Source organism: Actinospineispora spinosispora DSM 44797 (genome assembly GCF_000429025.1).
Taxonomy (GTDB): Bacteria; Actinomycetota; Actinomycetes; order Mycobacteriales; family Pseudonocardiaceae; genus Pseudonocardia; species Pseudonocardia spinosispora.
The window spans coordinates 1-55,518 of the sequence record NZ_AUBB01000041.1; the positions used below are offsets into that span (position 1 = coordinate 1).

The 55,518-nt window shown below is 70.0% G+C and carries 56 protein-coding genes and 1 pseudogene (1 of these 57 only partly in view); 30 read left to right on the forward strand and 27 right to left on the reverse strand.

Translation table 11 applies throughout. The annotated features are described in order from the left end of the window. Positions 1-100 precede the first annotated feature (100 nt). Complete coding sequence (locus G406_RS0118995; RefSeq protein WP_156934984.1) at positions 101-955, reverse strand: metallophosphoesterase; 855 nt, start codon at positions 953-955, stop codon at positions 101-103. A gap of 67 nt (positions 956-1,022) precedes the next feature. Continuing rightward, complete coding sequence (locus G406_RS0119000; RefSeq protein WP_028935045.1) at positions 1,023-1,937, reverse strand: LysR family transcriptional regulator; 915 nt, start codon at positions 1,935-1,937, stop codon at positions 1,023-1,025. 74 nt (positions 1,938-2,011) lie between these two features. Between G406_RS0119000 and G406_RS0119005 the strand changes: the two genes are divergently transcribed. After that, positions 2,012-2,800 (forward strand): alpha/beta fold hydrolase, encoded by a 789-nt coding sequence (locus G406_RS0119005; RefSeq protein WP_037077371.1) that lies wholly within the window; start codon positions 2,012-2,014, stop codon positions 2,798-2,800. A 43-nt stretch (positions 2,801-2,843) separates the two neighbouring features. Here G406_RS0119005 and G406_RS59755 read toward each other — a convergent pair. Continuing rightward, a pseudogene (locus G406_RS59755) lies at positions 2,844-3,436 on the reverse strand (carotenoid oxygenase family protein). A 321-nt stretch (positions 3,437-3,757) separates the two neighbouring features. Between G406_RS59755 and G406_RS48035 the strand changes: the two are divergent. Beyond that, entirely contained in the window at positions 3,758-5,404 is a 1,647-nt protein-coding gene (locus tag G406_RS48035; protein WP_051342351.1) for an acyl-CoA dehydrogenase family protein, read from the forward strand. A 132-nt stretch (positions 5,405-5,536) separates the two neighbouring features. Here G406_RS48035 and G406_RS0119020 read toward each other — a convergent pair whose 3' ends face one another. After that, positions 5,537-6,670 (reverse strand): FAD-dependent monooxygenase, encoded by a 1,134-nt coding sequence (locus G406_RS0119020; protein ID WP_037077372.1) that lies wholly within the window; start codon positions 6,668-6,670, stop codon positions 5,537-5,539. A 163-nt stretch (positions 6,671-6,833) separates the two neighbouring features. Between G406_RS0119020 and G406_RS0119025 the strand changes: the two genes are divergently transcribed. Continuing rightward, on the forward strand, positions 6,834-7,523 hold the full coding sequence (locus G406_RS0119025) for a response regulator transcription factor (protein WP_342666228.1): 690 nt from the start codon (positions 6,834-6,836) through the stop codon (positions 7,521-7,523). A 49-nt stretch (positions 7,524-7,572) separates the two neighbouring features. Here the strand turns inward: G406_RS0119025 and G406_RS0119030 are convergent, their stop codons facing one another. The 4 genes from G406_RS0119030 to G406_RS48040 all read right to left on the reverse strand — a co-directional run bounded on the left by G406_RS0119030 (position 7,573) and on the right by G406_RS48040 (position 11,982). Further along, a complete protein-coding gene (locus tag G406_RS0119030) occupies positions 7,573-8,931 on the reverse strand; it encodes an MFS transporter (protein WP_028935050.1) in 1,359 nt (452 codons plus the stop codon). Positions 8,932-9,212: 281 nt separating this feature from the next. Next, a complete protein-coding gene (locus G406_RS0119035) occupies positions 9,213-10,388 on the reverse strand; it encodes an aromatic ring-hydroxylating oxygenase subunit alpha (RefSeq protein WP_028935051.1) in 1,176 nt (391 codons plus the stop codon). Positions 10,389-10,444: 56 nt separating this feature from the next. Continuing rightward, entirely contained in the window at positions 10,445-11,626 is a 1,182-nt protein-coding gene (locus G406_RS0119040) for an NAD(P)/FAD-dependent oxidoreductase (protein ID WP_028935052.1), read from the reverse strand. Beyond that, a complete protein-coding gene (locus G406_RS48040) occupies positions 11,626-11,982 on the reverse strand; it encodes a bifunctional 3-phenylpropionate/cinnamic acid dioxygenase ferredoxin subunit (RefSeq protein WP_051342352.1) in 357 nt (118 codons plus the stop codon). The genes G406_RS0119040 and G406_RS48040 overlap by 1 nt, the downstream gene beginning before the upstream one ends. 122 nt (positions 11,983-12,104) lie before the next feature. On the opposite strand from G406_RS48040, the gene G406_RS0119050 reads away from it, so the two are divergent. Beyond that, positions 12,105-12,875: an IclR family transcriptional regulator gene (locus G406_RS0119050; RefSeq protein WP_028935053.1), complete on the forward strand. Its 771-nt coding sequence runs from the start codon at positions 12,105-12,107 to the stop codon at positions 12,873-12,875. A 102-nt stretch (positions 12,876-12,977) separates the two neighbouring features. Here G406_RS0119050 and G406_RS0119055 read toward each other — a convergent pair whose 3' ends face one another. Beyond that, a complete protein-coding gene (locus tag G406_RS0119055; RefSeq protein ID WP_028935054.1) occupies positions 12,978-13,571 on the reverse strand; it encodes a TetR/AcrR family transcriptional regulator in 594 nt (197 codons plus the stop codon). An 88-nt stretch (positions 13,572-13,659) separates the two neighbouring features. Here G406_RS0119055 and G406_RS0119060 point away from each other — a divergent pair, with 88 nt between their 5' ends. After that, on the forward strand, positions 13,660-14,373 hold the full coding sequence (locus G406_RS0119060; protein ID WP_028935055.1) for an SDR family NAD(P)-dependent oxidoreductase: 714 nt from the start codon (positions 13,660-13,662) through the stop codon (positions 14,371-14,373). A gap of 108 nt (positions 14,374-14,481) precedes the next feature. On the opposite strand, the gene G406_RS0119065 is transcribed toward G406_RS0119060, so the two are convergent. Genes G406_RS0119065 through G406_RS0119080 form a run of 4 tightly spaced genes read right to left on the reverse strand, consistent with a single transcriptional unit; the run spans position 14,482 to position 18,264 of the window. Further along, positions 14,482-14,886, reverse strand: coding sequence for a tautomerase family protein (locus G406_RS0119065; RefSeq protein WP_028935056.1), 405 nt, complete (start codon positions 14,884-14,886; stop codon positions 14,482-14,484). 26 nt (positions 14,887-14,912) lie between these two features. Continuing rightward, positions 14,913-16,226 carry an amidase gene (locus tag G406_RS0119070; protein WP_028935057.1) on the reverse strand — a complete coding sequence of 438 codons (1,314 nt, stop codon included), beginning with the start codon at positions 16,224-16,226 and terminating at the stop codon, positions 14,913-14,915. Next, positions 16,223-17,368 (reverse strand): hypothetical protein, encoded by a 1,146-nt coding sequence (locus G406_RS0119075; RefSeq protein WP_028935058.1) that lies wholly within the window; start codon positions 17,366-17,368, stop codon positions 16,223-16,225. The genes G406_RS0119070 and G406_RS0119075 overlap by 4 nt, the downstream gene beginning before the upstream one ends. A 5-nt stretch (positions 17,369-17,373) precedes the next feature. Continuing rightward, positions 17,374-18,264, reverse strand: coding sequence for a nitrilase family protein (locus G406_RS0119080; RefSeq protein WP_028935059.1), 891 nt, complete (start codon positions 18,262-18,264; stop codon positions 17,374-17,376). Positions 18,265-18,354: 90 nt separating this feature from the next. Here G406_RS0119080 and G406_RS0119085 point away from each other — a divergent pair, with 90 nt between their 5' ends. The 3 genes from G406_RS0119085 to G406_RS48045 all read left to right on the forward strand — a co-directional run bounded on the left by G406_RS0119085 (position 18,355) and on the right by G406_RS48045 (position 19,497). Continuing rightward, positions 18,355-18,807 (forward strand): winged helix-turn-helix transcriptional regulator, encoded by a 453-nt coding sequence (locus G406_RS0119085; protein ID WP_028935060.1) that lies wholly within the window; start codon positions 18,355-18,357, stop codon positions 18,805-18,807. A 78-nt stretch (positions 18,808-18,885) separates the two neighbouring features. After that, positions 18,886-19,200, forward strand: coding sequence for an AbrB/MazE/SpoVT family DNA-binding domain-containing protein (locus G406_RS0119090; RefSeq protein ID WP_051342353.1), 315 nt, complete (start codon positions 18,886-18,888; stop codon positions 19,198-19,200). 3 nt (positions 19,201-19,203) lie between these two features. Continuing rightward, on the forward strand, positions 19,204-19,497 hold the full coding sequence (locus tag G406_RS48045; protein ID WP_028935062.1) for a hypothetical protein: 294 nt from the start codon (positions 19,204-19,206) through the stop codon (positions 19,495-19,497). An 8-nt stretch (positions 19,498-19,505) separates the two neighbouring features. On the opposite strand, the gene map is transcribed toward G406_RS48045, so the two are convergent. Further along, on the reverse strand, positions 19,506-20,285 hold the full coding sequence (gene map, locus G406_RS0119100) for a type I methionyl aminopeptidase (protein ID WP_028935063.1): 780 nt from the start codon (positions 20,283-20,285) through the stop codon (positions 19,506-19,508). Between the two features lie 84 nt (positions 20,286-20,369). Here map and G406_RS0119105 point away from each other — a divergent pair, with 84 nt between their 5' ends. From G406_RS0119105 to G406_RS0119120, 4 genes are all read left to right on the forward strand, one after another. Beyond that, the gene (locus G406_RS0119105) at positions 20,370-20,636 is read left to right on the forward strand and encodes a helix-turn-helix transcriptional regulator (RefSeq protein ID WP_028935064.1); all 267 of its coding nucleotides are present in this window, start codon (positions 20,370-20,372) and stop codon (positions 20,634-20,636) included. Between the two features lie 221 nt (positions 20,637-20,857). Next, complete coding sequence (locus tag G406_RS48050) at positions 20,858-21,445, forward strand: VOC family protein (protein ID WP_064742973.1); 588 nt, start codon at positions 20,858-20,860, stop codon at positions 21,443-21,445. A gap of 9 nt (positions 21,446-21,454) precedes the next feature. Further along, positions 21,455-22,372: a fumarylacetoacetate hydrolase family protein gene (locus G406_RS0119115; protein WP_028935065.1), complete on the forward strand. Its 918-nt coding sequence runs from the start codon at positions 21,455-21,457 to the stop codon at positions 22,370-22,372. A 10-nt stretch (positions 22,373-22,382) separates the two neighbouring features. Further along, on the forward strand, positions 22,383-23,057 hold the full coding sequence (locus G406_RS0119120) for a TetR/AcrR family transcriptional regulator (RefSeq protein WP_028935066.1): 675 nt from the start codon (positions 22,383-22,385) through the stop codon (positions 23,055-23,057). 10 nt (positions 23,058-23,067) lie between these two features. Here G406_RS0119120 and G406_RS0119125 read toward each other — a convergent pair whose 3' ends face one another. From G406_RS0119125 to G406_RS0119135, 3 genes are all read right to left on the reverse strand, one after another. Beyond that, positions 23,068-23,484, reverse strand: a complete 417-nt coding sequence (locus tag G406_RS0119125; RefSeq protein ID WP_028935067.1) for a nuclear transport factor 2 family protein — start codon at positions 23,482-23,484, stop codon at positions 23,068-23,070. Positions 23,485-23,731: 247 nt separating this feature from the next. Further along, a complete protein-coding gene (locus G406_RS0119130; protein ID WP_028935068.1) occupies positions 23,732-23,989 on the reverse strand; it encodes a type II toxin-antitoxin system RelE family toxin in 258 nt (85 codons plus the stop codon). After that, positions 23,986-24,231, reverse strand: a complete 246-nt coding sequence (locus G406_RS0119135; RefSeq protein WP_028935069.1) for a type II toxin-antitoxin system Phd/YefM family antitoxin — start codon at positions 24,229-24,231, stop codon at positions 23,986-23,988. The genes G406_RS0119130 and G406_RS0119135 overlap by 4 nt, the downstream gene beginning before the upstream one ends. Before the next feature lie 317 nt (positions 24,232-24,548). Between G406_RS0119135 and G406_RS0119140 the strand changes: the two genes are divergently transcribed. After that, a complete protein-coding gene (locus G406_RS0119140; RefSeq protein ID WP_028935070.1) occupies positions 24,549-25,262 on the forward strand; it encodes a hypothetical protein in 714 nt (237 codons plus the stop codon). A 42-nt stretch (positions 25,263-25,304) separates the two neighbouring features. Here the strand turns inward: G406_RS0119140 and G406_RS0119145 are convergent, their stop codons facing one another. Continuing rightward, a complete protein-coding gene (locus G406_RS0119145; RefSeq protein WP_281172474.1) occupies positions 25,305-26,507 on the reverse strand; it encodes a tetratricopeptide repeat protein in 1,203 nt (400 codons plus the stop codon). Next, positions 26,417-30,532: a calcium-binding protein gene (locus G406_RS57830; protein ID WP_169736725.1), complete on the reverse strand. Its 4,116-nt coding sequence runs from the start codon at positions 30,530-30,532 to the stop codon at positions 26,417-26,419. Before G406_RS57830 ends, G406_RS0119145 begins: the two co-directional genes overlap by 91 nt. A gap of 542 nt (positions 30,533-31,074) precedes the next feature. Between G406_RS57830 and G406_RS0119155 the strand changes: the two genes are divergently transcribed. From G406_RS0119155 to G406_RS0119195, 9 genes are all read left to right on the forward strand, one after another. After that, entirely contained in the window at positions 31,075-31,881 is an 807-nt protein-coding gene (locus G406_RS0119155) for a class I SAM-dependent methyltransferase (RefSeq protein WP_037077376.1), read from the forward strand. A 267-nt stretch (positions 31,882-32,148) separates the two neighbouring features. Further along, a complete protein-coding gene (locus G406_RS0119160) occupies positions 32,149-32,430 on the forward strand; it encodes a hypothetical protein (RefSeq protein ID WP_028935073.1) in 282 nt (93 codons plus the stop codon). A 317-nt stretch (positions 32,431-32,747) separates the two neighbouring features. Continuing rightward, positions 32,748-33,389, forward strand: coding sequence for an HD domain-containing protein (locus G406_RS0119165; protein WP_028935074.1), 642 nt, complete (start codon positions 32,748-32,750; stop codon positions 33,387-33,389). A gap of 48 nt (positions 33,390-33,437) precedes the next feature. Then, entirely contained in the window at positions 33,438-33,839 is a 402-nt protein-coding gene (locus tag G406_RS0119170) for a RidA family protein (RefSeq protein WP_028935075.1), read from the forward strand. 411 nt (positions 33,840-34,250) lie between these two features. Next, positions 34,251-34,796 carry a helix-turn-helix domain-containing protein gene (locus tag G406_RS48060; RefSeq protein ID WP_037077378.1) on the forward strand — a complete coding sequence of 182 codons (546 nt, stop codon included), beginning with the start codon at positions 34,251-34,253 and terminating at the stop codon, positions 34,794-34,796. A 157-nt stretch (positions 34,797-34,953) separates the two neighbouring features. Next, positions 34,954-36,456, forward strand: coding sequence for a CoA-acylating methylmalonate-semialdehyde dehydrogenase (gene mmsA / locus G406_RS0119180; RefSeq protein WP_028935076.1), 1,503 nt, complete (start codon positions 34,954-34,956; stop codon positions 36,454-36,456). A gap of 13 nt (positions 36,457-36,469) precedes the next feature. After that, on the forward strand, positions 36,470-38,071 hold the full coding sequence (locus G406_RS0119185) for an amidohydrolase (RefSeq protein ID WP_028935077.1): 1,602 nt from the start codon (positions 36,470-36,472) through the stop codon (positions 38,069-38,071). Positions 38,072-38,143: 72 nt separating this feature from the next. Next, positions 38,144-39,340 (forward strand): hypothetical protein, encoded by a 1,197-nt coding sequence (locus G406_RS0119190; RefSeq protein ID WP_245607159.1) that lies wholly within the window; start codon positions 38,144-38,146, stop codon positions 39,338-39,340. 12 nt (positions 39,341-39,352) lie between these two features. Beyond that, entirely contained in the window at positions 39,353-40,660 is a 1,308-nt protein-coding gene (locus tag G406_RS0119195; RefSeq protein ID WP_028935079.1) for an amidase, read from the forward strand. Positions 40,661-40,670: 10 nt separating this feature from the next. On the opposite strand, the gene G406_RS58410 is transcribed toward G406_RS0119195, so the two are convergent. Further along, the gene (locus G406_RS58410; RefSeq protein WP_281172475.1) at positions 40,671-40,814 is read right to left on the reverse strand and encodes a PIN domain-containing protein; all 144 of its coding nucleotides are present in this window, start codon (positions 40,812-40,814) and stop codon (positions 40,671-40,673) included. A gap of 184 nt (positions 40,815-40,998) precedes the next feature. Between G406_RS58410 and G406_RS58415 the strand changes: the two genes are divergently transcribed. The 4 genes from G406_RS58415 (at position 40,999) to G406_RS48075 (ending at position 45,679) form a co-directional block, all read left to right on the forward strand. Beyond that, positions 40,999-41,151 carry a hypothetical protein gene (locus G406_RS58415; protein WP_211241205.1) on the forward strand — a complete coding sequence of 51 codons (153 nt, stop codon included), beginning with the start codon at positions 40,999-41,001 and terminating at the stop codon, positions 41,149-41,151. Positions 41,152-41,405: 254 nt separating this feature from the next. Then, positions 41,406-43,751, forward strand: coding sequence for a helix-turn-helix transcriptional regulator (locus tag G406_RS0119210; protein WP_169736726.1), 2,346 nt, complete (start codon positions 41,406-41,408; stop codon positions 43,749-43,751). A 117-nt stretch (positions 43,752-43,868) separates the two neighbouring features. Then, on the forward strand, positions 43,869-44,819 hold the full coding sequence (locus G406_RS48070; protein ID WP_037077379.1) for a LysR family transcriptional regulator: 951 nt from the start codon (positions 43,869-43,871) through the stop codon (positions 44,817-44,819). Further along, the gene (locus tag G406_RS48075) at positions 44,816-45,679 is read left to right on the forward strand and encodes a nitric oxide synthase oxygenase (RefSeq protein ID WP_169736727.1); all 864 of its coding nucleotides are present in this window, start codon (positions 44,816-44,818) and stop codon (positions 45,677-45,679) included. The genes G406_RS48070 and G406_RS48075 overlap by 4 nt, the downstream gene beginning before the upstream one ends. 98 nt (positions 45,680-45,777) lie before the next feature. Here G406_RS48075 and G406_RS0119225 read toward each other — a convergent pair whose 3' ends face one another. Continuing rightward, positions 45,778-46,767 carry a zinc-dependent alcohol dehydrogenase family protein gene (locus tag G406_RS0119225; protein ID WP_028935082.1) on the reverse strand — a complete coding sequence of 330 codons (990 nt, stop codon included), beginning with the start codon at positions 46,765-46,767 and terminating at the stop codon, positions 45,778-45,780. A 64-nt stretch (positions 46,768-46,831) separates the two neighbouring features. On the opposite strand from G406_RS0119225, the gene G406_RS0119230 reads away from it, so the two are divergent. Next, positions 46,832-47,194, forward strand: a complete 363-nt coding sequence (locus tag G406_RS0119230) for an ArsR/SmtB family transcription factor (RefSeq protein ID WP_245607160.1) — start codon at positions 46,832-46,834, stop codon at positions 47,192-47,194. A 62-nt stretch (positions 47,195-47,256) separates the two neighbouring features. Here the strand turns inward: G406_RS0119230 and G406_RS0119235 are convergent, their stop codons facing one another. From G406_RS0119235 to G406_RS0119245, 3 genes are all read right to left on the reverse strand, one after another. Further along, complete coding sequence (locus G406_RS0119235) at positions 47,257-47,718, reverse strand: GNAT family N-acetyltransferase (protein ID WP_028935084.1); 462 nt, start codon at positions 47,716-47,718, stop codon at positions 47,257-47,259. Between the two features lie 32 nt (positions 47,719-47,750). After that, positions 47,751-48,146 (reverse strand): DUF3224 domain-containing protein, encoded by a 396-nt coding sequence (locus G406_RS0119240; RefSeq protein WP_028935085.1) that lies wholly within the window; start codon positions 48,144-48,146, stop codon positions 47,751-47,753. Between the two features lie 70 nt (positions 48,147-48,216). Next, positions 48,217-49,062, reverse strand: a complete 846-nt coding sequence (locus G406_RS0119245; protein ID WP_028935086.1) for an NAD(P)H-binding protein — start codon at positions 49,060-49,062, stop codon at positions 48,217-48,219. Between the two features lie 91 nt (positions 49,063-49,153). On the opposite strand from G406_RS0119245, the gene G406_RS0119250 reads away from it, so the two are divergent. After that, entirely contained in the window at positions 49,154-49,876 is a 723-nt protein-coding gene (locus tag G406_RS0119250; protein ID WP_037077399.1) for a TetR/AcrR family transcriptional regulator, read from the forward strand. Positions 49,877-49,941: 65 nt separating this feature from the next. Continuing rightward, positions 49,942-50,721: a DUF899 domain-containing protein gene (locus G406_RS0119255; RefSeq protein ID WP_028935088.1), complete on the forward strand. Its 780-nt coding sequence runs from the start codon at positions 49,942-49,944 to the stop codon at positions 50,719-50,721. A gap of 28 nt (positions 50,722-50,749) precedes the next feature. Here the strand turns inward: G406_RS0119255 and G406_RS48080 are convergent, their stop codons facing one another. Together G406_RS48080 and G406_RS0119265 are read right to left on the reverse strand one after the other, a co-directional pair. Further along, complete coding sequence (locus tag G406_RS48080) at positions 50,750-53,101, reverse strand: ATP-binding protein (RefSeq protein ID WP_051342359.1); 2,352 nt, start codon at positions 53,099-53,101, stop codon at positions 50,750-50,752. Between the two features lie 124 nt (positions 53,102-53,225). Then, positions 53,226-53,966 carry a dienelactone hydrolase family protein gene (locus G406_RS0119265; protein ID WP_028935089.1) on the reverse strand — a complete coding sequence of 247 codons (741 nt, stop codon included), beginning with the start codon at positions 53,964-53,966 and terminating at the stop codon, positions 53,226-53,228. A gap of 142 nt (positions 53,967-54,108) precedes the next feature. Here G406_RS0119265 and G406_RS0119270 point away from each other — a divergent pair, with 142 nt between their 5' ends. Beyond that, positions 54,109-54,549, forward strand: coding sequence for a VOC family protein (locus tag G406_RS0119270; protein WP_028935090.1), 441 nt, complete (start codon positions 54,109-54,111; stop codon positions 54,547-54,549). Positions 54,550-54,557: 8 nt separating this feature from the next. On the opposite strand, the gene G406_RS56995 is transcribed toward G406_RS0119270, so the two are convergent. Further along, positions 54,558-55,518 carry the 3' end of an ABC transporter permease gene (locus G406_RS56995; protein ID WP_156934987.1) on the reverse strand. Its footprint extends 1,427 nt past the window's final position, so only the last 961 of its 2,388 coding nucleotides appear in the window; the start codon falls outside the window, past its right edge — the gene reads right to left on this strand; the stop codon is at positions 54,558-54,560.

Sequence of the window (55,518 nt, forward strand, 5' to 3'; positions counted from 1 at the left end):
CCGGCCTTCGCCGGAACTCCTTCGGAGACTCGCGGAGCCGGCTTAGCTGTCGCTCGCCTTGCTGCGACCGGCTTTGCTGTGGCCGGGTGCTGTGGCTGGGTTAGGACGGCAGCTGGGAGCGGAACTTTTCCACTGTGGGGGCCAGTTTCTCGGGTGGGACTTGCCACACCACGTCGACGTCGATAGGTACGTGGGTGGCTACCGCGGTGTTGGTGTAGAGGTCCAGGCGGGTCAGGCCCGGGGCCGCCAGACCACGCAGTGCGCCTCCGGGCAGCACCGGGTCCTGGATCGTCGCCAACGGGCCACCCGTCCACACCGGAACACCCGCTACGACTCCGCCGCCGACCATGTGGGTGTGCCCGGCCAGCACCGCGCGGACGTCCGTGCCGGCGATGGCCGCTGCCAGATCGGCCCGGTTCTGCAGCTCGATCGACGAGGTGAACGGCGCGAACGACGGCAGCGGCGGATGATGCAGCGCCACGACCGTCCCGGCGGGTGCCGGTGTCGCCAGCTCCGAACGCAACCACTCCAGCTGCGCGGGCTCCAGCAGGCCATAGGCGAACCCGGGCACGGTGCTGTCCAACGCCACCACCCGCACGTCACCGAACCAGCTCACCGAGTCCAGCGGCGCATCGTCCGGGGCCTGGTCGAGCAGATGCTCGCGCATCACCCCACGCACATCGTGATTGCCCGGCAGATAGACCGCCGGAACGCCGATCCGCGCCAGGACCGGCCCGACCAGGTCGCGCAACCGACTGTAGGCGAGCGGGTCACCGTCGTCGGCCAGGTCGCCGGTGAACAGGACCGCCGTCGGGCGCGGCGCCAGCGCCTCGACCACCCGCAGCGCGCTGCCCAGCAGCGCGAACGTGTCCACCTGACCCGCACCCGTCGTGTCCTCGGCGCGGATGTGCGAGTCGGTGATCTGGATCAGGGTGTGTCGTGGTCCCTCGGTCACCACCCGATCCTGCCTCCTGCGCCGCGACGGTGGAACTTTCTGAGAGGGCAGATGTGATAACGGTCTCTCACCGCGCGGATCGAACAGGGTCCAGCACCGGTGAGTTCCGGGCCAGGAAGTCCCACAGCCTGCTGGCGACCGGCCCGTGCGGCCGGTCCCGACGCCGGGCAGCCACCAGCTCCTCGACCACCCCGGGGAAATGCCGCCCGGTGATCGACAGCAGACGACCGTCGGTCAGCTCGGACTCGATCATGAACCGAGGCAGGTGTCCCCACGCCATGCCACGCAGGATCAGCTCCTTCTTCATCAGGTGATCCGGCACCGAGCACTGCGGTGCACCCTCCACGACGTAGTGGCTCGGCTCGGCCGGCTGGTGCGCCGAATCGCGGATCAGGCACTGGGTGAACGGCTGCATGTGCCTCGGCGTGACCTCGGCCGTCGGTTCGAACGGCAGAAAGCCCGGCGCCACGACCGGAACCAGCGCGACGGGCCCCAGGTCGATCCACTCCATCCGCACATCGCTCTTGGCCACCCGGTGCACGATGAGGTCCGTCTCGTCGGACAGCAACCGCTCCCACGGGCCGGTCACCGCCTCGAACTGCAGATGCAACCGGGTCTGCGGGCACCGCCCGAAGAACTCGCTCAACAGATCCAGCACCGGCGGCAGCGGGCACAGGTCACCGAGAACCACCCGCAGCTCGGCCTCCTCGCCCATCGCCAGCTGCGTCGCGTAGGTCCCCAGCTCCTCCACCTCGTGCAGCAGCACCGAGACCCGGCGGTGAAAGACCTGACCGGCCTCGGTCAGCCGCACCCGATACCCGGACCGGTCCAGCAGCTGAAGCCCCAGCTGGTGCTCCAGCTTGGCGACCGCAGCGAACACCGACGGATGCGAACGGTGCAGCCGCTCGGCAGCGGCCTGGAAACCGCCCGCGCTCACCACCGCGTCGAAGCACTGCAACTCGTGCAGCGTGAACTGAGACATTGTCGGTTCAATCTACAAGGCCTGTCCGAACTCTGTAATTTAAAATCTGCCTTGCGGTGCACAGGATGAAGGACATGACCACCTCATTCACCACCGGCGACGGTGTCCGCATCGCCTACCGGCTCGACGGCGACGCGAGCAAGCCGGTGCTGCTGCTGTCCAACTCGATCGCCACCGACCTGCACATGTGGGACACCAACGTCGTGGCCCTCACCGAGCACTTCCGCCTCCTGCGCTACGACTTCCGAGGGCACGGTGGCTCCGAGACGCCCGAGGGTGCCTACTCGCTCGACCGGTTCGGGCGTGACGTCCTCGAGCTGCTGGACACGCTGGACCTGCCGAGGGTGCACGTGCTGGGTCTGTCGCTCGGCGGGTACGTCGCGCAGTGGCTGGCCATCCACGCCCCGGAGCGCGTCGACCGGCTCGTGCTCGCCAACACCGCCGCCCATCTCGGTCCGGCCCCGCAGTGGGACGCCGCGATCGCCGAGCTGCTGCGTGCCCCCGACATGCGCGAGACCGCCGACAGGTTCCTGCACAACTGGTTCCCGGCCGAGCTGCTGGAGTCCGACACGGTCGAACCGTTCCGCCGGACGCTGCTGACCACCTCACGCGAAGGCGTCGCGGCCGCCTGGGCCATCGTGCGCGACTCCGACCAGCGGCGCACCGTCTCGCTGATCTCCCGCCCGACCCTGGTCATCGCGGGCCGCGACGACACCGTCACCTCCGAGGCGCACGGCAAGGAGCTGGCCGAGACGATCCCCGGCGCCCGCTTCGAGGTCCTGCCCGCGGTGCACCTGTCCAACGTCGAACAGTCGTCGGCTTTCGAGGATGCCGTCGTCACTTTCCTGCGGCAGCAGCCCTGACCTCGGGACGTACAGGATCCACGGCGCCGTCCGGGAGGGCCGTTCAGCTGAGCGTCGTCCCGGTGTCGGCCGGCAGCCAGTTGCCGTGGAAGTCGAACGGGATCACGTGCGGCAGCGGTACGCGCGCGACGGGCGGGGCGCCGAGTTCATTGCCGTCGAAGATACGCAGCTCGGTGCGGCCGTCGAGGCTCAGGACGAGAATGAGCAGCCAGACGTCGGTGTCTGCGGTCGCGCCGGGTTTCGGGACCGGGATGGGCTCGCCGGCGTGCTCGCCGGACCTGTGCCACAACGTGGTGACCGACCCGGTCTCGGTGTCGAGTGTGACGGGTTGCCCCATGTAGCCGGTGACGCCGTAGATGTGGCGATGTTCCGACAGCCACGAACCGGGCGCGACGCGGGGAACTCGAACGCGATGTCGGCCAGCCGTCGACGGCGTACCTGGCCGCTGTCGGTGAGGCGGAGCCGTTCAGGCCATCCGTGGCGGACCTCCGGCCAGGTTCCGGCCAGCGGCTCCTGGAAGAGCTTGAAGATCGAGTCGTCCGGATAGGCGCACAGGTCGAGCACCACGTCGTTGCCGTCGTCGAACGCATTGGCGGTGTGGTGCAGCAGGAACGCCTCGGTGCTGTACCGGCACACCTCGCCGTTGATGCGGTCGATGACCAGGATGCGGGGTGTCGAGCTCAGGATTCCACCGGAACACGTCGTGCACGGTCCTGGATTTCGTGAGCAGTCCGAGTGGGAACCGAGGCATGGTCAGTGGATGCACCACGATGATCGCCTTGGTGCGCGTCAGCGCGAAGTCGTCGCTCCGGGATCAGATACCGAGAATGGATGTTGTCCTGGCTCTCCGGGCTCCCGTGGTCAGCCGAACGCCGGATCGGTGACGACTGACAGCCCGGCGGGCTCGGCTTGCGGGATCGGGGCGCTGGGGTTGACTGGGCTACCGGGAGGTACTCCATGACCGTCACCGACGCCGCTGACTTCACCCGGCAGCGCCCGATCCCGGACAACCTGATCCCGGATCTCAACCACGTCAACGCCTTCACCCGCGACAAGGTCGCCGCCGCCGTCGTCCGGCGCCACGCCCCGTGGGCCTGGGACCGGGCGGAGGCGCTGGGCTCGCGGGTGTGGGACCCCCTGGTGCTCAAGGCCGCGCGCGACGCCCAGCGCCACACCCCTGAGCTGCGCACCCTCGACCGTCTCGGCAACGAGGTCTACGACGTCGAGTTCCACCCGGCCTACCACGAGCTGATGTCGCTGGGCTTCGGTTCCGGCGTGCACTCGCTGGCCTGGACCTCCGACGAACCCGGCGCGCACTCGGCCCGCGCGGTGCTGTCCTACCTGTGGAACCAGATCGACGGCTCGACCGCGTGCCCGATCGGCATGGCGTACGCCTCGATCCCGGTGCTGCGCAGCCAGCCCGAGCTCGCGCCGTGGGCCGAGGCGATCGCGGCGGAGGGCTACGACCCGGCGGACGTCGCGATCGGACGCAAGTCGGCGGGCACGATCGGCTACTTCATGACCGAGAAGCACGGCGGCTCCGACCTGCGGGCCAACGTCACCGTCGCCCGCCCGGTCGGCAAACGGGGCCCCGGGGAGACCTACCTGGTCAACGGGCACAAATGGTTCGCCTCGGTGCCCATGTCCGACGCCTACCTGACCGTCGCGCACACCGAGGGCGGCGTGTCCTGCCTGCTGGTGCCGCGCCGCGTCCCGGACGGTGAGCTCAACGGCATCCGGATCAACCGGCTGAAGGACAAGCTGGGCAACCGCGCCAACGCCTCGTCGGAGATCGAGTACCACGACGCGCGGGCTTTCCTCGTCGGCGAGGAGGGCAAGGGGGTGCGGACGATCCTGTCCTCGGCCGAGTACACCCGCCTCGACTTCGCCATCGGCTCCGCCGGTCTGATGCGCGCGGCGCTGTCCCAGGGGCTGCACTACAACGACCAGCGCACGGCGTTCGGCGCGCCGCTGTCCCAGCTGCCGATCCAGGCGCCCGTGCTGGCCGACCTGGCGCTGGAATGGGCCGGCGCCGCGCACCTCGGGTTCCGGGTCGCGCACGCCGAGGACCACCAGGACGACGTGTCGGAGAAGCTGCTCAGCCGGCTGCTCACCCCGGTGGCGAAGTTCTGGAACTGCCGGCGCGTGTCGAGCGTGACCGAGGAGGTCATCCAGTCGATCGGCGGCAACGCCTACATCGAGGAACACCCGTGCCCGCGCTACTACCGGGAGGCGCCGCTCAACGCGATCTGGGAGGGCACCTCGAACATGATGGTGATGGACGTCGGCCGCGTCCTGGAGCGCGAGCCGAAGGCGATCGAACCGGTACTCGACGAGATCCGCCCCGCCGCCGGGGAACACCCGCTCCTGGCCGGGGCGCTCACCGAGATCGAGGAGCTCGTCATGGCTCCGGAGGACACCACCCGCTACCTGGTCACCCGGCTGGCGCTGGCGGTGCAGGCGTCCCTGCTGGTCCAGCACGCCCCCACGGTCGTGTCCGACGCCTTCGTGGCTTCCCGCCTGGGCACCACCTGGGGCCCCACCTACGGCACGCTGCGCAACCTCGACTTCACCGCGATCACCGACTACGCCCGCCTCGACTAACGCCGCACCCCGCCCCACCTGCCCCACCCCACCGGCACGAATGTGGCTTTAGGGACGTTGAACGTCCCTAAAGCCACATTCGTGTCATCGGGGGAGGAGGTGATCACCGGGAGGCGGGCTGGTGGCGGGGGGTTAGCGGCGGGTGGACAGTTCGGAGAGGGTCATCGCCAGGGTGTGGCGGAACGGGGGGACGTGGGAGAGGGTGCGCAGGGTGGTGTTGCGGAGCGTGCGCACCAAGGGGCTGTGGGTCGTGGCCGCTCGGGTCATGCGGTCGGTCATCGACAGGACGCCTGCCGCGACCGGGCGGCGGATCGACTCGTAGCGGGCCTCGGCGCCGGTGTGCAGCAGGGTCGCCAGCTCGACCGCGTCCTGGATGCCGGTGTTCATGCCCTGACCGCCCGCCGGTGAGTGCACGTGCGCGGCGTCGCCCGCCAGGAAGACCCGGCCGGTGCGGTAGCGGCTGGCCAGCCTGTGGTGGACGCGGAACCGGGAGCTCCAGACCACCTCGTCGACCCGCGCGGGATCGGTGACCGGACCCCTGGTGTCCAGCAGGCGCTGGATGTCGGGCAGCTCGGGATGTTCGGGGGCGTGGTCGAGGGTGGCGACGATGCGGTGCCGGTCACCGGGCAGCGGCGCGACGACGACGAGACCGGCGGGGGAGAAGAACAGCTGCACCTCGTCGGCCGGCAGTGCCCAGCCCATCCGAACGTCGGCGAGGACGAAGGACTGCTCGTAGGCGCTGCCGGTGAAACCGATGCCGGCGAGGCCCCGGACCGCGCTGTGCATGCCGTCCGCACCGATGAGATAGCGCGCCCGGATGCTGGTGGTGCCACCCTCGTCGGTGGTGTGCACGGTGACCCCGTCGGCGTCCTGGTCCAGGCCGACCACCTCGGTGGGCCGCTGGACCTTGCCGCCCAGCTCCCGCAACCGGTTGAGCAGGACCTCCTCGGTGGTGCTCTGCGGGACCATCAGCGTGAACGGGTACGGCGTCGGCAGGTCGGAGAAGTCGAGGCTCAGCAGGGTGCGGTCGCGGTCCCGGAGGGTGAACGAGGGGACCACGACACCTCGGGTGACCAGCTCGCGGGCCACGCCGAGGTCGCGCAGGACCTCCAGGGTGCGAGCATGGACGACCGCCGCGCGCGAGGTGTTCGCGCCCTCCGGGTTCTTGTCCAGAACCACCACGTCCATGCCCTTGTCGATCAACGAGGCGCCGAGCGTGAGCCCGGTCGGGCCGGCACCGACGACCACCACATCCGTGTTCCGCATGGCAGTAATCCTTTTCTTCAACGCCTATGTCAACGCTTGTTGGCAACACGACTGTAGCGCGGCGGGGCAGGATTGACAACAAATGTTGGTCAACATACGATGACCAACGTTGTTGGGGAGCTAGTACGCACCCCTCTCAGGGAAGGTCGATGAGCTGCGTATCTTGCTGATCGAATCCGACGACCGGGTGGCCGCCGCCCTGCGGAGCGCGTTGCACGGTCACGACATCGCCACGGACCGGTTGCGGGCCGAGGGTCCGGAGGTGCTGGACCACCTCGACGATGTCGACGTGGTGGTGCACAGCCTCGGTCTCGGTGACATCGCCGGCACGTCGATCTGTCAGCTCGTCCGTGAGGTGAGCGACGTGCCGCTCATCCTGCTCGCCGCGCGGTTCCGGCTGAGTGACTGCGTACTGGGACTTTATCTGGGCGCGGACGACTACGTCGTCGAGCCGGTCGATTCAGGTGAACTGGCCGCCCGGATCTCCGCGGTGGACCGGCGGCGGCGCCGGGGTGCGCGAGTCCGGCATTCGCAGAATTCTCCGCTCGACCTGGCCGAGGGGTGCGGCGCCGGATCACGTCGCGTGGTGCGGGTCGACGGGCGGCCGGTGAAACTGACACCCAAGGAATTCCGCCTGCTCAGCGTGCTGAATCGGGCGAACGGTTCGGTGTGCACCCGCAACCATCTGATGGTGGAGGTCTGGGGCCGGCCATTGCCCGCGTCGAGTCGTTCGCTGGATGTGCACGTGGCCACCCTGCGTACGAAACTCGGACGTTCGGACCTGGTCCAGACGGTGCACGGCGTCGGTTATCGACTGGTGGCCCAACGAGCCGCGCTCCGTTACGCGGGATAAAGCCGTGAGTGGCGAGTGGTCCTATAGGACCACTCGCCACTCACGGCTTTTAGCGTAGTTCGCGTGCCTCCTCCTCCGTGGTTACCGCCGGGTGGCAGCCGGGCAGTGGTTTACCGGCGGTCTCCTTCATCAGGTACGCGCAGATCGCGCCGAGGACACCCGCGCCGATCAGGTAGTAGCCGGGGAAGTCCAGGTTCCCGGTCGCCAGTACCAGGCCGCTGACCACGATCGCCGTGGTGCCGCCGAATGCCGAGACGAAGATGTTGAACGTGACCGACAGCCCGCCGTAGCGGATGTGGGTCGGGAACATCGCCGGCAGCGTCGAGGGTGCGACCGCGGAGAAGCAGACCAGCGACAGACCCATGACCATCAGGCCGATGAACGTCGTGGCGATACCGCCGGACCGCAGCAGCAGCACCGAGGGCAGACCGAGCACGATGAGCCCCGCGCACCCGACCAGCAGCACCCGGCGGCGGCCGAACCGGTCGCTGAGCGTGCCCAGGAAGGTGATCACCACCATCAGCAGGAGCAGCACCACGATCTGCAGCAGGTTCGAGGCCTCCTCGCTGATCCCGGCATGGCCGCTGGCCGGCAGGGTGGTCGTCAGATAGGTGGGCACATAGCTGGTGAGCAGGTAGTTCGTGACGTTCCAGGCGATGATGATGCCGCCGGCCAGCAGCATCGTGCGCCAGTGATCGGCGAACAGCTGCCGCAGGCCCTCACCGGCCGAGGTGCCCTCGCGGGCCTCGGACTCGGCGAGCATGGTCTTGAACGCCGGGGTCTCCTCCAGCTTGAGTCGCAGGTAGAGCCCGGCGATGCCGAGCGGCAGCGACAGCAGGAACGGCAGGCGCCAGCCCCAGGACAGCATCGCCTCGTGGGGCAGTGCGATGGTCAGGATGGTGACCAGGCTGGCGCCCATCGCGTAGCCGGTGAGTGTGCCGAACTCCAGCCAGCTGCCGAAGAACCCGCGCCTGCGGTCGGAGCTGTACTCGGCGATGAACGTCATCGCGCCGCCGTACTCGCCACCGGTGGACAGTCCCTGGATGATCCGCACGAAGATCACCAGCAGCGGCGCGGAGATGCCGATCGCCGCGTAGCTGGGCAGCAGCCCGAGGACGAACGTCCCGGCCGCCATCAGGATGACCGTCATCGACAGCACCTTGGTGCGCCCGATCCGGTCGCCCAACGTGCCGAAGATGAGCCCGCCGATCGGGCGGACCAGGAATGACACGGCGAACGTCGCGAATGCGTAGAGAACCGCGACCGACTGGGGTAGGTCGGAGAAGAAGACGTGCGTGATGACCGGCACCAGGTAGGCGTAGACGCCGAAGTCGTACCATTCAGTGACATTGCCGATAGCGGCTGCCGCGACCGCGCGCCGAACCGTCTTCTCGTCGGTGACCGTCACCCCGGCCACCTCAGTGGATCCTGATGAACTGCCTGGTAGCGGCGCCGGTACCTCGCCGATATGTTCGCTCACGGGTTGCGTTTCCCTCCGTGCATACGCCTCGGTGCGTATTATGCAACAGGATTTATGTGACGCAACTATCGTTGTCCGTCAGGAATGGTCATGTCAAGCGGAGGCAGATACTTAACATTATCCTAATAATTGAATCAATAGCCGATTCATGGCATGCCAGAAAGCCTGTGCGGGTTAGTCACAGGCTTTGTGGAGAAGTAGGAACGAATTTACATGACGGTGTCGAACTGTGCTCCTTCGGTGAGCTCGTCCGGCCAGAGCTGAGTGCGGACCCACTCGTGGAACGCCCCGATGTGGTGCTCGCTGGGCACCAGCACCCCACCGTCGCGGTAGGACCGCGACAGGGTCGCGCGCTGGCAGCGTTCGCACGCGTCGAAGTCCTGCTGGTTGACCCGGTGGAACAGCTCGACGGACTTGGTCAGGTCCTGCCCGCTGGCGACGACCTCCGGGGCGTAGAGCCAGTCGCACTCGACGATCGTGCGGTCCGCCGCCACCGGGTACATCCGGTGCAGGATGACGTGATCGGGAACCAGGTTGATGAAGACCTGCGGGTTGACCGTGATCGCGTAGTAGCGGCGGTCGTGCTCGTCGGTGACGGTCTCCAGCTTCGGCGCGCCGGCACCGCCGTCGACGGTGAACCCCTGGACGTCCTCACCGAACGCCGCACCGTGCCCGACGAAGTACTGCGCGGCGAAACCGTCGGCGAACTCCGGCAGCACCTCGGTCAGCTCGGGGTGGATCGTCGCGCAGTGGTAGCACTCCATGAAGTTCTCGATGATGAGCTTCCAGTTCGCCTTCACCTCGTAGGTGATGCGCTTGCCGAGCTCCAGCTTGTCGATCTGCCAGGCGTCGATGATCTCCGCGTCGCCCAGGCGGGCGGTCACCGCGCCGATCACCGTCTCGGAGAAAGAGGGCGGCTCGTCGGCCAGGCACACCCACGCCACACCGAGCCATTCCCGCAGCGCGACCTTGTTGAGCCCGTAGGCGCTCCGGTCGACGTCCGGCATGGTTTCCAGGTTCGGCGCGGCGATCAGCTTGCCGTCCAGCCCGTAGGTCCACGCGTGGTACGGGCAGCGCACCGCGTTGCGCAGCGAACCGGTCGGCTCCGCGCACAGCTGCGCGCCCCGGTGGCGGCACACGTTCAGGAACGCGCCCAGGTTGCCCTTGCGGTCCCGCACGACCAGCACGCTCTCCCGGCCGACCTGCACCGTGCGGAAGTTGCCGGCGGCGGGCAGATCCGCGGTGCGCACGGCGGCGAACCAGTACTTCTCGAAGATCCTGGCCTGTTCACTGGCGAAGATCTCCGGGTCGGCGTAGTGGTGCCCCGGCAACGTGGGCATCAGGCTCTCGGACAGCTGGGTACGGGGCTGGGTGCCGGTCTCCATGAGGCTCCTTCGCAGAGCAACGATCGGATCGGGGTGGGGGAGGTGCGTCAGGAATGTCAGGCGTGCGCGGTCGCGCGGGTGGCGAGCTCGCGGCGCAGACGGTTGAACGGCTTGGGGCGGTTCAGCGCGAACACCGCGACCGGTTCGCCCGCGCTGCGGTAGACGGCGAGGAAGCTGCGCTCCTCGGCGCTGCCCTCGGTGATCTCCACCTCGGCGCCGGCGGTGCGGTGACCGGCGAACTGCAGCCGGGAACCGTGCTGGTCGGACCAGAAGTACGGGACGTCCGGCTTGGGCGCGGGCAGGCCGAGCAGGGTCGCGGCGGCGGCGGCCGGTTGCTTGACCGCGTTCGTCCAGTGCTCCAGCCGCAGTGTCGCGCCGGTGAAGTGGCGATAGGACGACGCACAGTCGCCGACCGCGACGATGCCCGGGATGTCGGTCGCGCAGCCTGCGTCGGTGATGATGCCCCCGTCGACGGCCAGTCCCGAACCGGCGAGCCACTCGGTGTTGGGGATCGCGCCGATCCCCACGACCACGACGTCGGCGGGCAGCTCCCGGCCGTCGGTGAGGCGCACCGCGCGCACCGCGTCGAGCGCGCCGTCCTCGTGTGAGACGAGCTCGGCGACCCCGACCCCGGTGAGCAGGGTGACACCGTTGTCGGCGTGCAGCGCGGTGCACGCCGAAGCGACCTCGTCACCCAGCTGGACGGCGAGCGGCGTGGCCACGGCCTCGACGATCGTGACGCCCGCGCCCAGCTGCGCGGCGGTGGAGGCGATCTCGGCGCCGATGAAGCCGCCGCCGATCAGCACCACGCGTGCGCCGGGGCGCAGCTCGGCGCGCAGCGCGGTGGCGTCCTCCAGGGTGCGCACGGTGTGCACACCCGCGGGTCGGGGCCCCGGCAGCTGCCGGGCCCTGGCGCCGGTGGCCAGTACGACCGCGTCGGAGACGATCCGCTGCCCGTCGTCGAGGACCACCGCCATGGTCGACGGGTCCAGCGCGGTGGCGGTCCGCCCGAGCAGCCAGTCGACCCGCAGGGACTGCTCGTCCTCGCCGCTCAGCAGGCTCAGCTCGTCGGCGGACATGCTGCCGGCGAGGAACTCCTTGGACAGCGGCGGCCGGTCGTATGGCAGGTGGGTCTCGGCCCCGATCGCGGTGATCCGGCCGTCGAAGCCCTGCTCACGCAGTGCGCGAATGGTCGAGGAGCCGGCCAGTGATGCCCCGACGACGGTGACCGAACGCATCAGGCAGCGCTGATGTCCGCGACGAGCGTGGCCGGCACGGTGGGCACCGAGGGCTCGACGATCGGGTTCACGAAGGCGACGCCGTCGGTGACGACCACCGGGTAGGTGCGCACGGCCATCTTGGCCGGCGGGCCGCTGGGCATCCCGGTGCGCAGGTCGAAGCAGGCGGCGTGCAGCGGGCACTCGACCTTGCAGTCCTCGACCCACCCTTCGGACAGGGAGGCCTTCTGGTGGCTGCAGGTGTCGTCGATGGCGAACAGCTCGCCGTCGACGTGGAACACCGCGATCGGCACCTCGCCCTGGACAACAACCGCTTCGCCGTCCGGGATGTCGGCGACCGCGCCCACTCGGATCATTGCAGCTCCTGGGTTTCGTGATAAGCAACAGCATGTGCTATACGGAACAGAGTGCCAATCGGATCCGGGTCGAGTCAACGGATCCGAGCAAATTGGTTGCGTAAGCTGAGAAGGGTTCCTCAATGAGCAACAAACTGGTTGACGGTCCGGTGTCTCCCGTGCAGTCGGTGGACCGGGCGCTGGCGATCCTGGAGTACCTGGCCGAGCACGGACAGGCGGGCATCACCGAGATCGCGCGGCACCTCGGGGTGCACAAGTCGACGGCGTTCCGGCTGACCGCGTCACTGGAGCACCGACGCATGGTCGAGCAGCTGGAGGACCGGGGCCAGTACCGGCTGGGCTTCGGCGTCATCCGCCTGGCCGCCGCGACCAGCTCCCAGCTCGACCTGACCCGCGACGGGCGCCCCATGTGCGTGCGGCTGGCCGGCGACATCGGCGAGACGGTCAACATCGCGATCCGCGACTCGGCCGCCGCGGTCAACATCACCCAGGAGCACGGCTCGACCATGGTCGCCACCCGCAACTGGGTCGGCAAACGCACCCCGCTGCACGCCACCGCGAGCGGCAAGGTCCTGCTGGCCTGGGCGGAGGAGGACGCGCTCGGCGAGCTGTTGCGTTCCGGGCTGGAGCAGTTCACCGAACGCACCATCGTCGACGAGGCGCGACTGCGGGAGGAGCTGGCCGAGGTCCGGTCCAGGGGCTGGGCCCGCAGCGGCGAGGAGCTGGAGCTGGGCCTCAACTCGGTCGCCGCCCCGATCTTCGGCTCGGACGGAGCGGTGACGGCCGCGGTCAGCGTCTCCGGCCCGTCCTACCGCCTGACCCCGGCGGACTTCGCCGACGCCGCGGTGAAACTCCGCTCGGAAGCCGCCGACCTGAGCCTCCCGGCAGCCTGAGCCGACTTTGCACACCCACGTGCCGCGTCGCACACGTCCGGACATGTGCGACACAGCACGTGGATGTGCAAAGTCGGCCGCGACGGGATCGCCGACGCGCTGTCAGCGGCGGGTTGATGCCAGGCGGCGGGCGGACTCGACCACGAAGGCTCGCCTGCGTGCGCGCTCGGCCGGGTCGTCGCCGCTGGCGCCGGTGATCATCTCCGCGAGCTGGGGGACCGTCTGCCACCACGCGGCGAGCGCGATGAGCGCGAACACCAGGTGCGCGGGATCGAGAGCGGCGTCGAGCACGCCGTCGCGCTGGGCCTCGGCGAAGCGGTCGACCTTCTCCCGGTAGTGCGCCGAGCGCCGCGCGACGTCGGCAGCGGGTCCTCGGGACAGGCCCTCCCACTGCAGCAGGCGCCCCAGCTCCGGGTGCGCGGCGTGGTAGTCGTACGTCGCGCCGGCGAAGTCGCCGATGTCGTCCAGCCCGGTGCCGGTGAGCGCGATCGCCGCCGCGAGCCGGTCCAGCTCGTCGGTGAGCACCACTTCCCACAGCGCGTTCTTGTCGCCGTAGTAGCTGTACAGCCGCTCCTTGTTGATCCCGGCACGGCCGGCGATGCGAGTCATCGACGTGCCGTCGAGCCCACGTTCGGCGAACTCGGCGGTCGCGGCCTCCTTGAGCCGGCGCCGCGTCCCTTCGGTGTCCCAGGCCATCGGCCCAGCGTATCTCCAACGCAGGCGTTGGAGATGAGTGCTACCGTCAAACTCCAACGGTAGCGTTGGAGTTTGGGAGGAGTCGGTCATGCACGGTCGAACAGCACTGGTCACCGGGGCGAACAGCGGAATCGGCAAGGAGATCGCCCGCCAGCTGCTGGGCGCCGGGCTGACCGTCCACGTCGGGGCGCGCGACCGTGCGCGCGGTCAGGCAGCCGTGGACGAGCTGGGGGAGGGCGCCCACCTGCTGCCGCTCGACGTGACCGACGAGCAGTCCATCGCCGCCGCGGCGGCCCAGGTCCCCGAACTGGACGTCCTGGTCAACAACGCCGGGGTCTCCGACGCCGGCCAGGCCCCGACCGAGACCGACCTGCACATGCTGCGCCGGGTCTACGAGACGAACGTGTTCGCCGTCGTCGCCGTGACCAACGCCTTCCTGCCCGCCCTGCGGCGCTCGGCGAGCCCGCGCATCGTCACCATCTCCAGCGGCACCGGGTCGCTGGGCTGGAGCACCGGCCCCAACCCGCAGTTCGACCACCGGACCGGCGGTCGCGCCGCCGCCTACCGGTCCTCGAAGACCGCGCTCAACGCGCTCACCGTGTTCTACGCGCAGACCCTCGACGGCTTCAAGGTCAACGCCGTCGCGCCCGGGTTGCGCGCCACCAACCTCAACCCCCGGGCCGCCGAGTCCGGCGGGGACCCGGCGGAGGCAGCGGCGCAGGCCGTGCGGCTGGCGCTGCTGCCCGACGACGGCCCCACCGCCGGATTCTTCTCCTGGGACGGCACCCTCGCCCCGTGGTGACAGCTCCCGCACCGCGCACCATGTGGTCACACCGCGCTATGTGCACATGGCGCGGTGTGGACTCACGGTGCGCGGTGCCGCGTGCGAAGATGACCCGCACGGCGCTGCCTAGGCGACGGGGTGGCGCTCGCTGCCCGTCCAGTCCTTGTTGAAACCGCCGAGGTGCGGGTGGTACATCTCGTCGCCGGCGTGCTGGGTGAACTCGACCTTCATCCACAGCGCGTCCAGGTCGAGCAGTTCCGTGCAGGCGTCGATCAAGGCCTGGGCCAGCCTGGCCCGGGTCTCGACGGGGCGACCGGCCCGGATGTCACACATGATCAGCGCCGACGGGGTCGGCGGGCCGGACTCGTGGCAGCGCCACACACCGCCCTCGCCGACGTCGTGGATCGACACGGTGAGCAGGTCAGCGCCGACCTGCATGATCTCCGCGTAGATCTCGCCGAACCGCTGGGCGAGCGCCTGTTTCGTGGCGGCGGGGACGGTCAGTGGCAGGTCGATCTGAATGGACGGCATCGAGAGGTTCCCTTCGGGTGAGGTGGTCAGCGCGCGGCCTGCAGCGCCAGCGCCGCCGCGAACAGGAGGTGTTCGTTGCCGGGAGCGGCGACCAGCTGGACCGCCGTGGGTAGTCCGTCGAGGAGCCCGGCCGGGACGCTGATCGCCGGGTCGCCGGTCAGGTTCCACGGGCTGGTGAGCGACAGCAGAGCCGAACGGACCTCCAGCTCGGTGCCGTCCACCCGCACACTCCGGGTGCCGATCGGCGGCGCCACGATCGGCACCGTCGGCAGAGCCAGCAGGTCATGGGTCCCCAGCAGCTCACGCACCGTCGCGCGCAGCTCCTCGCGCGCCTCGGCGGCGGCCGCGTGGTCCGCCGCGGAGACCCGGCCACCGTGCTCCAGCCGGGCCAGGACCTCCGGGTCGATCAGGTCGAGGTCGGCGTCGAGGTGGTGGCGGTGCACCTCGAACGCCTCCCTGCTCTGCAGGGTCGTGACCACGTCGAACATGTCCCGGTCCCAGCCGGGGAACCCGTCCACCCGGGACGGGGTGAACCCGGCGCGGGCCAGCAGCGCGGAGGTCAGCTCCTCGATCCGGGGGTCGACCGTCGCGAAGTCGCTCGCCCGAACCCAGCCGACGGTGAGCGACCGGGGATCGCGCGACAGCGGGTCGGGTGCGGTGTCGGCGAGCGCGGCGTAGCCGAGCAGGACGTCCTCGACCGACCAGGCGAACAGGCCGACGTGGTCGAGCGAGGGTGCCAGCGCGTACACCCCCGAGCTCGGGACGGCGTCGAACGCGGGTTTGAAGCCGACCGCCCCGCACAATGCCGCCGGCCCGCGCACCGAGCCGACAGTGTCGGTGCCCAGCGACAGCGGGACCACGCCGGAGGCCACCGCCACCGCGCTGCCCCCGCTGCTGCCACCGGAGATCCGGCTCGGATCGTGCGGGTTGCGGGACGGGCCGTGCACCGAGCGGTCCCCGGTCGAACCGTAGGCGAACTCGTGCAGCGTGGTCTTCCCGATGATCACCGCGCCGTGGTCGCGCAGCCGGGTCACGACCTCGGCGTCACGTGACGCGGTGGTGCCGAACGAGGTCGCCGATCCGCAGGTCGTGGGCAGGCCGGCCATGTCGATGATGTCCTTGACCGCGACCGGGATGCCGTGCAGCGGACCCCGGTCACCGCCCTCGGCCAGTTCCCGATCGGCGCGTGCGGCGGCCTCGCGGGCGCCCGCCTCGTCCACCAGGGCGAACGCGTTGAACGTCGGGTCCTTGGCGTCGCGCAGGGCGTCCTCGGTCAGTTGCCGGGCCGAGGTCTCCCGGCGACGCAGAGCCTTGCCCAGGTCGGCGATCGTGCGTGTCATACCGAGACTCCAGGGATGTGGGTGAGGATCGGCACGATCGTCGCGGCCGAGAGGCTCATCGAGGCGACGTTGCCGACGAACGGATGGATGTAGCCGGGCAGACGCCGGGAGATCGCGGCCGCGAGAGGTGGGGCGACGAGCGCACCGGCGAGCGCGCCGAGGACCACCGACGCCGCGGTGCCGCCGCAGGCCAGCACGGCCGCCGGCGCGACCGACACCACCGGCACGAACGTCGGGTAGAAGCCCCGCGCGCGCCACTGACGTCGCCAGATCAGCACCCCGGCGAGTGCCGTGACGGCCTGGGCGGCGAGCACGGCGAGGAACAGCCCGCTGCCGTACGCGAGCTGCGCCGGGCTGGTGAGATACGCCAGCGTCGCGCCGAGCAGCATGGCCGCGCTCGCCCACTCGTTGCCGAAGAACTGCGCCTCGCTGAAGTCGGCCAGCGCCCGGCGCGCGACCCAGAGCGGCCCGGTCACCGGTGGCGCACCCGCCGGGGCGTCCCGCCAGGCGCCGGGCGCCGGCATCCACGGCAGGAACCGGCACAGCCAGAACGCCACGAGCGCACTGGTCCACATGCCTGTCGTGGCGCCGACGACCGGCGGCAGGTGCCAGGGCGTGCAGAGGTAGGTGACCGCCAGGATCGACGCCGGGGGAGTCAGTAGCGCCCCGGAGACCGCCGCGGTCACACACGTCCTCAGGTTCGGGCCGTAGAGGACGACCATGGCCGGTGCCACCGCGACCAGCGGTGCGAACAGCGGCTGCCACGGGCCGTACCGCAGGGTCCAGCCCCACAGCAGGACCCCTGCGACGAAGCTGGTCAGCGCGCTGGCCACGACCCACGGCCAGATGCCGGAGCCGCAGGCCTGCACGAACCCCGCCCAGCGCCGAGGCGCCAGGTGGGCGAACAGACCACCGAGGAGCAGACCGGCGCCCGCCGCGGTGACCACGTAGTACTGCGGCTCACTGACCGCCGCCAGCAGCCAGGAGATCAGACCTCGTACATCGGCATAGTCGCCGTTCCATGCCTGCCCGCCGGTGGAGGCCGTGCCCACCGCCCAGACCGTGAGTGCCACGAGTGCGGCGCAGCTCGCCGCCACCGCGACGCGCGCGGCGATGCGCGCAGTCGCGTGAGTGGTCGTCATGGCGTCTACCGGGGCAGCGGGGTGCCGTGGTAGCCGAGCATCTGGTCGTAGAGATCGGTGCGCCGATCCCGGTGCAGGTCGTTGTTCTGGTTCCAGATCGGAGCCGTCCGTGCCTCGGTCAGGTCGACGTCGGCGTAGAGGATGGTGTCCTCGTCCGGGCCCGCGATCCGGTCGATCGGCCAGCCGGTCGTACCGGCGATGAGCGAGTTGCCCATGAAACCGGCGCCGCGCTCCACCCCGATCCGGTCGGCGGTCGCGATGAACACGTTGTTCGCGTGCGCCGCGGTGATCGTCAGGTGCGCCGCCATGCACACCCCGCTCGCGTCGTAGAGCGGCGGCGGGGTCCACACCCAGCCGGTCGGGATGCAGATGATGTCCGCGCCGAGCTGGGTCACGATCCGGGCCGTCTCCGGGAACCAGATGTCCCAGCAGACCAGCAGCCCGATCCGGCCGATCGGGGTGTCGTACACCGAGAACCCCTCGTCACCCGGGGTGAACCACAGCTTCTCGGTGTTCCACAGGTGCGTCTTGCGGTACCGGCCGATGTAGCCGTCGGGCCCGACCAGGATCGCGGTGTCGAACAGCTTCGCGCCCGCCCGCTCGGCCACGCAGCCCACGATGTACACGCCGTGCTCGGCGGCCAGCCGGGCGAAGGACTGCACAGTGGGGCCGTCCGGCACGGCCTCGGCGTGCGCGAACGCCTCCTCGCGGGTCTCGAACACGTAGCCCGTCGTGGCCAGCTCGGGCAGCACGATCAGCCCGGCCCCCGCCTCGGCGGCCTCGGTGATCCGCTTCTCCACGGCCAGCGCGTTGGCCTTCAGGTTCTCGACACCCACGTGCGGCTCGAACTGGACCACCGCGACCCGGACCGGGCTGACCCGCTTGTCCTCGCTCATCACTGCTCCTCTGGTTGCATTTTTAAACCAGGTGGGACTGTAAGGCATTCTGGTTTAAACTTGCAACCACTAAGTCGGACAGGAGGGGTGATGAGTGAGCGGGGCGTGAGTCACCGGCGGGCGGAATGTCCGGTCGCCAGGACCGTGGACGTGATCGGGGACCGCTGGTCCCTGCTGATCGTCCGGGACGTCCTCGACGGCATCGGCAGGTTCAGCGAGCTGCAGCGCAGCCTCGGACTGGCCAAGAACATCCTGGCCACCCGGCTGCGCGACCTCGTCGCACAGGACATCCTGGAGCTGGTCCCCGCCGCCGACGGCACCGCCTACCAGGCGTACGCGCTGACCAGGAAGGGCCGCGACCTGTTCGCCGTCATGGTGGCGCTGCGGCAATGGGGTGAGACCTACCTGTTCGACGAGGACGAGCCGCACTCGGTGCTGCTGGACAACGCGACCCAGCGCCCGGTGAAACTCCACGTGACCGACGCCCACGACCGCCCCATCACGGCCGACGACGCGTTCGTCCGCAAGGTCCCCACAAGCTGACCGGTGCTACTTTCCGACAGTTGGATTTTCTTCGCCCGAGGCATCATGATGGGTGGGTAGTGATCGGAGGGCGGACCAATGGGTGACAGTGAGCCGTCTCAGTCGGCCGAGGTGGTCGAGCGTGTCCAGCTACGCAGAAAAGGTCAGCTCACCGTGCCTCCGCAGGTGCGCCGTGCGCTGCATCTCGCTGAGGGGGACGAGGTCGAGTTCACCGTTCACGCCGACGGTGAGGTGACTCTGCGCGGAATGACCGTCATTCCCACCGACCAGCGATGGTTCTGGACCGAGGAATGGCAAGCCGGGGAACGCGAGGCCAGTGCCGAGATCGCCCGGGGCAACCTGGCGGTCTACGACGACATGGCAGAGTTGTTCGACGACATCGACCGAACCTGAACCATGCCCACGTTCGCCCGAGCGGCCAGGTTTCTGGCCGACCTGAAGAAACTCACCCCACAACAGCGGCAACGGTTCATGGCCACTGTGCTCACCGAGTTCGTGATCGACCTGAAAGCCGGCGGTTTCCGTCCCGGTCTGCGGGTCAAACGAGTCATGGGTACGTCAGCGGTGTGGGAGATGACCTGGGCGCCGGACGGGCGGGCGACGTTCGAATACGGTGATGAGCAACGTCCGGGCGAGACTCACGTGGTGTGGCGCCGCGTCGGCACACACGACATCTTTCGTAACCCCTGATCCGGGGTTCACGCCTGGTGGGGTGGGCGTTGAGTGAGGACCAGGGGGCCGTCCTCGGTGATCGCGATCGTGTGCTCGGAGTGGGCGGTGCGTGAGCCGTCGGCCGAGCGGATGGTCCAGCCGTCGGGGTCGAAGACGATGCGGTCGGTGGTGCGGGCGAACCACGGTTCGAGTGCCAGGGTCATGCCCGCCCGGAGGGGGAGACCTCGGCCCGCGCGACCTTTGTTGGAGACGTGCGGGTCCTCGTGCATCGTGCGACCGAGTCCGTGGCCGCCGAACTCCGTGTTGATCGGATAGCCGTGGCCGGTGGCGACCGCCTCGATCGCCGCTGAGATGTCGCCCATCCGGCTGCCCGGCCGCGCGGCCCCGATGCCGGCGGTGAGTGCTTCCTCGGTCGCGCGCAGCAGTCGCAGGTCCTCATCGGCGGGGGTGCCCACGATGACGGTGCGGGCCGAGTCGGCGACCCAGCCGTCGATCTCGACCGCGAAGTCCATGCTCAGCATGTCCCCGTCGCGCAGCACGTAGTCGTGGGGGAGTCCGTGCAGCACCGCGTCGTTGACCGACAGGCAGATGACGTTGCGGAACGGGCCCTTGCCGAAGGACGGGGCGTAGTCCCAGTAGCAGGACTGCGCGCCGCGCTCACGGATGCGGCCGCGCACGTGGTGTTCGAGGTCGAGGAGGTTGACGCCCACGTCGGCCAGCTCGCCGACCTCGGACAGGACCTGGGCGACGAACTGCCCGGTGGTGTGCATCCGTTCGATCTCGGCGGGCGACTTCAACTCGATCATGGGGGTCCTCACGCGTCGTGCATCGGTATAATAATACCAACGTAGCACTTGCGGGTATTTAAATACCAACCGTACCCTGGTGTCGTGGTCCGCAACCCGCTCACCCCAGAACAGATCGAGGCTGGCCGGCGTCTCGGAAGGCTGCTGCGTGACGCGCGGGCGGAACGCGATCTCGGCGAGGTGGCGCGGGCGGCCGGCATGTCACCGGAGACGCTGCGCAAGATCGAGACCGGAAGGCTCCCGACGCCGGCGTTCGGCACGATCGCCTGCCTCAGCGAGGTGCTCGACCTGCCGATCCAGGACCTGGCCGCCGTCTGGCGCAACAGTCCGCGCCTCGAAGCGGCGTCCTGACTCGCGGGGTATGGGTTCAGATCGGGCGGTGGTCGCCTCGCGGCGAGTGGCGCACCAGGGCTTCAGCCGAACGATCGTCCCTGGCGGCGTTTCAATTGTGAGACCCGGGGACACAGTCCGCCCGACCTGAACATCCCCTCCAACGTACGACGCCCGCCAAAGATTCCCGGCCGTCCGATCGCGATTGACTGTTTATCAGTCAGTATGTGAGAGTACGCACCATGAGGCTCGCTCACGTCGTCTACAAGACTCCCCGGCCGAGACGGATGATCGACTGGTACATCCAGGTGCTCGACGCGACGGTGGTCTTCGAGAACGAGCGCCTCGCGTTCCTCACCTACGACGACGAGCACCACCGCATCGCGCTGGTCACCGTGCCGGGGCTGCTCCGGGTCCCGGGAGCGGTGTGGCGGTACTACCGCAAGTTCTGGGGTGTGGACCACGTCGCGTTCACCCTCGACGATCTCGGGACCCTGGTCGCCACCTACCGGCGCCTCGCCGACGCCGGGATCGAGCCGGTGTGGTGCATCAACCACGGCCCCACCACGTCGATGTACTACGAGGATCCCGACGGGCACCGGATCGAGCTGCAGGTCGACAACTTCTCGACCAGCGACGAGCTGCACGGATGGTTCTCCGGCGGCGACTTCGCGCGCAACCCGATCGGCGTCGAGTTCGACCCCGATGTCCTGGAACGCCGGCTGGCCGCCGACGTGCCGATCTCCACCCTGGTCACGCAGGGCTCGGCACCTCCCGACGATCGCCCGGCCCGCGCGGGCATGCGCACCCTGCGCTGGAAGACGCTCTAGGGGCGACCGGTGCGACTGACGACCTTTCACACCGGCGACGGCGGCGCTCGTCCGGGAGTGATCCTCGGCGAGGACGTCGCCGAGCTGACCGGCCCGGCGTCGATCCGCGAGCTCCTGGGGCGGCCCGACTGGGCCGCCGAGCTGCCGTCGCTGGTCACGCGGTCCCCACGCCGGCCGCTCACGGACGTGAGGCAGTGCGCTCCGGTGCCGGACCCGCCGAAATACCTTGCGATCGGGCTCAACGCGCCGGATCACCGCAAGGACGTCACCGTGCGGTGGCTGGTGCGTGAGCCCAGGCTGCTGCGCATCGCCGCCGGTTACCTGCTGGCCCATCCTCGTCCGCGTCATCCGTTGTTCTTCGCGAAAGCCACCTCGTCGATCTGCGGACCGGATGATCCGATCGTCCTGCCCCGGGACGCCTCGAAGGTCGACTGGGAAGGCGAGCTGGCGGTGGTTGTCGGGACACGCATCCACGACGTGAGCCCGGAGACCGCGCGCCGGGCCATCGCCGGGTACCTCATCGCGAACGACGTGTCGGTGCGCGACTGGCAGACCGACAACCCCACCTCGGCGGCGATGGCGAAGGGCTACCCCAGCCACGGGCCGCTCGGGCCCTGGCTGGTCACCGCCGACCGGTTCGACCCGCGCGACAGTGAGCTGCGCACCTACCTCAACGGCGAGCTGCGTCAACGCGGCCGCATCGCCGACCTGATCCTGTCGCCCGCCGAGATCCTCAGCCGGCTCAGCGGGTTCTGTGTGCTGGAACCCGGGGACGTCATCGCCTGCGGCACGTTCTCCGGGACCGGATGGCCGGTCGGCCGATTCCTGCGGCCCGGCGACACCGTGCGCATCGAGGTGGACGGCATCGGCGAGCTGACCAACCCGGTCAGCGCCCGTCCGGCCGTGACGCCGACGCCGTCCGGGTAGATTCACCGTGATGGCGCCCAGGCAGACGACCCGAGCCCGCAAGGTCGTCGGCGAAGGACGCCGGGCACTCGTCGACGCGGCCAGGTCGCTGTTCACCACTCGCCCCTACGACCAGGTCACCACCGCCCAGATCGCGGAGAAGGCCGACGTGGCGTACGGGCTGATCACCCACCATTTCGTCAACAAGCGCGGCCTGTACCAGGCCGTGCTCGACGAGATCGCGGCGGAGATCGCCCAGCACCAGCTCGCGCCGGCACCTCAGGGCGCCTCACTCGTCGACCGGCTCCGGCACAGCATGCGCAGCCACATCACCCACGTCGACGGCTACGCCGACAGTTTCGTCGCGTTCGTGCGCGGCAACATCGGCGTGGACCCCGATCAGCAGTCCGCGCTCGACACGTTGCGATGGCAGGGCGCGCAATGGCTCCTGCTGATGGTCGGCATCACCGAGCCGCTGCCGCCCGCGTTGCGTGCCGGGATGCACGGCTGGGTCGGTCACCTCGACGAGCTGATGATCGACCGCATCACCCACGGTGACCTCGACATCGACACCATCGTCGAGCTCGCCACCGCCGCACTGGTCACGACCCTGCGCACCGCGGCACGACTGGACCCGTCGATCACCTTCGCGCCGGAGGTCCTGCGCGAACTCGACGCGTTCGACGTCGCCACGCGCCCGAGGTGAGCGGACAGGGTCACTCGCCGAAGATCGCGCGATGCCCGGCCGCCGTATCCATGTACTCGCGGACGTGGCAGATCAGCCCGTCTCGCACGGTGAAGACAAAGCAGTAGTCGTTGGTATAGGCGTGACCGTTCGCCAGGGTCGCGCGCATCGTCTCCTCCACGACGACCCGGTCACCGTCGGCGTGGAAACCGTGGAAGTCCAGCTCCACACCACTGACGAACAGCCGAGGGAAGTCGTGCGCCAGGAACCGCGCGATCGCGTCACGGCCGACCATGTGGCTGGGCACGCCGAGCGCGACAGCGGTCGCATTGCCCGCCGGGGCCAGCCATTCGGCGTCCTCGGTGAAGAGCTGGACGATCTGCTCCGCATCGTGAGTCGCGAACGCGTGCCACGCCGACTGGACGATGGTCCGATTATCCGTCTCCATGACAGAAGGCTAGGTACGCACGCCCTGGGCGTGCTGGCGGAAATCGGACAAGATCACCGTCACCGCGCCGACACCGCGCACCGGAAGTCCACACCGCGCCCCGTGCACAGTGCGCGCTGTGACGACGCGGTGCGCGGTGTCGCGCATTATCGCGGACGCTGCGATGCGTGAACGGTGGCGGCTGCCAGCCGGACCCGTATCGGAGTCGGCCACTGCACAGTTGACCGGATGCCTCCGCGGCGGGCAGCTAAGTCCGGTAGACCTCGCGTCGGTGGCCCACAGCGACCACGACGACAAGCAGCACGCCGTCGTCGATCTGGTAGACGATGCGGTAGTCACCGGTACGGACTCGCCACGCTGGTCGCCCGCCAAGTGGTGTCGCCGCGGGTGGGCGAGGGTTCTCCGCAAGGAGTGCGATGGTGCCTTGGATGCGGCGCTGGGCCTGCTTGTCCAGTTTCCGTAGTGCCTTTGCCGCCGCCGGCCGCAGCTCGATCCGGTAGGTCACAGACCCAGGTCCGCCTTGACCTGGTCCCATGGGATGTTCGGCCCCTCATCGGCCATGGCTTCGTCATAGGCAGCGACATCTTCGGCGTCCTCGGCAAGAGCCAACAGTGCCTCGTAGCGGTCCGGGCTGATGATGACCGCGACCGGGCGCCCGTGGCGCTCGAGGGTGACCGCTTCAGTGTGCGCGGTCTCGATAACCTCGGGTAGCTGCCCGCGGGCATCGCTCACACTCATCGTCGACATACCTTAATTGTACAAAATATTTGTCATTTTGTACCAATCTGTAGTGAGTGCATCGCTGTCGCCCGGAGAGGTCATACCACTTCGGGACAGCCACACCCGGCTCGCGGTGCGAACCACGGTCTCCGGTGTAGCGAACCGGGAGAGAGACCCTCGAGCCTGCCGGTCATCCCCCTATCCAGCCAGGTCTCGAGTGCGCCAGTGTGAACGGTAGCGGCCGACACCGACATTCATCGCAGCTCGGGGCGCTGTTGCAGCCCGCGGTTGTGCGCGGCCGATACGTTCGTGTCTTGTTCATCTGCCTGTGAAAGGTTGCGCCGGTGGGCGATGACATCGAACAGAGCGCTGGTTCGGCGAAGCCGGAGCAGCCTTCTGCCGTCGTGCGCCCTGATGCGTTCGGTGAACCGCGCCCGCCGGCCGCGCCGCGCCGCTCAGACGCGTCCTATCGGCACCCGGCTGAGGTGATCCATCTGGATCCGCGCCAGCCGCGGCGGCGTTGGCAGATCGGTCCGGCGGAACGGCCGGCGTTGGAAGCGGTGGTGGTGTCCGGGCGGGCGCGGCTGGTGGCGGCGGCGTGGGAGTCGTCGTGGGTCGCGGCTGTTTCGGTGTTCGTGTTCGTGTTCTTCGTGGGGTTTCGCGACCTGCCTGTCAGCACTGGGCTGTGGTTGCTGGTGGTGCCTGTCGTGTTGTCGCTGTGGTGGCGGTGGCGGGCTTGCCGCAGCGAGTTCCCGCCACCGGTCGTGGCCGGTAGTGACTGGGTCGGGCCGAGACGGGGTCGCCGGTCGGGGTGGCTGCCGCTGTATGAACTGACGCTGGTCGGCGCGGCGGAGCAACGCGACAGCACCGGCGAGCCCATCCCCGGGGCGGTCGCGCTGGTTCTGATGGCTGGTGAACGGGGTGGCATGTGGCTGGAACTGGATTTGCTGCAGACCAACCCGGCGTTGTGGGACTTGGTGTATCAGGGCGTCGCCGCGTCGATCGCCGCCGGCGCGGAGGTCACCGAGGAGGGTCGGCAGGCGCTGCGCCACCTCTGATCATGCGCCTGGGGTGACGGCGGCCGCGCTCGGCGTGGTGGCTCAGCTGGGGAGCAGGAGTTTGTCGGCGCGATCGAGAGCGTCGAGGGCGTCGCGGTGGCGGCCGAGGCCCTCGAGTAGGTCGCTGCTGCGGCGTAGGGCGGTGGCGGCCAGCTCGCGGAGCCAGTCGGCGGGGGCGCCGGCGTGGCTGTTCGGGATCGTGGCGTAGGTGGCCAGTGCCTCCTCGACTCGGTCGTGTTCGGCGAAGAGATCCCCGAGGGCCAGTGCTGTCTCAAGGACGACCTGGCGTCGCTGGGAATCGATCAGGCCGGGGTGTCGAGCGCGCGGGGTGAGCACGTCGTCGTGTCGGGTCAGCAACTCCTGATAGCCGGTCACGGCTTCGGCTGTGCGACCCAAGGCGGCCAGCAGCCCGCCACGCCGCATTCGGGCCAGGGCGAGCTGCCAGTTCTCGGCTCGGTCGCCGCCGTGTTCGGCCAGCAGCTGGTCGTAGGTCTCCAACGCCTGCCGGGGGCGGCCCAGCTCGGCCAGCAGTGTGGCTGCGTCGAGTCCCGCCAGGATCAGGTGCTCCGGTTCGGGGCCTCGGTCGAACACTCCGCGTGGATGCTCGAGTACCTCGCGGTATGCGGTCAGGGCTTGGTCGGGGTGGCCGAGCGCACCGAGCATGGCGGCGTGACGCAGCTTCGCCGCCCACAGGACGTCCACCAGGGCGCCGACATGATGGCGAGTGTCCAGCTCGATCAACCGGGCGAATCCGGCCAGTGCCTCGCTGAACTGCCCGAGACCGGCCAGCAGCTCGGCACGCTCGAAGCCGGCGGAGAAAGCGACGATGTAGAGCTCGCCGGGTTCGAGGCTGCCCGGGTCGTGGCGGGCCAGCAGCTCGTCGAATCCGGTCAAGGCCTGTTCTGGTCGGTCCAGCTCGAGGAGAACCGCGGCGCGGTCGAGGCGTACCAGCGCGTCCGCGACCGGGTTGTCCACCCCGTGGGCCAACAGCTCCTCGAGCACCGTCAGTGCCTGGTCCTGATGCCCACGCGCGCGAAGCCGCTCAGCACGAGCCATCGCCCGCCTGGTCGCGCCCAGCCTGACCGGCCCGGCGGCCCGGTCGCGCCCGAACCCGATCACGGTGCGCTCCTCCCGCCCAGTAGTGCCCAGGCTCGCTAGCCGAATGCGTGCGTGACGCCGTTCCAGGCATCCACCGCCGTGTTTTTGATGCCCTCGACCGCTTCGGTGCCCTTGTCCTGTGCCCAGCCACCGAACTGGGCGGCCTTCTCCGAGCCACCCAAAGCATCCCAGGCGTAGCTGGCCCCGATGCCGACGATGATCCCGCCGGCCACCGCCCAACCAGGCCCCGGCACGAGGGCAGAAGCGGCCGCGGTGGACAACGCCGCGGTGGCGGCACCCCCGGCGGCCGCGGAGACCACGATCCCGGCACCGGTCTTACCGATCGCCTCGCCCGGTTTGACGCCCTGGTGGATCTGGTACGCCACATCACCGGCGCCCAGAATGAGCCCGGTGGGACCAGCGACCTTGGTCAGTGCACGTCGACCGGTCTCCAGCAGCCGTGGCCCACCGATCTCTGTCATGTTCGTGCTGACCGGCAGCCGTGGGTTCGCCTTGACCGCGGGGTTGTCGGTGATCGCCGGGTTCGTGCCCTGGGGGAAACGCGGATCGAGAGTCTTCGGGTTCGCTTTGTCGGGAGCTGGAATTCGGTTGATGCGGTCGGCTGGGGTCCAGCTGGCGCCACGCTGGACCCGTTCAGGCAGGTACCCGTGCAGGCCCTGGCCGGAAATGCCGCGCTGCACGGTCTGCGCGGGTTGTCCGGTCACCGGGCTGAGCCTCGGGGCGTACTCGCGCTTGAACATGTTCCCCGGGCGCATGCCGTCCAGGTTCTGTTTCGTGATCTGGCCGAGCCTGTCGGACTGGCTGCCGTACCACCTGGCCCGTCCTTCCCGGTACTGGCCGTACCGGTCGGCCAACCCGGCGGCGGTGTTGGTGCCGGGCAGCGTCGAGTCCCGTAGTGAGCCGGCCACGGTTCGCATCTGGTCGGAGGCGATGAGATGCCGGGTGGTCGCGTCGCGCAGGGTGCGCTGGTAGCGGTTGTACTTGCCGATGTAGTTCTGCGCCCCGGATTCAACCGACTTCAGATACGGCGAGACCAACGGCTCCACGTGGCCCGGCCCCTGCTTGTCGGCGTCGCGGTCCAGACCTTGGTAGAGGGGTGGGGGTGCGCCGAGGATGCCGCCCCGAGGTTGGTCGGGGTGCAGGACCGGGGATCGGTCTTCGGGCACGTCGAGTGGGGTGAACGCGCGGGTCTGGTTCGGGCCGACGAGGTGTTGGTTGGCGGTGTTGCCCTGTCCGGAACCGAGTTGGGTTCGGTTGTTCTCGCCGGGGCCGCTGAGGGTGGAGTTGCGGTTGCCGGGGCCGGTGCGGGTGTAGTTGTCGTTGCCGGCGCCGACCGCGGCGAGGTTGTCGTCCCCGGGGCCGGTGACGACCCGGTTGCGGTCGCCGTCTCCGGCGAGGGCGAGGTTGCGGTTTCCGGGTCCCCCGGCGGTGACCTGGTTGTCGTCGCCATGTCCGGCGGCGGCGAGGTTGTCGTTCCCGGCGCCGGTGATGACCCGGTTGTGGTTGCCGTCTCCGGTCAGGGCTGTGTTGCCCGAGCCGCGTCCGGCGGTGACCTGGTTGTTGCTGCCGTTGCCTGCTTCGGCGTGGTTGTCGTTGCCGGCTCCGGTGGTGATGCGCAGGTTGTCGCCGTCCCCACCGGCCGCGGTGTTGCCCGAGCCGCGTCCGGTGGTGGCGGTGTTGTTGTTTCCGTTTCCGACCGAGGCGAGGTTGTCGCTGCCGGCGCCGGTGAGGGCTTTGTTGTCGGTGCCGTCGCCGGTCGTGGCGGTGTTGTGTGAGCCGTAGCCGGCGGTGGCGCGGTTGGCGTTGCCGTTTCCGACGAGGGCTTGGTTGTTGTCGCCGGGTCCGGTGACGACCTGGTTGTGGTTGCCGTCGCCGGCCTGGGCGGTGTTGCCCGAGCCGCCGTCGGCGTTGATCTGGTTGTGGTCACCGTTCACGGTCACCGAACGACCGGGGTTGAGGATCCGGACGTTGTGGCCGTCGCCGCTGTAGGTCACGGCCGGGCCCTGACCCTGCTGGGCCGCGGGGGCGCCGAGGTCGACCTGGGTGTTCGAGCACTGGGTGCAGACGAACGCGTTGCCCTGCGCATCGATGATCACCGGTGCCTGCTTCTCAGGCTGGCCGGGGACGGGCGCGGTCGGTGGGGTGCCCTCGTTGTGCGCGGCCGCCGGCACCACCGTGGGAACCGGGGTGGTGGGAACCGGGGTGGCCGGGGTGTCGGGCCGGGGGGTGACCACCGGTGGGGTCGCGGCCTCATTCGAGGGGGCCACCGGTGTGGCCGTGGGAATCGGCGGGGTCGGCCCCGAGGTGGGCGGCACTACCGGCGCGGAGGGCGGGGTCGACACAGGTGCGGCGACCGGCGGCGGGGTCGGTTGCGGGGTGACGGGCGGCGCTACGGCGGCGGGTGTAGCGGGCGCGGCCGTCGGAACCGGCGGCGCGGCCGGCGCGGGCGGGGGCGGGGTTACCGGCGCCGGCGGCGGGGTCACCGGTGCCGGCGGGGTCACGGGTGCTGGCGGAGGCGTGGGTGCCGCCGGTGGCGGGGGTGTGGGTTCCGGAGTCGCCGGCGCGGCCGGCGGGGGAGTGGGAGTCGGTGGTGCCGCCGGAGCCGTAGGCCCGGGTCCCGAGGGAGCGGGGCCGGCGGGCGCGGGTCCAGCGGGGGCGGCCGGGCCGGCGGGTGCAGCGGGACCAGCTGGGGCCGGGCCGGCGGGCGCGGCGGGGCCGGCGGGTGCGGGGTCGGCGAGGACGGGGTAGGCGGTGTTCTCGTCGAACGCGACGTGCTGGGTCAGGGTGTCGCCGTGGACCTCGAACCGGGTGGGCATCGCTTGGCCGTTGGCGTCCTTGGCCCACGGGGCGGCGATGGTCTGGGTCTTGCGTCCGGCGGCGTTGATGATGTCGACCCCGCCGCGGGCGTTCGGGGTGGCTTTGCTGCCGGCGGGCATGCCGAGGTGGAAGTCGTAGGAGCCGGGTGCCTGGGCGTTCTTGGCGGTGATCAGGTACCGGCCGTTGGCCAGGTCGGGTGTGACCTCGGAGTTGCGGCTACGAGTGGTCGGGGTGATGGTCAGCTCGCCGCCATCGCTGGTCGGCACGGCCATCCCGGAACCACTCAAACGCGCATGCGGTGCGTCCTGCTCGCCGGACGGCCGACCGGCAGCGTTGTCGTCGCCGGTCAGGTCGGCAGTCCTGGGTGCGGATCGATCGGTGGAGCTGTTCAGCGGAGGCAGAGCGGTCCGGTCCGGGGGACCGCGCGAGGACGTCTGCGAGTGCCCAGGGTCGGGGATGAGAAGAGCACCGGACTCGTCGGCCAACCCTGCTTCCGCCGTGGCGTGGGCCCACCGTGCGAGAGAGCCGGCCATGCCGATCAGGCCCGCGCCGCCGGTGCCGCTGCCCGGGCTACCGGCTCCGGCACTGGTGGGGATCGGTCCGGGGAGCTGGGCCGGTTGGTCAGGTGAGTTACTGCCGCGACCGGACACCGGTCCCGGCAAGAGCCCCGTCACGCGCTTCGGTGCCAGGCCCGAGCAGCCCGAACCGGAACCCAGGCACGATGCCAGAGCGCTCGAACCCGAGCTGGCGGAGCGGGGGCGAAGCGGCGGGCCCGGCCAGTCGGCCGGTGCTTGCCCCGCCAGCGGTGTGGCGTCCAGGCCCGCCCGGTATCGCTGTGCCGTCGCGGTCACCTGCTCGCCCATCGCGGCGGCGGTGGACAGGGCCTTGACCACCGTGCGTACCGCCGTGCCCTGCTGCTCGAGTCCGGTGTTCGTGGCCATCGGTGTGGTCGAGGCTTGCGATGTCGATCGGACCGGCTGGTGCACGGTGCCGGCCTCGGTCACGCCTCGTTGCGGTGGTGCCGCCTCGCGCTGATCGGCGCTGGCATCGGTGATCTGGGGTCTCCTCGGCGCCTGCCGCTCGCCCGCGGCGGAACCACTCGATCCCGAACCCGAGCCACCCGAGGAGTCACTCGCCTTGTGGCCACCGGGCTTGCTGACCACGGAGTCGCCCGTGGAGGAATCCCCCGGGCCTCCCGGGCCCGCGCTCGGGCCGGCGGCCGGCATTGCGTGAACGGCCGCGGCCAAGGACACGGCCGGTGTCGCCGACGAGAGCGGCGAGGCCAGCGTGGCGATCAGCCACACCAACCCGGAGCCGATCAGCAGAACTGTCATCGGTCCGAGTCGCGGCAACCACCGCACGGGTGCGTCGGTGACCGGGAGCGCGCACACGCGTCCCCGAGAAACCGCCGACACCGACATGCTCACCACGCACTCCGAACGAGAGGGTTGACACCGCGAACGTCCCGACGGCACAACAGGGGCCACAGACCGGACGCGAGAGAGTTGCCAGATCAGCCGGGTCGATGACTTCCGGGGCTACACGGCGGCCCAGATCGACATCCCCAGCCACGGCTGAAGCGAGCTGCTGCTCTTCGCGGTACACAACACGGAAAGAGCGGTCCCCAAGGCTCAAGGCAGCTCAGGGCACACAGTCGAACATCCACCGAAGCAGATGCCCAGCCGTCGCGGACGTTACCCAGCACCGGCAACTCACGGTCCAACATCTGGTTACGCACACAAGAACAAAGCTCGGAGGCTCGACACCGCGCACCGGACGTCCACACCGCGCCCCGTGCACACTGCGCGGTGTGACGACGCGGTGCGCGGTGTCGAGCCGGAGCCGACCCGGTGCAGACTCGGTGCAGGATGGCGGGATGGGTGCGCTGCGGGACACGTTCGACTCGGTGGCCGCGGTATACGAGGCGGTGCGCCCGGACTACCCGGAGCAGCTGTTCGACACCCTCGTCGACGCGGCGGGGCTGAGCGTCGGTGATCGGCTCGTCGAGATCGGGTGCGCCACCGGCAAGGCGACCGTGCCACTCGCCCGGCGCGGTTTCCGGATCACGGGCGTCGAGATCGGTCCGAGGATGGTGGCCGCGGCCAGGCGCGCCCTGGCCGGGTTCCCGGCCGTGACCATCGTCGAGAGCGCGTTCGAGGACTGGCGGCCACCGGCCGGCCACCGGTTCGATCTCGTCTTCGCGGCCACGGCCTGGCACTGGCTCGACCCGGCCACCCGCTACGGCCACGCGTTCGAGCTGCTGCGGCCAGGCGGCCACCTGGCCACGTGGAGCGCCGGCCACGTGTTCCCGGACGGCGGCGACCCGTTCTTCGCCGACATCCAGGAGATCTACGACGAGATCGGCGAGGGCATGAAGGAGGGCGAGAAGCAGTGGCGGCCCGGCGAGCTGCCCGACGGTCGCGCCGAGGTCGAGGCGAGCGGGCTGTTCGACACCGTCACGGTCCGCCACTTCGACTGGGAGATCAGCTACACCGCCGAGGAGTACCTGAAGCTGCTCGACACGTTCTCCGGGCACATCGCGATGCGACCGTGGCAGCGCGACCGGCTCTACGGCGAGATCCGCCGACGCCTCGCGCTCCGGCCCGACGGTCGGCTGCGCAGGCACTGGGGCGCGGTGCTGCACGTCGCCAGGCGACGGAACACACCGGAAATCGGGCTTTGACTTCCGCTGCGATGATCGGCTAGGTTTTTCCAGCAGGCTCGAACGCCTCGGTGTGAACACGTCCACTGACTCGGGATGGCCCGCAACGTAGGTCTCGGTGTGAATCTGACCGCGGAGACCAGGTGTTTTCTTCCCCTGGCTGATTGCTGCGCTCGTTTCGCACCGTTTCCGCTGCTCGTCCTCCCTCGCGTTACCGACGACGGGGTCGAGGTCGCCGCCGGTCCGGTCGCGTCCCGGGTGCATCCCGCATCTGAAACGGCTGAAACCATGAATGTCTGCCTGCGCTTCATCACCGACGGAATCCGCGACACCCTCGCCCACTACCGCCGCGACGACCTGCCGCTGCACCGGTTGTCCTGGGAGCTGCACACCAGGATCGACACCCTCGTGCCGCACGCCCCGGCCGTCTGGATCGACCAGCTGCGCGACCTGCAGCGCCGCGTCGCCGAGGTCGCTCAGGTCGCGCCGACGCTGACCGACTCCGAACACCGCACTCTCGACGAGTCGCTGACCCTGCTCGCCGACGTCCTGGAGCTCGCCCGTAGCTGAACCCGGTCTTCCGCACCGGCCAGGAGCCGTATGGGCGCGAACCCCACCCGCCCGCCACGGACCGGCCACCGGGCGCGAACTCCACCTGCCCGGCCACCGTTTCACCGTGCAAGAACTGTCCGCGGCCATGGCCACGCGCGTGGCCACGGCCATGGCCACGCGAAAACACCAGGTCAGCGGCCGATTGTTCATCGTGCAACCACGGCCACGAGCCGTGTGGCCAGCCGGAGCGGCGAACTCCACCCGCCCCGGCCACCGGCCGCACTAGCGTTGTCCGAGCAATGCTGGCCACGCACGGCTCGGACAGGAGCGCCACGATGACCGAAGGACGACTGGTCGACAGCAACCCGCTGCCGGCCGGGATCGGTGACCGACTGATCGCCCAGCTCGGGTTCATCATCGAGGTCGACCGGCTCAAGACGATCGCCAGGCAGTCGCCGCTCGCGGCCGTCGACCGACGGGAGAACGACGCCGAACACTCCTGGCACCTGGCGCTGATGGTGACGCTGCTCGCCGAGTACTCCGACGAGCCGATCGACGTCGGGCGCACCGTCGCGCTCGTGCTGGTGCACGACCTCGTCGAAATCTACGCGGGCGACACCCCGCTGTACGACGTCGCGGCCGGTCGCGACCAGGAGGAACGGGAGCAGGCCGCCGCCGACCGGCTGTTCTCGTTGCTTCCGGCCGACCAGGCGGTCGGTGTGCGCGCGCTGTGGGACGAGTTCGAGGCCAGGCAGTCCGCCGAGGCGCGGTTCGCCAAGGCGATGGACCGGCTCCAGCCGCTGCTGCTCAACTGGATGGCGCGCGGCGGCACCTGGCGGGCGCCCGGTGTGACGGTCGCGGACATCCGTGCCCGCAAGTCGGTGATCGCGGACGCCTCGGCTTCGCTCTGGGACGCGGCACTGAACCTGATCGACGAGGGCGCTCGCCGAGGCTGGAGCCGCCCGATTGACGGCTGACCGACGCGCGATGTAGAAAGTTCTCCTTTTGGAGAAACAGGAGAACTGATGACTACAGCTGCACAAGGACTACCCGCGCCGGTCGGGCCCTACAGCCATGCGATGACGGCCAACGGGTTCGTGTTCTGCGCCGGACAGCTGGCCCTGGACCCGGAGACGTCCGAGCCGCTGGCATCGCTCAGCGTGCGGGAGCAGACCCGGATGGTGCTGGACAACCTGGAGAAGACGCTGCTCAGCGAGGGTTCCTCGCTGCGGGGCGTGCTGCGCACGACGGTGTACCTGGCCAACCTCGACGACTACGCCGAGGTGAACGAGGTCTACCGCGAGGTGTTCGGCGACCATCGCCCCGCCAGGGCCACGTTCGAGGTCAGCAGGCTGATCGGCGACCTATCGGTGGAGATCGACGCCGTGGCCGTCGTCACCCCGCAGGTGATGACACCCCGCCCCTGAGTCCACACCCGGTCACGTCCAACCACGCCAGCACAGTCGAACCGCACCCCCCGGTGGCACGAATGTGGCTTTAGGGACGTCCAGCGTCCCCAAAGCCACATTCGTGCCAAATGGGGGGAGGGTCGTGTGCGGGGAGGGGCAGGTGAGGGAAGGCCGGAGCGAAGCGACCGGCGAAGCCGCTGGCCGGGTTGGCTCCGCGAGTCTCCCCGCAGGGGGTTCAGGGCGGACGCCCTGCAAAGAACGCAACAGGCGGGCCAAGAACGCAACCAGACGGCCGCGCGTCAGCGACGGCAGCGAAGCCGAAGCGAAGCGCCCGGCGAAGCAGCCGTAAGTTTCCGGTTGCGGACCCCCCGAGGCGAAGCCGATGGGGGGTCCCGACCGGAAACTTGGACGCGCGAGGAGCAGGCCAAAATGACAGCCAGTTTCGGAGCCCGCGTTCGTCAACGGCGGCATCAGGCCGGCCTGACCCTCGAGGCCTTCGCGGGGCGCAGCGGGGTCTCGCGGGCCGCGCTGTCCAAGATCGAGCGTGGTGAGCGTAAGCCGGGCCTCGGGGTTGCGGTGCGTATCGCCGACGCGTTGGGCACCTCGTTGTCCGAGTTGCTCGGTCAGCAGGTGGTACCGGAGGTTCAGGTGGTGCGGGGGATCAGCCCGGCCGCGTTGACCGACGAGGACACCGGGGTCGTCCGGGAGTCGCTGTTCCCGACCATGGACGGTGTCGAGCTCGTGCGCTATACGCTGCCCGCGCGTAGTCAGGCCGGGCCGTTCCATCCGCACGACCCCGGTTCCCGCGAGGTCTTCACGATCATCGAAGGTTCGATCACGGTGCGCGCGGGCACGCACGAGGTGAGTCTGGACAAGGGCGATCTCGCGGCGCTGCCGGGCGATGTCGCGCACACCCTGACGAACGACGGCGACGCCCCCGCGAGTCTCGTCCTCGTGATCATTCGCCCGCACTAGGGCCTTTCCGGTCCACCTCGACACCCGTGAGTGCCGCACTCACGGGTGTTTGTGCATGGGGGTTGACGGCCCGACGGCTCGCGTGTAGAAATTTCTCCAGCAGAAGACGGTAACGATCAGTACCGTTTTTTCCGAGCATTCCAGGCTGGAGAGTCCGATGACCGGGTTACCGATGCTCAACCACTGGATCGACGGGCGGGCCTCGATCGACGCGCCGCCGAGGGCCGGTGTGCTCACCGACCCGGCGACCGGCGCGCGTACCGGTCGGGTCGCCTTCGCAGAGCCCGCTGACGTCGACCGGGCCGTCGCCTCCGCCGCGACCGCGGCGACCCGGTGGGCCAGCACCTCGCTGGCCAGACGGGCGACCGTGCTGTTCGCGTTCCGGCACCTGCTCGCCACCCGCGCGGGCGAGTTGGTCGACATCGTGGTCGCCGAGCACGGCAAGGTCGCCGACGACGCCGCCGGCGAGATCGCCCGTGCGCTGGAGAACGTCGACTACGCGTGCGGCGCCGCTGGGCTGCTGCAGGGCGGTTTCACCGAGAACGCCTCGACCGGGGTGGACGTGCACTCGATCCGCCAGCCGCTCGGCGTGGTCGGTGTCATCTCGCCGTTCAACTTCCCGGTCATGGTGCCGATGTGGTTCGTCGCCAACGCGATCGCCTGTGGGAACGCGGTGGTCCTGAAGCCCAGCGAGAAGGACCCGACGGCGTCGAACTGGCTCGCCGCGCTGTGGCGGGAGGCGGGCCTTCCGGACGGGGTGCTGAACGTCGTGCACGGCGACAAGGTCGCGGTGGACGTGTTGCTCGAACACCCGGGCGTCGCGGCGATCTCGTTCGTCGGCTCCACCCCGATCGCGCGCTACGTCTACGAGACGGCCACCCGGCACGGCAAGCGGGTCCAGGCGCTCGGCGGGGCGAAGAACCACATGGTCGTGCTGCCCGACGCCGACCTCGACCTGGCCGCCGACGCCGCCGTGTCCGGCGGGTTCGGGTCGGCGGGGGAGCGGTGCATGGCGGTGTCGGTCGTCGTCGCGGTCGACCCGGTCGGCGACGACCTGGTGGCGAAGATCGTCGAGCGGATGGCGGGACTGGTCATGGGCGACGGCCGCGATACCGCGTCGGACCTTGGCCCGCTGGTCACCGCCGCACATCGGGACCGGGTCGCCGCTTACCTGGAGGCCGGTGTTGAGGCGGGCGCGAAGCTCGTCGTCGACGGGCGGGAGCACGCGGTCAACGGGCCGGTCGGCGGCTTCTGGCTCGGCCCGACGCTGTTCGACCAGGTCGGCACCGACATGTCGATCTACACCGACGAGATCTTCGGCCCGGTGCTGGCGATCGTGCGGGTTCCCGACTTCGCCGCGGCGGTCGAGCTGGTCAACCGCAACCCCTACGGCAACGGCACGGCGATCTTCACCCGCGACGGTGGCGCCGCGCGTCGCTACGGCAACGAGGTCGAGGTCGGCATGGTCGGGGTCAACGTGCCGGTGCCCGTCCCGGTCGCTCAGTACTCCTTCGGCGGCTGGAAGGACTCGCTGTTCGGCGACACCCACGCCTACGGGCCGGAGGGCATCCACTTCTTCACCCGCACCAAGGTCATCACCTCACGCTGGCCGGACTCCATCGGCGCCGGGCTCGCCATGGCCTTTCCCAGTAGCGACTGAGCGAGGAGCCGTCATGCGACCCCGAATCTTCCGTGCCGCCCGCATCGCCAGTCCGGGCGATCCGGACCTGCCCGCGTTCGCCACGCTCGGCGACCGGATCGTGGCCACCGGCGACCCCGCCGACCTGCGCTCGGCGTTCGCCGACGCCGAGGTGATCGACCTCGACGGGGCGCTCGTCGTCCCCGGCTTCAACGACTCGCACTGCCACCCCTCGGTGACCTCGGAATCGCGGCTGCGGGTCGACGTCTCGCACCGCGCCGCGCCGGACCTGGCCTCGGTGCGACGGATCCTCACCGACCGGGTGTCGGCCACCCCGGCCGGTGACTGGGTGTTCGCCTCCGGATACCACCCGACGCTCAGCGGCACCGGCGGCCGCCTGGACCGCGCCGTGCTCGACGACATCTCGACCGAGCACCCGATCGCGGTGGTCCTGTTCAACTGGCACTGCGTCGTGGCGAACAGCAGAGCTCTGGAACTGTCCGGCCTGACCGACGACTCGACCGCGCCGGTCGGCGGCGACATCGGGCGCGACGGCGCGGGACGGCTCGACGGCTGGTTGTACGAGCAGGCCTTCCTCGAGCCGTACTGGGCAGGCAGCGGACAGCAACCGTGGGTGCCCGATCTGAGCATCGACGCGCTGGTCGACGCGCTGGTCGAGGAGAACCGGTACCTGCACTCCACCGGCATCACCTCCTACTGCGACGCGATCGTCACGCCCCGGATCTGGCGGACCTACCAGGCCGCGCGCGACGCGGGTCGGCTCACGCCGAGGGTCGGGATGCTGCTCTGGAGCACCTACTTCGACACCGCCCGCGACTTGGGCATCGGTGCCGGGTTCGGCGACGACCGGCTGCGGATGGTCGGGACGAAACTCATGTACGACGGGGCGCTGTTCAGCGGCACCTGCCTGTGCCGGCACCCGTACGACAGCTCGACCGACGGCGAGAACGGCATCCAGCTGGTCGACCGGCGGGACTTCGCCGGGCTGGTCGCCGAGATCCACGCCGAGGGCGGGCGGGTCGCGGTGCACGCCAACGGCGACCGGGCGGTCAGCGAGGTGCTGGACGCGATCGAGGCGGCGCAGGCGGCGGCGCCGGGCGCCGGGGTCAACCACCGGATCGAGCACTGCAGCATGGTCGACGAGACGTTGCTGAAGCGCATTCATCGTGCCGGGGTGACGCCGGTTCCGTTCGGCGGGGCGATCCGGCAGCACGGTGAGCAGCTGGTGCGAATCTACGGTGAACAGCGGGCCGCGCACATCGTGTCGCACCGCGCGTTCCTCGACGCGGGCATCACCGTCGGGGGCTCCTCGGACTATCCGACGACGCCGGTCGAGCCGCTGTTCGCGATCCAGTCGATGACCACCAGGGCACTGCCCGACGGTCGCACGATCGGCCCTGAGCAGCGGGTCAGCGTCGCCGAAGCACTCCAGATGTACACCGTGGGCTCGGCCCACGCGTGCGGTGAGGACGGTCGCAAGGGGCGGTTGCGTCCCGGTCAGCTGGCCGACTTCGTCGCGCTCGACACGGACATCCTCGCCGGCGACCCCTCGTCGATCGCCGGCGGAGGCGTCCTGTCCACCTGGGTGGGTGCCGACCAGGTCTGGCACGCCTGACTACCTCGTGAGTGTTGGGTGTGGCTATAGCCAGACTCAGCACTCACGAGCCTTTCGCTCGACGTGGAGCTGGTGAGGGTTGTGGAATCGATCGAGATCGATGTCTTGGCTCGGGCTCGGAGGCGGCGCGGGCATCGGCTGGCTCTGCTGCCGATGGCCGTGGGGTGCGCGCTCGTCGCGGTCGGGATCGGCTGGGCGATGGGCGTGGTCCAGGAGAGGATCACGCGGTCCGGGCCGGTGCCGGGCTGGGTGGAGCCGTCCGGCCGGCTGACCTGGGTGCTCGGTGACGTCACCGAGGCGCAGTTCTACGCGGTCGTCCCGGCGGGTGTCGGGCTGATCGTCGCGGCCTGGCTGGCTCATTGGGGCCGGGTCCGGTTGCGCGGGTTCCACATCTGTCACGGCAGGCTGCCGTGGCTGTTCCTCGCCGTGGCGGTCGGGCTGGGGCTCGCGCACGCGGTGTGGGGCTGGACGCGGTTCGGCGGCTGGCAACCGACGTTCGCGCCGATCGTGTCGGTGTGCCCGGCGGTCGTGATGATGTACGGCAGCGGCTGGCGGGTCTCGCTCACCGCCGGGGTGCTCGGCGGTGTGCTGAGCGCGCCGCTGGCGATGGTCGCGGTGGATCTGATGTGCCGGCCGCTGGGCGCGCCGGTGGTGTTCGGCAACGTCGGGTCGATGGTCGTCGCCGGGCTGCTCGCCTTCGCGGTGTGCCGGCGGCTGCCCTGGATGCCGGAACCGGTCGACCTGGGCGCCGGACACCTGGACGACGGCAGGCACCCGTCGCCGTGGTGGCTGCCGCGCCGCGCGCTCGCCGACTTCACCGAGGCCCAGTTCTACGGCAGCGAATGGGCCGCGCTCGGGCTGTTCGCCGGGCTGCTGGTCGGCTGGCTGGCCGACCCGCGCGCCGCGTCCTACGGCTCCGGGCTGCTGCCTCAGATCCTGACCACGCAGCTGCTGACCGCGATCGTCGCGGTCTGGTGGTACTCCGGCCGCTGGAGCGAGCACGGCTTCTACCCGACGTTCGTCTCGCTGGTCTCGCTCGCGCCGACCGCCGTGCTCACCTTCGGCGGAGGCTGGCCGACGATCACCGTCGCGGTGCTGGTCGGAGCGCTGCTGGGGCCCGCGCTCGGCTGGTGGATCGGCCGGCGCATGCCGTACGGCTTCCACCCGTTCATCGGGTTCGTCGCCTCGATGTTCGTCATCACCGCGGTCGGTCTCGGCGTTCTGAAAACCATCCAACTGGTCGGACTCGCCTTGTCGACCCTGCACTGAGAGACGGGTTCCATGTCCGAAGACACGCTGTTGCTGTCCTCCATCGGTGAGGCCCGGCGGCTGCTCGACACGGGTGAGCTGTCGCCGGTCGAGCTCACCGGCATGACGTTGGACCGCATCCAACGGTTCAACCCGGAGCTGCGGGCCTTCACCCATGTCGCCGAGGAGTCGGCCCTGGCCTCGGCGAGGGACTCCGCGCGACGGCTGGCGCGCGGCGAGCCGAGAGGTCCGCTGGACGGCATCCCGGTGTCGGTCAAGGACATCATCGCCGTCGCCGGACTGCCGCTCGAAGCCGGTTCGCAGGTACTGCGCGGCAACGTCGAGGACCGGGACGCGACCGTCGTGCGCGCACTGCGCCGGACCGGCGCCGTCATCGTCGGCAAGACCGCGCTCGACGAGTTCGCCCTCACCACATCGGGTCCCGCCGTCAACCCACTGGACCCGAGCCTGACCGCGGGCGGCTCCAGCTGCGGGTCCGCCTCGGCGGTCCGGGCGGGGCTGTCGTTCGCGGACGTCGCGACCGACACCGGCGGCAGTGTCCGCATCCCGGCGCATTGCTGCGGGGCCGCCGGCCTGAAACCCACCCACGGTCTGCTGCCCCTGGACGGAGTGCTGCCGTTGGCGAGCACGCTGGACCACGTCGGCACGCTGACCAGGACCGCGACCGACAGCGCCGCCTTCCTCGCCGCACTGCTACCCGGGATCGCGTCGGCCGACCGGCCCGGCGATACGGTCCGACGAGTCGGTGTTCCACGCGGCCTGACGATCCACAGCGCCGAGGTCGCCAGACGGTTCGACGCGGCGATCGCGCACATCACCTCGACGGGAGCCGAGGCCGTCGAGGTGACGCTGCCCGACCTGGACGAGGTCGCGGCGATGCACATGGCGATCCTCGGCGCCGAGATGGCGGCCTACCACCACGATCGGTTCGGTGCCGCCGAGGGCCGCTACGGCATCGCGATGCGCACGGTCCTCGCCGCCGGCGCACAGGTCACCGGTGCCGGCTACCGCGCCGCGCTGCGCACCCGGGGCCGGATTCGTGCCGAGGTGGACCGGCTGTTCGACACCGTCGACCTGCTCGCGCTGCCGACGCTGCTGATCGACACCCCGAAGGCCGGCCAGCAGACCGTCACCGTCGACGGCACCGATCAGATCGTCACTCCCGCGATGGTCCGGCTGACCTCGCTGTTCGACCACACCGGCCACCCCGCGATCAGCCTGTCGATCACTCCCACCGATCGGCCGGACAGCATCCAGCTGGTCGCGCCGCACTTCGCCGAGGACCGCCTGCTCACCGCCGCCGCCGCGTTCTCCCGGTGACCTCGTGTGCTCAGGCGAGCGGGTTGTGCCAGGTCAGTTCGGTGAAGCGGGCGAAATCGGTGTCGGAGGAGCACAGGGTCAACCCATGCTCCAGTGCCAGCGCGGCCAGGCTGGCGTCGCTCACCAGATTTCCGGTCGGCCGGTAGCGCTCCAGGAGTGCACACCGTCGGTACGTCCAGCCAGCCGCGGATCACTCGCGCCGCGACCATCGGATCGGCCGGTGTGGACGAGACCTTCGGATGTGTGACGATCCGCGCGAAGGCGGTCAGCGACTGCACCGGAATACCGACTCGCCGACCGGATTCGAGTGTCTCGGTCAACCAGCCCTTGGCGGACCGATGGAACGGGCTCGTCTCGTCGACTGCGTAGATGAGGAGGTTCGCGTCGAGCAGCTCGAGCGTCTCCGCGACATTGCTGACGTCGAGCTGGATGCTCAACGCCGCGGTCTCCTGCACGAACCGGGTGCGCTGGGCCGGGACCGCGAGCCCTGAGCGGATCATTTCGTTGATCGCTTCGCCGAGCCCGAGACCACGTGGCTTGCGGAGCTCGGTAAGCGCCGCCGCGACGTCTGGGTCGTGCGGCAGGTGCCTTTGGGATCGATTTCCCGAGGAAAATGCTCGGGGAATTCCGCTGAGGATCGTTCGTGTTCCACGTAAAGGGATGTAAACAAAAAATGTACCGCGCCCCGTTGGGGCTGGTTTACGGTGGCGCGGTGAGTGCGCGTGGTCGGGAGCAGATTGGCGACGTGCCCGTCGAACTGACCTCGTTCGTCGGGCGGACGAAGGAGATTCGGGCAGCGCACGACCTATTCACCGAGGCGAATCTGGTGACCGTGGTCGGCCCCGGCGGGGTCGGGAAAACCCGGCTGGTTATACGCGTGATCGCGGCGGTGCGAAAAACCGAACCGCACGCGGTGGTGCGCTGGGTGCGGCTGGCGGCGCTGCCGGCCACGGCCGACCACGCGACACTGGAACGTGAGCTGGCCAGGGCCGTCGGCGTGAAGGACGTCACTGACCAGGTCCTCTGGGAGGTGCTGGTCGAACACCTGCGCGACCAGGTCGCCAGGGTGGCCGGATACGTACTGGTGTTCGACAACTGCGAGCACCTGGTCGAGCAGGCCGGTGCGCTGGTGCACGATCTGCTGGACGCGGTCGCCGGAATCCGCATTCTGACCACCAGCCGGGAGGCGCTGGGGGTCCAGGGAGAACGGCTGTTTCTGGTTCCACCGTTGTCCGGCCCCGAATCCGACCGGTATTCGAACGGGCCGCGCAGTGATTCGCTGGAACTGCTGGAACAACGGGCGGCCTCGGTCGGATTCGTGATCGGCGCGCACAATCGGGCCGAGGCCGTGCGGTTGTGCCAACGGCTCGACGGGATTCCGCTGGCGATCGAACTCGCAGCCGCCGGACTGCGCAGCCAATCGCTGGAGGAGATCGCCGACGCGCTCGGTACCGGGCACGAGGCGCGGTTCCGGCTGTTGACCGGCGGCCCCCGGCACGGCGCCAACCCGATGCACCACAGTCTGCGCGCGGCGCTGGACTGGAGCTACCAGCTGTGTGACACCGAGGAACAGACCATGTGGGCGCGGCTGGCGGTGTTCGAGGACGGCTGGGACCTCACCGCGGCCGAAACCGTCTGCTCGGGTGCCGGAATCTCCTCCGACATGGTGCTCGACCTGCTCAGACGCCTGGTCGACAAGTCGATCGTCACCGTCGACACCAGCGGCTCCCGGGCCAGGTACCAGCTGCTCGAGACCATCCGGCACTTCGGTCAGCTGCAGTCCTCGACGCTCGGTGAGACGGAGCTGCGTCGACGGCACCGCGACCACTACCTCGCGGTCGCCGCGGCCGCCGCCGAGGACTGGTACAGCCCACGCGAGCAGGACTGGATGAACTGGACGCGCACCGAGCTGCCGAACCTGCGGGTTGCGCTCGACTGGTGCCTGCACACCCCCGGCGAGGAGCCCGCCGGGCTGCGGATGGCGGTGCTCGTCGGACGGCTGCATGCCCAGTTCTTCGTGCTCAACCTGGGGGAGACGCTCGACTGGCTGGAGTCCGCGCTCGACCGAGCCGTCGTCGGTGACCCGGCCGCTCCCGCCGACCTCGCCGACCTGCGGATCGCCGCGATCGCGCTCGCCGGATGGACCGCGCTGTGTCTCGGCGACGCCGGCCGGGCCAAGAACCTGCTCGACTACGGCAGAGCCGAGGCACGCGGCGCGACCTCGCCGCAGCTGGCGTTCTTCGAAGGGGTGTTCGCGTTCCTGGCGTGCGGCGAGCCGGAGTCGGTGCCGGTTCTGATGCGGGCGCTGGGCGAGTTCGACGACGCGGGCAAACGGTTCCACGGCGACCGGTTCACCGTCCTGCTGCTGACCTCGATGGCCACCGTCTACTTCGGCGAACGACACGCCGCCCTCACGATCACCCAGCAATGCCTCGACGAGGCCGCGACGAGCGGCTCGGGCTGGGCGATCTCCAAGTCGATGTGGGTGCGTGGTCTCGCACTGGCCTGGCACGACGACAACCCGCGCCGCGCGATCACTCTGGAGCGCGAGGCGATGCGCCGCCAGCGCGACATGGGCGACCGCTGGGGGCTGATCTGGTCGACACATGCTCTGGCCTGGGCGTTCGCCGAGACGCTCCGCGTGCGCGGCGGTGAGCGGGTCGAGTACGTCGCGCGGCTGCTGGGCGCCGCGACGAGCCTGCGGGAACGGACCAGGGTCACGATCAGCGGGCTGCCCGCGTTCGCCACGGCCAACGACAACGCGGAGCGGCTGGTCAGAGGGCTGCTCGGGGCCCGGGTGTACGACGCCGAGTTCGGCGCGGGCGCCGCGCTGAGCGACGAGGAGATCTTCACGCTCGCCCTGACCGACGGGACGGTCGCCCCGTCCCAGCCCCCGCACCGGTCACGCTGGGGACAGCTGACCCAGACCGAGAAGCAGATCGCCGTCCTGGCCGGTCAGGGACTCACGAACCACGACATAGCCCGCCGTCGCGTGTCCTCGATACGGACGGTCGAAAAACACATCGAAAACATTCGCCGGAAGCTGAACGCCGAATCGAGATCGGATATAGCAGCCTGGATCCGGGAATGAGCGCTACGTAGTTCAAAAGATACGTAGCCGTCTACGTACTTGTTCGGTGGCAGAACCGGGCCGTTTTCCGAGATTCTGTTGCGGTCGTCCGAAAACAACTTCGTCCTGACAGGCGTGATGAACGTAGTCAACCTCGACCTGAATCTGCTCGTCTCGCTGGATGCGCTGCTGCGCGAACGGAGCGTGACCAGGGCGGCCGCGCGCATGGGCCTGGGGCAACCGGCGCTCAGCATGGCGCTGCGCAGGTTGCGCAGGCATTTCGGTGACGAGCTGCTGACCAGGGTCGGCAACAGTTACGAGCTGACGCCCCTGGCGTTGCGGCTGCGCGAGCCGGCCGCCGAGGCGCTGGCCGGTTTCGAGCGTGTGTTCACCTCGACCCCGGCGTTCGACCAGGCCACGACACGGCGCCGGTTCCACGTGCTGTGCTCGGACAACACGACGGCGATGCTCGGACCGCTGGTCAGCACAATTCTCGCGGAACGCGCGCCGGGTGCCAGTGTCCGGTTCAGCCAACCGGAGAATCGCCAGCCGGACAGCGGCGAAACGGACACCTGGGGCGAGGGCATTCTCCGGCGTCACGACGCGGTTGTCGCGCCCCACGGAGTTTTCCCGGGCCGCCCGCACCTGGAATTGTGGACCGATAGCTGGGTGGCCCTGGTGTGGAGCGGAAACACCCGGATCGGTTCGGTACTGACCTCGGAGAATCTCGCCGAGTTTCCCTGGGTCCTGTTCGACAACGACACGTTGTTGCCGCCGCCCCCGCCGAGGCACCTGCTCGACCCCCGGATTCAGGTGCTGGTCGACAGTTTCCTGGCGATGCCGTTCTACATCGTCGGGACCGACCGTCTCGCGCTGCTCCCGGCCGGGCTCGCGGCCCGCTGGAGAAGTGACACCGAGCTGCGGGTGCTGCCCTTGCCCGGCGCGCCCGCGCCGATCAACAACGCGCTGTGGTGGCACCCGACGCACACCGACGATCCCGAACACAGCTGGTTCCGCGCGGTGTTCGCCGAAGCGGGCCAACGACTGGCCAGAGCCCGCCCGGCCTCGTCGCTGCGGTCGACCGCTTGAGCCCGTCGAGCGTGGACGGGCACACCGAAGAAGCGCTCTCCTCGGCGGCAGCCGTCGCCTGGCACCACCATGCGCGGCTCGCGGGCTGGCCGATGCAATGGCCGCTCACCGTGCACGACCGTCGCGGCTGCGCCGATACCGACGACGTGTTCGCCGCCTGCCTGGAACACCTGGCGCAGGCCACGAACGACGGCAAGGTCCGGCCGCTGATCACGGTGTTCGCGCCGCGCACCGACCGCACCCATCGAATCTGGAACTCACACCTGGTCCGGTACGGCTGCTGGGAGGGGCGCGACGGCGACCTGCTCGGTGACCCGCTCAACCTCGAGCTGACCGGCGCGATCGAGGCCCTCGGCTGGCGCCCGCGCGGCGGACCGGGCCGGTTCGTGCCACTTCCGCTGGTCATCGAACCCCCGCGCGGGCGGCCGAGGCTGTACGAGGTGCCCCGGGAGCTGATCCTCGAGGTCCCGATCACGCACCCGGAGTACGACTGGTTCGCCCGGCTGGGGTTGCGCTGGCCCGCCGTGTCACCGGTCAGCGGCATGGTCCTGCGCGCCGGGCACTCCCGCTACGCCGCGGTCTTCAACGGATGGCACGCGGGCCACGAGCTGAGTGGACGCAGCTTCGTCGAGTTCAACCGCTACAACCTGCTGCTGCGGATCGCCAGGGGGCTGATGGTCGAGTCGGACGACGACGCGCGCTGGATCGACCGGGTCGCCACGGAGCTGGCCCGCGCGGTAGACCACTCCTACCGCACGGCCGGGATCACGGTCTCCGACCACACCGCCCTGCCCTACCCGCTCCCCCCACCCACCCACCCCACCCCCGCCTTCACCCACCAACCGTCCCCCTGGCGCTGACCCCCCGGGCGCTCGCACAGAGCTTCTCCACGCCGCACAGAGGCTGGGGCCTCTGTGCGGCGTGCACTCGCTCTGTGCGAGCTGAGGACGTGCGCCGGTCAGACGGTGGCGACGAGCTTGCCGAACTGGGTGCCCGACTCCAGGTGCCGGTGCGCGTCGACCAGGTCGTCGAAGGCGAAGACGGTGTCCACGGTCGGGGTGAACGCGCCGCTGCGCAGGCCGGAGACGACAAACGTCTCGCCCTTGCGCAGCCGCTCCGGGTCGGTGCTCGTCTCGTACAGGACGTAGGCGCGCATCGCGCGTGAGGACATCGTGCCCATCGGCGGGAACGGCGTGTCGGCCCCGCTGAGCTGGCCGTAGACGAACAGGTCCCCGCCGGGGGCGAGCGCCGAGGCCAGCCCGACCACCCCGGGGCCGGCGACGGCGTCGAACACGAACTCGGCGCCGCGACCACCGGTCAGTTCGAGGATTCGTTCGCTGACGTCCTCCTCGTCGGTGACGATCACCTCCGCCGCCCCCGCCTTGCGCAGCCGCTCCGCCTTGTCTCGGCTACGAGTCGTGGCGATCGGCACCGCGCCGACCCGGTGCGCGATCTGGATCGCGGCCAGGCCCACGCTGCTGGAGGCCGCGGTCAGCACGACCGTGTCGCCCGCACCCATGCCGCCCACCTCGATCAACGCCCCGTACGCCGTCAGGTACGGCATCCAGACCGCCGCGCCGGCGACGTCGTCGAGGAACTCGGGCCGGTGCAGCACCGCGGCGGCCGGCACGATCGTGCGTTCGGCGTAGACGGCGTAGTCGTTCATCGAGAACGCGGGCACGACGCTGATCGGCTCACCGACCGCGAACCCCGTGACACCCGCGCCGACGGCCTCGACGACACCGTCGGCCTCGGCACCCAGGCCGGCGGGGAACCGCCGGACCGCCTCGATGTACTGGCCGCTCCGGAACAACGACTCGGCGCGGTTGAGGCCGATCGCGGTGACCCGGATCCGCAGCTCGCCGGGCCCGGGCTCGCCGACCTGCACCTCCTCGATCCGCAGGACCTCCGGTCCGCCCAGCTCGTGGAACCGCACCGCTCTCGTCATGACGCATCCGTTCTGTCCGCTCGAACTTTGACTCTCATCGTACTTCGACGTCCATCGTATTTCGATGCCTGTCGTACAATTGGTCGGGGAGGACGCGATGGTGACGACACGACAGGACGGGCGCGTTCCGGCTCACCCGGATCCCGCGGCGATCGACCTGCAGCAGGTGCTCGACGCGCTGGTCGACCCGGTGCGGCGGCTGATCGTCCGCGAGCTGCACGCCGCCGGTCAGGCACTCAGCTGCGGCACGATCGACCTGCCGGTGAGCAAGTCCACCGCGACCCACCACTTCCACGTGCTGCGCGAGGCCGGCCTGATCCGCCAGTACTACATCGGCACGTCCCGGATGAACGAACTGCGCGGCGACGAGTTCGAGCAGGCCTTCCCCGGCCTCCTCCCCGCACTACGGGCGAGCGACCGCGGCTGAACGAGCCCGCGCTCGCATGATCACCACCGCCTCAGGGCTGATCGGCCGCCGAAAAAGAGCCCTCACGCGGTGGTGATCATGAGCTGGAGGATTTGTTCGCCGGTGGGCAGTGCGGTCTCGCGGCCGGTCGGGGTGAAGCCCGCGATCTCGTACAGCCGACGGGCCGCCAGGTTGCCTCGGCCGGTCCAGAGCTGGAGGAGCCGGTAGCCGCGATCCCTCGCTGACCGGGCGGTCTCGGCCAGCAGTAGTCGACCGATGCCTCGACTCCATTGGGCCGGGTCGACGAACACCATCGACACGTGACACAGCTCGGGCAGCGGGTCCCCGGCGCCGTCCCGGTCGCGGCCCGGTTCGGCCAGGACCATCCCGACCACGGCCTCGGATGTCCGCGCCACGACGACCAGCGCGGCGGGGTCGGCCAGCTTCGCGGCCACGCGCGCGATCCGCCGCTCGTCCGGGATCTTGCCCCTGGCGGTGTTGGCTCGCAGCCAGACCCGGTGCGCGCCCGCCAGGTCGGACGGCACCGCCGTCCCGACCGTGACCGGCCGATCCGCGGTCAGGACTCGAAGGAGTAGACGAGGGTCAGCACGCCCTGGCTGGCCTCGGTCGCGTGGCCGGACAGTCCGCTGAGCTCGCCCGTTCCCGAGTGCGGGACCACGGTGCCGAAGACGCTCTGCTCGTCGCCGTCGGCGAGGCCGCCGTGCTGGATCACGAACGTGCCGCGCTTGCCGTCGAGAGTGCCCCGGATGCGCTCCGACGCGACGTAACCGCCACCCTTACGGCCCTGCGCGGTGAGCACCTCGACGGTCCCAGTGCCCTCCAGCTCGCCCCGGTAGGTCTTGCGGATCACGACCCTGGTGAGCTTCGGCCCCTCGTCCGGCTCGTCATAGGGCACCTCGTCCCAGCTGTCGATGGAGAACTCGGCGTTGAGCGTGCGCTGTGCGTCGGTCACGACCACAGACTGCCAGCCATACCTGACAATTTGCGTCAGCATCAGCCGAGCGAGCCTCTGCGAGGTGCCCTCACGCGCCGAGCGCGTCTCGCGCGGTGTGTGGTTCGTGGCCCAGGAGGGTGCCGAGCAGGGGGTCGACTCCGGCGAAGAAGCCGTCCCTGGCGGCCTGGTAGATACCCAGCGTGAAGCGCGCGCTGAACTCGTCGTGTCCGGCGGCGGCCTGCGCGGCGAGCCAGTCGTCCTGGTCGATCACCGCGAACCCGATCGCGGCGCCGGTCAGTTCGGATGCCATCGCGGCAAGGTCCTGGAACGTCGGCGCGCCGGCCGCGGTGATCGTCGTGGGGCCGTCGTAGGCGCCGTCCGAGGCGAGGATGATCGCGGCGACCCTGGCCGCGTCCTCGCGCGCGGTCCAGGACACCGGCCCGTCGGCGGGCACGGTCACGACACCGCTCTCGCGCCACGGGCCCATCAACGGGTCGAGGCTGTGCGCGTAGAAGCCGTTGCGCAGTGAGGTCCACGCGACGCCGGAACCGGCGAGCAGCTGCTCGGTCGCGGCATGGACGCGCGCGGGGGCGAACGGGCTGTCGAGGGCCGCGCCCTGGTGGCTCGTGTAGAGGATGCGGCCGACCCCGGCGGTGACGGCCGCGCTGATCGCGCCGCGATGCAGATCGACCGCGTCGGCCCCCGGATCGTTGGAGGACACCAGAAGTAGCTGGTCGGCGCCGTCGAACGCGCCCGGCAGTGAGTCCGGGTCGGCGTAGTCGCCGCCTCGCACGGCCACGCCTCGATCCGCGAACCGCTGGGCCCTGGCCGGGTCGCGGACCACCACGGTGATTTCTTCGGGCGCTACGAGGTCAAGCAGGTGGTCGACGGTGGCGCCGTTGAGTGCGCCGGTCGCTCCGGTGACAGTGATCATGAACAGCTCCTGTTAGCGATGGAATCAGTAAAGCGTTATCGTTGAAAACATACGTTAACAGTGGAGCGTTATCATGGGAAACGTGACCGAGATGACCAGCAGCAGGAGCGATACGCGGTCGAAGATCGTCGACGCCGCTGAGCGACTGCTCCGCGAACAGGGGCCGACGGCGGTGACGACCCGCGCGGTCGCGGAAGGGGCCGGCGTACAGGCCCCGACGATCTACCGGCTGTTCGGCGACAAGGACGGTCTGCTGGACGCCGTGGCCGAACACGTGATGGCCACCTACGTGTCCGCCAAGGCCGAGATCGTGCGGGCCGCGTCGGCGGACGACGTCGACCCGGTCGAGGACCTGCGCGCCGGATGGCGAGCGCAGATCGAGTTCGGCACGGCCAACCCGACGCTGTTCGTCCTGCTCAGTGACCCCGAGCGTGCGCGGCGCTCGCCTGCGGCGCGGACGGGTATGGACGTGCTGCGGTCGCGGGTCCACCGGGTCGCGCTGGCCGGGCGGCTGCGGGTCGGCGAAGAGCGTGCGGTCGAGCTGATCCACGCGGCTGGCACCGGGGCGGTGCTCACGCTCCTGTCGACACCGCCCTCGGACCGCGACCCCGGCCTCGCCGACGACCTGTTCGACGCCGTCCTGCGTCGCATCCTCACCGACACCGCACCGTTCGCCGAGGACGGACCACTGGCGTCAGCCGTGGCACTGCGTGCCGTCACACCGGCGCTCGACATGCTCAGCGACGCCGAACGGCAGCTGCTGACCGAATGGCTCGACCGCGCGATCAGCGCCGCATCACCCGTGACGCGATGAGTTTCGGCCCGGCCCCAGGTCTGTTCTGGTGACCGCAGTCGACGCGAGACTCCCCGGAGGACACCATGACGACCACCGCACAGCCGGGCCGCCCACCCATCGTCGACCGAGCGCGGTGGCAGGCCGCCCGGGACGAGCTGCTGGTCCGGGAGAAGGCCCACACCCGCGAGGGCGATGCGATCGCTGCGGCCCGCCGCCGGCTGCCGATGGTGGAGCTCGACGGAACGGTCGAGGTCACCGGCCCGGACGGCCCGGTCCCGTTCCTGGCTCTGTTCGACGGCCGCGACGAGCTCGTGGTCTACAAACACATGTGGCACGACGGCGCGGGACACCACGGACAGTGCGCGGGCTGCACCACCACGGCCTGGCACATGAAGGACGCCGTCTACCTCAACGCGCGAGGCGTCTCGTTTGCCATCCTCACCGAGGGCCCGTGGGACGAGGTCGCCTCCTACGTCGAGTTCATGGGCTACACCCAGCCCTGGTACTCGGTGCGCGACGTCGACGGGCCGATCAGCGAGGACATGGGTTCGGTCACCTGCTTCCTGCGCGACGGCGACCGCGTGTTCCTCACCTACAGCACGACGGCCCGGGGCAACGAGCCGGTCAACGGGTCGCTCGGGCTGCTCGACATGACCCCCTACGGCCGCCGCGAGGCGTGGGAGGACAACCCCGAGGGCTGGCCCGACGCGCCCGAGACCGACGCGCCGACCGGCTCACGCGGCGGGGGAATCTGCTGGTACTGGAGCACCGACTCCGAGGGCAACCCCACCTGGGGCCCGACCAGCCGCCCCGTCCCGCAGTGGACCCGCCCCGCCGCGACCCCCGTGGAGACCCGTGAGTGATGTGGGCTGCTCTGGCAGCCCACATCACTCACGGGTTCGGGAGGCGGCCGGCGATGTCGTGGCGGGACTGGACCGCGAGCTTGCGCCGGATGTGCTCCAGGTGCTTCTCCACCGTCCGCACCGAGGAGTGCCGCTGCCCGGCGACCTGCTCGTTGGTGAGACCCCGCGCGGCCAGGACCGCGATCTCCTTCTCGGTCCTGGTCAGCTCGTGCCAGCGGGAGAGCTGGTCCGGCTCAGTCGCGACCTCGACCGTGGCCAGCGCCAGCGCGATGATCTTCTCGTCGGGCAGTGCGGCACCCCGCTCGGTCGCCGCCGCATGGTCCGAGGGCCCGAGCGTGTCGAGGGCGAGAGCGTCGGCGGCCTCGGTCCGCGCGGCGAGCGGGGTGAGCCCGACGATCGACACCCGCATCCGTTCCCGGAGGCTGCGTGAACCACCGAGGACACGCGCGATGTAGGCGGCGTCGGACCGGTCACGCTCCGGGTCGGCTCCTCGGCGGGCCCGCAGGACCTCGGCGAACGCCCAGGCCACGGCATGCGTGCACCAGACCAGGCCCCACCGGTCGTCCATCTCCCGCTGCCTGCGCAGTGCCTCGCGCTCGACGAGCAGCGCCTCCGATGCCCGCCCGTGACGCATCAACGCCGCACCTCGGACCATCATCGCCCAGGACACCGCCCACTCGGCGCCGACCGCGCGGCCCTCGTCGAGGCACTGCTGGGTGAGCGCGAGCGCTTCGGGCTCGCCGGCGTAGAACGCGGTCGCCATCGCCGCGAACAGCAACGCCATGTGCCGCTCGCCGCGCAGCTGCTCCCCACCACGGCCGAACGCCTCAGTGGCGTCCACCAGCAGCGCGACCGACGCCGGATCGCCCCGGGTGAGCAGCGCGTCGAGACCTTCGAGCAACAGCAGCGCGGGCCGGCTCGCCGGGGTCACCTCGGCCCGGCACTGCGCGAGCAGCGCGGTCGCGGTCTGGTTCGCGCCGAGGCACAGCGCGTTCCACCCGGCGATCGACATCGCCATCGGCCGCAGCTCGGCGGCCTCGGGAATCGCGGTCGTCCCGGCGAGAGCGTTCTCCAACCATTCGAGACCCTCGCGCAGGATGCCCAGGAAGTAGTGCACCCGAAGCCGGGTCAGGCTCGTCGCGATCGCCAGCGCCTCGGTCTGCTCGCCCGGGGTGACCAGACTCCACCGCAGCGCCGCGCGCAGGTTCGACAGTTCGGCGCTCGCCCGTTCCAGCAGCTCCATCTCGCGCGGCCCGTACCAGGACCGGGCCGCGTGCTCGGCGAACGCCAGGTAGTGGTCACGGTGCCGCGCGCGCAGCTCGGCGTCCTCGCCGCGTTCGACGAGCCGGCCGTGCCCGTACTGGCGCAGTGTCTCCAGCAGCCGGTACCGCGTGCGCCTGCCCCGGTTGTCCGCGACGACGATCGACTTGCGGACCAGCCCGTCGAGCACCGGCGCGACGTCTCCGGAGTCCCCACAGACGGCACGGGCGGCGTCGAGGTCCCAGCCGTCGGAGAACACCGACACCCGCGCCCACAACGCCTGCTCGGCGGGAGAACACAGCTGGTAGCTCCAGTCCACGGCGGCGCGCAGGCTGTGGTGCATCGGCCGCGCGCCGTGCCGGGGACCGCCGGTCAACAGGCGGAACCGGGCATCCCCGTCGCCTTCCTTGAGTCCCTCGACGATCTCGTCGAGGGACTGGGTGCGCAACCCGGCCGCGGCGAGCTCGATGGCCAGCGGGATGCCGTCCAGCCGCCGGCACAACAGCTCGGCCGAGGCCCGATGCCGCTCGGTGAGCGCGAGACCGGCCGCGGCGGCGCGCTCGGTGAGCAGCTCCATCACCTCGCCGGGATAGGTCAGCGGCGGCACCAGGTACAGCTGCTCGCCCACACAGCCGAGTGCCTCCCGGCTGGTCGCCAGCACCGTGATGTCGTCGACCTCGGCGAGCAGGTCGTTGACGAACGCGCCGGCCTGCTCCACGACGTGCTCGCAGTTGTCCAGCACCAGCAGATAGCCGTCGCTCACCTGGGCGCGCAGGTGCTCGACGAGGACCTGCCACAGCGCGTGCTCGGACACGTCCGTGACCCCGACGCAGGCGGCGACCTCCCGCTCGAACGTCGCCGCGCTCGCCGAGCCGTTCATCGTCGACAGGCGAACCCAGCGCACCTGGGCCCCGCGACCGTCCCGGCGCGTCGCGGCGACGAGGCTCTGCGCCAGCCGGGTCTTCCCGACGCCGCCGGGGCCCGCCAGGGTCAACAGCCGTGCCCCGCGCAGGTGGCCGAACGCCTCCCGGATCTGGTCCGCGCGCCCGACGAACGACGTCAGCTCGACCGGCACGTCGCCGGCGTGCGACGTGCGTACGGTTCGCCGTTCAGCAGGCATGGATCCCATCCGTGACGGTCCAACGGTTTGCGCCGAATCGAGGTTTCGATGAGGCAATCGTTGTCGACAGTGCTGATGGATACCACTTTCCGCAGTGCGATGGCTAGTCGACTGCGGGAGTCGTTCAGTTGCGCAGGGTTGTGGCGAACAGCGCGGCGAGCGCGGACCAGTGTCGGTCGGCGGCCGCCGGGTCGTAGGTCGGGTTGTCCGGGACCGCGAAGCCGTGCGCGGCCGGGTAGGTCTCGACGGTGTGGGCGACTCCCGCCGCGGTGAGGGAACGCTCCAGCCGCTCGTGCTGCTCGGCGGGGAAGTGCTCGTCGTTCTCGGCCGATGCGACGTACACCGTGGCCGCGATCCGGTCGGCCAGCAGGTGAGGACTGTCCGGGTCGTCGTCGGCCGCGAGGTTGCCGCCGTGGAACGCCGCGGCCGCGACGATCCGGTCCGGGTGATGACCCGCGGCGATGAGCGACTCCCGCCCGCCCATGCAGTAGCCGGTCGTGCCCACGGCCGTTCCGGACACCTCGTCGCGACCGGCGAGGAAATCCAGGAAGGCACCCGCGTCCCTGGCGATGATCGGCCCGGTGACGCTGAGGTACAGCGCGTGCAGCCGCGCGGACTCGGCCGGGTCGGTGAACACCGTCTCGATGTCGAACGGGGTGTAAGGGGTCCGGTAGTAGACGTCGGGCAACAACACCGTGTACCCGAGGCCGGCGATCCGGTCCGCCATCGCCGCGAAGGTCTCCCGGACCCCGCCCGCGTCGGCGTAGAGGATCACCCCCGGCCGGGCGCCGTCCTCGGCGGGAGTGTGCAACGAGGCGGCACACGAGCCGTCCTCGGTGGGAACGATGACCTCGAGTCGCGGCATGGGTCCTGTTCTACCCCCGAGGGCTCGCTTTCGGCTCCCGTTTTCCGCTCGGCGTAAACGGGATGTCGAGAACGGTCCGCCGGCTCCGTCTCCCGGACGGAAGCGGTCATCGTGGCCGCCGCAACGGAGAGGGAGAACCGCCATGGCGATCCAGCGCCTGGAGCACGTGAACGTCGTCGTCACCGATCTCGACGCCGCTGTCGAGTTCTTCACCGATCTCGGCATGGAGCTCGCCGGCCGGGCGCCGATCGAGGGCGACTGGGTGGATCGGATCTGCGGGCTCGACGGCATCCGGGTCGACGTCGCGATGATGCGGACCCCGGGCGGCCACGGTGAGATCGAGCTGACCAGGTTCCACACCCCGGCGGCGATCAGCGCCGGGCCGGACGACGCACCCGCGCACACGCTGGGCCTGAGGAGCGTCATGTTCGCCGTCGACGACATCGACGCCACGGTCGAAGGCCTGAGAGCGCGCGGCACGGAGCTGGTCGGCGAGGTCGTGCGGTACCAGGACAGCTGCCGGCTCTGCTACGTGCGAGGCCCCGGAGGGATCATCGTCGCGCTGGTCGAGCAGCTCGGCTGAGCCCCCAGCTACTCGAAGCGCAGCGCTTCGATGGGGCGTAGGCGTCCGGCGCGGTAGGCGGGGTAGCCGCCGGCGATGACGCCGATGAGGAGGCTCACGCAGAAGGCGACGATGACGGCGCCGGGCGACAGGATGGGGTGTGGGAAGTCGGATTCGGGGTCGTTGGGTAGGAAGTGGCCGCCGCCGAGGGTGAGGCCGACGCCCAGGATGATGCCGATGGTGCCGCCGAGGCCGGACAGGATGACCGCTTCGGACAGGAACTGCTGCAGGACGGCGCGGCGGGTGGCGCCGACGGCTTTGCGGATGCCGATCTCGCGGGTTCGTTCGGTGACCGAGACGAGCATGATGTTGGCGACGCCGATGCCGCCGACGATCAGGGAGATGGCGGCGACGGCGACGATGAACTGGGTGAGGAAGTTGATGAACTGCATGCTCTTGTTGAGCAGTGTGGTGAAGGTGAGGATGTTGTAGTCGCGGTTCGCGGCGGCTTTGATGTTGTGGCGGTCGTCGAGGATGTGGCTGGCCTGGTTGACGGCGCGGTCGATGGTGGCGACGTCGCTGGACTTGAGGGTGATCTGGTCGACCTTGCCGGTGGCGGAGCCGACGAGGTAGGTGCGGGCGGCTTCGAACGGGGTGATGACGACGTTGTCGTTCTGGCCGTTGGAGTCGAGGATGCCGGTGATCTTGAAGCTGGAGCGGTCGACGCGCACGACTGATCCGACGACCTCGTCGGGGTTGGTGCGCGGGCCGAACAGCAGCGCGACGGCCTGGGGGCCGAGGACGGCTTCGCGGTCCTTGCTGGTCTGCGCCCCGGAGGACAGCCAGCTGCCGGCGACGATCTTGCGGTCGGTCAGCTCGAGGTAGTTGTCGGTGGCGCCGACGAGGCTGGCGCGGTCGGTGTTCTGCCCGACGGTCAGTGTCACGGTGCCGGCGACCGAGGGGGACACCGAGGCGATGTCGGGGGCGAGT

What these genes read in the sequence shown, in the direction of transcription:
- G406_RS0119000 (WP_028935045.1), bottom strand. Translation starts at nt 1,937, where the DNA reads ATGTCTCAGTTCACGCTGCACGAGTTGCAGTGCTTCGACGCGGTGGTG.
- G406_RS0119005 (WP_037077371.1), top strand. Translation starts at nt 2,012, where the DNA reads ATGACCACCTCATTCACCACCGGCGACGGTGTCCGCATCGCCTACCGG.
- G406_RS48035 (WP_051342351.1), top strand. Translation starts at nt 3,758, where the DNA reads ATGACCGTCACCGACGCCGCTGACTTCACCCGGCAGCGCCCGATCCCG.
- G406_RS0119020 (WP_037077372.1), bottom strand. Translation starts at nt 6,670, where the DNA reads ATGCGGAACACGGATGTGGTGGTCGTCGGTGCCGGCCCGACCGGGCTC.
- G406_RS0119035 (WP_028935051.1), bottom strand. Translation starts at nt 10,388, where the DNA reads ATGGAGACCGGCACCCAGCCCCGTACCCAGCTGTCCGAGAGCCTGATG.
- G406_RS0119040 (WP_028935052.1), bottom strand. Translation starts at nt 11,626, where the DNA reads ATGCGTTCGGTCACCGTCGTCGGGGCATCACTGGCCGGCTCCTCGACC.
- G406_RS48040 (WP_051342352.1), bottom strand. Translation starts at nt 11,982, where the DNA reads ATGATCCGAGTGGGCGCGGTCGCCGACATCCCGGACGGCGAAGCGGTT.
- G406_RS0119050 (WP_028935053.1), top strand. Translation starts at nt 12,105, where the DNA reads ATGAGCAACAAACTGGTTGACGGTCCGGTGTCTCCCGTGCAGTCGGTG.
- G406_RS0119055 (WP_028935054.1), bottom strand. Translation starts at nt 13,571, where the DNA reads ATGGCCTGGGACACCGAAGGGACGCGGCGCCGGCTCAAGGAGGCCGCG.
- G406_RS0119060 (WP_028935055.1), top strand. Translation starts at nt 13,660, where the DNA reads ATGCACGGTCGAACAGCACTGGTCACCGGGGCGAACAGCGGAATCGGC.
- G406_RS0119065 (WP_028935056.1), bottom strand. Translation starts at nt 14,886, where the DNA reads ATGCCGTCCATTCAGATCGACCTGCCACTGACCGTCCCCGCCGCCACG.
- G406_RS0119070 (WP_028935057.1), bottom strand. Translation starts at nt 16,226, where the DNA reads ATGACACGCACGATCGCCGACCTGGGCAAGGCTCTGCGTCGCCGGGAG.
- G406_RS0119075 (WP_028935058.1), bottom strand. Translation starts at nt 17,368, where the DNA reads ATGACGACCACTCACGCGACTGCGCGCATCGCCGCGCGCGTCGCGGTG.
- G406_RS0119080 (WP_028935059.1), bottom strand. Translation starts at nt 18,264, where the DNA reads ATGAGCGAGGACAAGCGGGTCAGCCCGGTCCGGGTCGCGGTGGTCCAG.
- G406_RS0119085 (WP_028935060.1), top strand. Translation starts at nt 18,355, where the DNA reads ATGAGTGAGCGGGGCGTGAGTCACCGGCGGGCGGAATGTCCGGTCGCC.
- G406_RS0119090 (WP_051342353.1), top strand. Translation starts at nt 18,886, where the DNA reads ATGGGTGACAGTGAGCCGTCTCAGTCGGCCGAGGTGGTCGAGCGTGTC.
- G406_RS48045 (WP_028935062.1), top strand. Translation starts at nt 19,204, where the DNA reads ATGCCCACGTTCGCCCGAGCGGCCAGGTTTCTGGCCGACCTGAAGAAA.
- map (WP_028935063.1), bottom strand. Translation starts at nt 20,285, where the DNA reads ATGATCGAGTTGAAGTCGCCCGCCGAGATCGAACGGATGCACACCACC.
- G406_RS48050 (WP_064742973.1), top strand. Translation starts at nt 20,858, where the DNA reads ATGAGGCTCGCTCACGTCGTCTACAAGACTCCCCGGCCGAGACGGATG.
- G406_RS0119120 (WP_028935066.1), top strand. Translation starts at nt 22,383, where the DNA reads ATGGCGCCCAGGCAGACGACCCGAGCCCGCAAGGTCGTCGGCGAAGGA.
- G406_RS0119125 (WP_028935067.1), bottom strand. Translation starts at nt 23,484, where the DNA reads ATGGAGACGGATAATCGGACCATCGTCCAGTCGGCGTGGCACGCGTTC.
- G406_RS0119135 (WP_028935069.1), bottom strand. Translation starts at nt 24,231, where the DNA reads ATGTCGACGATGAGTGTGAGCGATGCCCGCGGGCAGCTACCCGAGGTT.
- G406_RS57830 (WP_169736725.1), bottom strand. Translation starts at nt 30,532, where the DNA reads ATGACAGTTCTGCTGATCGGCTCCGGGTTGGTGTGGCTGATCGCCACG.
- G406_RS0119155 (WP_037077376.1), top strand. Translation starts at nt 31,075, where the DNA reads ATGGGTGCGCTGCGGGACACGTTCGACTCGGTGGCCGCGGTATACGAG.
- G406_RS0119160 (WP_028935073.1), top strand. Translation starts at nt 32,149, where the DNA reads ATGAATGTCTGCCTGCGCTTCATCACCGACGGAATCCGCGACACCCTC.
- G406_RS0119165 (WP_028935074.1), top strand. Translation starts at nt 32,748, where the DNA reads ATGACCGAAGGACGACTGGTCGACAGCAACCCGCTGCCGGCCGGGATC.
- G406_RS0119170 (WP_028935075.1), top strand. Translation starts at nt 33,438, where the DNA reads ATGACTACAGCTGCACAAGGACTACCCGCGCCGGTCGGGCCCTACAGC.
- G406_RS48060 (WP_037077378.1), top strand. Translation starts at nt 34,251, where the DNA reads ATGACAGCCAGTTTCGGAGCCCGCGTTCGTCAACGGCGGCATCAGGCC.
- mmsA (WP_028935076.1), top strand. Translation starts at nt 34,954, where the DNA reads ATGACCGGGTTACCGATGCTCAACCACTGGATCGACGGGCGGGCCTCG.
- G406_RS0119185 (WP_028935077.1), top strand. Translation starts at nt 36,470, where the DNA reads ATGCGACCCCGAATCTTCCGTGCCGCCCGCATCGCCAGTCCGGGCGAT.
- G406_RS0119195 (WP_028935079.1), top strand. Translation starts at nt 39,353, where the DNA reads ATGTCCGAAGACACGCTGTTGCTGTCCTCCATCGGTGAGGCCCGGCGG.
- G406_RS58415 (WP_211241205.1), top strand. Translation starts at nt 40,999, where the DNA reads ATGGAACGGGCTCGTCTCGTCGACTGCGTAGATGAGGAGGTTCGCGTC.
- G406_RS48070 (WP_037077379.1), top strand. Translation starts at nt 43,869, where the DNA reads ATGAACGTAGTCAACCTCGACCTGAATCTGCTCGTCTCGCTGGATGCG.
- G406_RS0119225 (WP_028935082.1), bottom strand. Translation starts at nt 46,767, where the DNA reads ATGACGAGAGCGGTGCGGTTCCACGAGCTGGGCGGACCGGAGGTCCTG.
- G406_RS0119230 (WP_245607160.1), top strand. Translation starts at nt 46,832, where the DNA reads ATGCCTGTCGTACAATTGGTCGGGGAGGACGCGATGGTGACGACACGA.
- G406_RS0119245 (WP_028935086.1), bottom strand. Translation starts at nt 49,062, where the DNA reads ATGATCACTGTCACCGGAGCGACCGGCGCACTCAACGGCGCCACCGTC.
- G406_RS0119250 (WP_037077399.1), top strand. Translation starts at nt 49,154, where the DNA reads ATGACCAGCAGCAGGAGCGATACGCGGTCGAAGATCGTCGACGCCGCT.
- G406_RS0119255 (WP_028935088.1), top strand. Translation starts at nt 49,942, where the DNA reads ATGACGACCACCGCACAGCCGGGCCGCCCACCCATCGTCGACCGAGCG.
- G406_RS48080 (WP_051342359.1), bottom strand. Translation starts at nt 53,101, where the DNA reads ATGCCTGCTGAACGGCGAACCGTACGCACGTCGCACGCCGGCGACGTG.
- G406_RS0119265 (WP_028935089.1), bottom strand. Translation starts at nt 53,966, where the DNA reads ATGCCGCGACTCGAGGTCATCGTTCCCACCGAGGACGGCTCGTGTGCC.
- G406_RS0119270 (WP_028935090.1), top strand. Translation starts at nt 54,109, where the DNA reads ATGGCGATCCAGCGCCTGGAGCACGTGAACGTCGTCGTCACCGATCTC.